The 54,055-nt window shown below is 68.6% G+C and carries 58 protein-coding genes, 2 tRNA genes and 1 pseudogene (1 of these 61 cut by a window edge); 29 read left to right on the top strand and 32 right to left on the bottom strand.

The window, feature by feature from the left end; translation table 11 throughout:
* A protein-coding gene (locus MT490_RS18435) for a LacI family DNA-binding transcriptional regulator (protein ID WP_297390958.1) crosses the window boundary here: on the bottom strand, positions 1–409 show its beginning. The gene continues 596 nt to the left of window position 1, outside the view; only the first 409 of its 1,005 coding nucleotides appear in the window; it begins with the start codon at positions 407–409; its stop codon lies off the left edge, out of view.
* A gap of 153 nt (positions 410–562) precedes the next feature.
* Here MT490_RS18435 and MT490_RS18430 point away from each other — a divergent pair, with 153 nt between their 5' ends.
* A complete protein-coding gene (locus MT490_RS18430; protein WP_297390956.1) occupies positions 563–1,375 on the top strand; it encodes a kinase in 813 nt (270 codons plus the stop codon).
* Positions 1,376–1,594: 219 nt separating this feature from the next.
* Here the strand turns inward: MT490_RS18430 and hutC are convergent, their stop codons facing one another.
* Complete coding sequence (gene hutC / locus MT490_RS18425) at positions 1,595–2,311, bottom strand: histidine utilization repressor (protein ID WP_297390954.1); 717 nt, start codon at positions 2,309–2,311, stop codon at positions 1,595–1,597.
* A complete protein-coding gene (locus tag MT490_RS18420; RefSeq protein ID WP_297390979.1) occupies positions 2,308–3,678 on the bottom strand; it encodes a formimidoylglutamate deiminase in 1,371 nt (456 codons plus the stop codon). Before MT490_RS18420 ends, hutC begins: the two co-directional genes overlap by 4 nt.
* A 91-nt stretch (positions 3,679–3,769) precedes the next feature.
* Here MT490_RS18420 and hutI point away from each other — a divergent pair, with 91 nt between their 5' ends.
* The 4 genes and pseudogenes from hutI (at position 3,770) to hutU (ending at position 8,989) form a co-directional block, all read left to right on the top strand.
* Complete coding sequence (hutI, locus tag MT490_RS18415; protein WP_297390952.1) at positions 3,770–4,972, top strand: imidazolonepropionase; 1,203 nt, start codon at positions 3,770–3,772, stop codon at positions 4,970–4,972.
* Positions 4,969–6,510 (top strand): histidine ammonia-lyase, encoded by a 1,542-nt coding sequence (hutH, locus tag MT490_RS18410; RefSeq protein ID WP_297390950.1) that lies wholly within the window; start codon positions 4,969–4,971, stop codon positions 6,508–6,510. The genes hutI and hutH overlap by 4 nt, the downstream gene beginning before the upstream one ends.
* Positions 6,503–7,303 (top strand): annotated as a pseudogene (hutG, locus tag MT490_RS18405) (N-formylglutamate deformylase); the annotation flags it as partial. The gene hutH and the pseudogene hutG, both read left to right, overlap by 8 nt.
* 15 nt (positions 7,304–7,318) lie before the next feature.
* On the top strand, positions 7,319–8,989 hold the full coding sequence (gene hutU / locus MT490_RS18400) for a urocanate hydratase (protein ID WP_297390977.1): 1,671 nt from the start codon (positions 7,319–7,321) through the stop codon (positions 8,987–8,989).
* A gap of 93 nt (positions 8,990–9,082) precedes the next feature.
* Here hutU and MT490_RS18395 read toward each other — a convergent pair.
* Positions 9,083–9,158 (bottom strand) — tRNA-Ala (locus MT490_RS18395).
* Positions 9,159–9,246: 88 nt separating this feature from the next.
* Positions 9,247–9,567: a TIGR02300 family protein gene (locus MT490_RS18390; RefSeq protein WP_297390948.1), complete on the bottom strand. Its 321-nt coding sequence runs from the start codon at positions 9,565–9,567 to the stop codon at positions 9,247–9,249.
* 101 nt (positions 9,568–9,668) lie between these two features.
* On the opposite strand from MT490_RS18390, the gene aroA reads away from it, so the two are divergent.
* Both aroA and MT490_RS18380 read left to right on the top strand, forming a co-directional pair.
* Positions 9,669–10,991: a 3-phosphoshikimate 1-carboxyvinyltransferase gene (aroA, locus tag MT490_RS18385; protein WP_297390946.1), complete on the top strand. Its 1,323-nt coding sequence runs from the start codon at positions 9,669–9,671 to the stop codon at positions 10,989–10,991.
* Positions 10,992–11,005: 14 nt separating this feature from the next.
* Positions 11,006–11,647 carry a d(CMP) kinase gene (locus tag MT490_RS18380; protein ID WP_297390944.1) on the top strand — a complete coding sequence of 214 codons (642 nt, stop codon included), beginning with the start codon at positions 11,006–11,008 and terminating at the stop codon, positions 11,645–11,647.
* Positions 11,648–11,649: 2 nt separating this feature from the next.
* On the opposite strand, the gene MT490_RS18375 is transcribed toward MT490_RS18380, so the two are convergent.
* The gene (locus MT490_RS18375; RefSeq protein WP_297390942.1) at positions 11,650–11,928 is read right to left on the bottom strand and encodes a hypothetical protein; all 279 of its coding nucleotides are present in this window, start codon (positions 11,926–11,928) and stop codon (positions 11,650–11,652) included.
* 314 nt (positions 11,929–12,242) lie between these two features.
* Here MT490_RS18375 and rpsA point away from each other — a divergent pair, with 314 nt between their 5' ends.
* The 4 genes from rpsA (at position 12,243) to MT490_RS18355 (ending at position 15,639) form a co-directional block, all read left to right on the top strand.
* Positions 12,243–13,955, top strand: a complete 1,713-nt coding sequence (rpsA, locus tag MT490_RS18370) for a 30S ribosomal protein S1 (protein ID WP_297390940.1) — start codon at positions 12,243–12,245, stop codon at positions 13,953–13,955.
* A gap of 176 nt (positions 13,956–14,131) precedes the next feature.
* The gene (locus MT490_RS18365) at positions 14,132–14,410 is read left to right on the top strand and encodes an HU family DNA-binding protein (protein ID WP_297390937.1); all 279 of its coding nucleotides are present in this window, start codon (positions 14,132–14,134) and stop codon (positions 14,408–14,410) included.
* An 88-nt stretch (positions 14,411–14,498) separates the two neighbouring features.
* Positions 14,499–14,585, top strand: a tRNA-Leu gene (locus tag MT490_RS18360).
* 109 nt (positions 14,586–14,694) lie between these two features.
* Positions 14,695–15,639, top strand: coding sequence for a bifunctional helix-turn-helix transcriptional regulator/GNAT family N-acetyltransferase (locus MT490_RS18355; RefSeq protein WP_297390936.1), 945 nt, complete (start codon positions 14,695–14,697; stop codon positions 15,637–15,639).
* Between the two features lie 22 nt (positions 15,640–15,661).
* Here the strand turns inward: MT490_RS18355 and MT490_RS18350 are convergent, their stop codons facing one another.
* Positions 15,662–15,895 carry a hypothetical protein gene (locus tag MT490_RS18350; protein WP_297390934.1) on the bottom strand — a complete coding sequence of 78 codons (234 nt, stop codon included), beginning with the start codon at positions 15,893–15,895 and terminating at the stop codon, positions 15,662–15,664.
* Positions 15,896–16,032: 137 nt separating this feature from the next.
* Here MT490_RS18350 and MT490_RS18345 point away from each other — a divergent pair, with 137 nt between their 5' ends.
* Together MT490_RS18345 and MT490_RS18340 are read left to right on the top strand one after the other, a co-directional pair.
* The gene (locus MT490_RS18345; protein ID WP_297390913.1) at positions 16,033–17,493 is read left to right on the top strand and encodes an ABC transporter substrate-binding protein; all 1,461 of its coding nucleotides are present in this window, start codon (positions 16,033–16,035) and stop codon (positions 17,491–17,493) included.
* A gap of 21 nt (positions 17,494–17,514) precedes the next feature.
* Positions 17,515–17,928, top strand: coding sequence for a DUF4112 domain-containing protein (locus tag MT490_RS18340; protein ID WP_297390911.1), 414 nt, complete (start codon positions 17,515–17,517; stop codon positions 17,926–17,928).
* 235 nt (positions 17,929–18,163) lie between these two features.
* Here the strand turns inward: MT490_RS18340 and nadC are convergent, their stop codons facing one another.
* On the bottom strand, positions 18,164–19,009 hold the full coding sequence (gene nadC, locus MT490_RS18335) for a carboxylating nicotinate-nucleotide diphosphorylase (protein WP_297390909.1): 846 nt from the start codon (positions 19,007–19,009) through the stop codon (positions 18,164–18,166).
* Between the two features lie 207 nt (positions 19,010–19,216).
* Between nadC and dinB the strand changes: the two genes are divergently transcribed.
* Positions 19,217–20,293 carry a DNA polymerase IV gene (gene dinB / locus MT490_RS18330; protein WP_297390907.1) on the top strand — a complete coding sequence of 359 codons (1,077 nt, stop codon included), beginning with the start codon at positions 19,217–19,219 and terminating at the stop codon, positions 20,291–20,293.
* On the opposite strand, the gene MT490_RS18325 is transcribed toward dinB, so the two are convergent.
* The 3 genes from MT490_RS18325 to MT490_RS18315 all read right to left on the bottom strand — a co-directional run bounded on the left by MT490_RS18325 (position 20,290) and on the right by MT490_RS18315 (position 23,287).
* The gene (locus MT490_RS18325; protein WP_297390905.1) at positions 20,290–20,967 is read right to left on the bottom strand and encodes a protein-L-isoaspartate(D-aspartate) O-methyltransferase; all 678 of its coding nucleotides are present in this window, start codon (positions 20,965–20,967) and stop codon (positions 20,290–20,292) included. The two genes, dinB and MT490_RS18325, sit on opposite strands and share 4 nt — an antisense overlap.
* Positions 20,968–21,076: 109 nt before the next feature.
* Complete coding sequence (locus MT490_RS18320; protein WP_297390903.1) at positions 21,077–21,919, bottom strand: hypothetical protein; 843 nt, start codon at positions 21,917–21,919, stop codon at positions 21,077–21,079.
* A gap of 84 nt (positions 21,920–22,003) precedes the next feature.
* Positions 22,004–23,287: a S8 family serine peptidase gene (locus tag MT490_RS18315; protein ID WP_297390901.1), complete on the bottom strand. Its 1,284-nt coding sequence runs from the start codon at positions 23,285–23,287 to the stop codon at positions 22,004–22,006.
* Positions 23,288–23,386: 99 nt separating this feature from the next.
* Here MT490_RS18315 and MT490_RS18310 point away from each other — a divergent pair, with 99 nt between their 5' ends.
* From MT490_RS18310 to MT490_RS18290, 5 genes are all read left to right on the top strand, one after another.
* The gene (locus MT490_RS18310; protein ID WP_297390899.1) at positions 23,387–23,875 is read left to right on the top strand and encodes a sigma-70 family RNA polymerase sigma factor; all 489 of its coding nucleotides are present in this window, start codon (positions 23,387–23,389) and stop codon (positions 23,873–23,875) included.
* The gene (locus MT490_RS18305; RefSeq protein ID WP_297390897.1) at positions 23,872–24,579 is read left to right on the top strand and encodes an anti-sigma factor; all 708 of its coding nucleotides are present in this window, start codon (positions 23,872–23,874) and stop codon (positions 24,577–24,579) included. The genes MT490_RS18310 and MT490_RS18305 overlap by 4 nt, the downstream gene beginning before the upstream one ends.
* Before the next feature lie 51 nt (positions 24,580–24,630).
* The gene (locus MT490_RS18300) at positions 24,631–25,431 is read left to right on the top strand and encodes a transporter (RefSeq protein ID WP_297390896.1); all 801 of its coding nucleotides are present in this window, start codon (positions 24,631–24,633) and stop codon (positions 25,429–25,431) included.
* A gap of 326 nt (positions 25,432–25,757) precedes the next feature.
* Positions 25,758–26,015: a hypothetical protein gene (locus MT490_RS18295; protein WP_297390894.1), complete on the top strand. Its 258-nt coding sequence runs from the start codon at positions 25,758–25,760 to the stop codon at positions 26,013–26,015.
* A 17-nt stretch (positions 26,016–26,032) separates the two neighbouring features.
* Complete coding sequence (locus MT490_RS18290; protein WP_297390892.1) at positions 26,033–27,349, top strand: L,D-transpeptidase family protein; 1,317 nt, start codon at positions 26,033–26,035, stop codon at positions 27,347–27,349.
* 167 nt (positions 27,350–27,516) lie between these two features.
* Here MT490_RS18290 and nadA read toward each other — a convergent pair whose 3' ends face one another.
* The 18 genes from nadA to MT490_RS18200 form a co-directional block, all read right to left on the bottom strand.
* On the bottom strand, positions 27,517–28,545 hold the full coding sequence (nadA, locus tag MT490_RS18285) for a quinolinate synthase NadA (RefSeq protein ID WP_297390890.1): 1,029 nt from the start codon (positions 28,543–28,545) through the stop codon (positions 27,517–27,519).
* Between the two features lie 125 nt (positions 28,546–28,670).
* Positions 28,671–29,297 (bottom strand): DUF4230 domain-containing protein, encoded by a 627-nt coding sequence (locus MT490_RS18280; protein WP_297390975.1) that lies wholly within the window; start codon positions 29,295–29,297, stop codon positions 28,671–28,673.
* 53 nt (positions 29,298–29,350) lie between these two features.
* Positions 29,351–30,208, bottom strand: a complete 858-nt coding sequence (locus MT490_RS18275) for an MBL fold metallo-hydrolase (RefSeq protein WP_297390974.1) — start codon at positions 30,206–30,208, stop codon at positions 29,351–29,353.
* A gap of 264 nt (positions 30,209–30,472) precedes the next feature.
* Entirely contained in the window at positions 30,473–31,987 is a 1,515-nt protein-coding gene (locus MT490_RS18270) for a M56 family metallopeptidase (protein ID WP_297390887.1), read from the bottom strand.
* Positions 31,984–32,352, bottom strand: coding sequence for a BlaI/MecI/CopY family transcriptional regulator (locus MT490_RS18265; RefSeq protein WP_297390885.1), 369 nt, complete (start codon positions 32,350–32,352; stop codon positions 31,984–31,986). Before MT490_RS18265 ends, MT490_RS18270 begins: the two co-directional genes overlap by 4 nt.
* 514 nt (positions 32,353–32,866) lie before the next feature.
* The gene (gene grxD / locus MT490_RS18260; protein WP_297390882.1) at positions 32,867–33,199 is read right to left on the bottom strand and encodes a Grx4 family monothiol glutaredoxin; all 333 of its coding nucleotides are present in this window, start codon (positions 33,197–33,199) and stop codon (positions 32,867–32,869) included.
* A gap of 4 nt (positions 33,200–33,203) precedes the next feature.
* Positions 33,204–33,443, bottom strand: a complete 240-nt coding sequence (locus MT490_RS18255) for a BolA family transcriptional regulator (RefSeq protein WP_297390880.1) — start codon at positions 33,441–33,443, stop codon at positions 33,204–33,206.
* Entirely contained in the window at positions 33,443–33,766 is a 324-nt protein-coding gene (locus MT490_RS18250; protein WP_297390878.1) for a DUF1476 domain-containing protein, read from the bottom strand. The genes MT490_RS18255 and MT490_RS18250 overlap by 1 nt, the downstream gene beginning before the upstream one ends.
* Positions 33,767–33,966: 200 nt before the next feature.
* Entirely contained in the window at positions 33,967–34,962 is a 996-nt protein-coding gene (locus tag MT490_RS18245; protein WP_297390876.1) for an NADPH:quinone oxidoreductase family protein, read from the bottom strand.
* The gene (leuD, locus tag MT490_RS18240; RefSeq protein WP_297390874.1) at positions 34,925–35,554 is read right to left on the bottom strand and encodes a 3-isopropylmalate dehydratase small subunit; all 630 of its coding nucleotides are present in this window, start codon (positions 35,552–35,554) and stop codon (positions 34,925–34,927) included. Before leuD ends, MT490_RS18245 begins: the two co-directional genes overlap by 38 nt.
* On the bottom strand, positions 35,554–36,360 hold the full coding sequence (locus MT490_RS18235) for an N-acyl homoserine lactonase family protein (protein WP_297390872.1): 807 nt from the start codon (positions 36,358–36,360) through the stop codon (positions 35,554–35,556). The genes leuD and MT490_RS18235 overlap by 1 nt, the downstream gene beginning before the upstream one ends.
* A 160-nt stretch (positions 36,361–36,520) precedes the next feature.
* Positions 36,521–37,963, bottom strand: a complete 1,443-nt coding sequence (gene leuC / locus MT490_RS18230; RefSeq protein WP_297390871.1) for a 3-isopropylmalate dehydratase large subunit — start codon at positions 37,961–37,963, stop codon at positions 36,521–36,523.
* A 147-nt stretch (positions 37,964–38,110) separates the two neighbouring features.
* Positions 38,111–38,950, bottom strand: a complete 840-nt coding sequence (locus tag MT490_RS18225) for a c-type cytochrome (RefSeq protein ID WP_297390869.1) — start codon at positions 38,948–38,950, stop codon at positions 38,111–38,113.
* A 58-nt stretch (positions 38,951–39,008) separates the two neighbouring features.
* Positions 39,009–39,971 carry an NAD(P)-dependent oxidoreductase gene (locus MT490_RS18220; protein ID WP_297390867.1) on the bottom strand — a complete coding sequence of 321 codons (963 nt, stop codon included), beginning with the start codon at positions 39,969–39,971 and terminating at the stop codon, positions 39,009–39,011.
* 189 nt (positions 39,972–40,160) lie between these two features.
* Positions 40,161–40,844, bottom strand: coding sequence for a ferritin-like domain-containing protein (locus tag MT490_RS18215; protein ID WP_297390865.1), 684 nt, complete (start codon positions 40,842–40,844; stop codon positions 40,161–40,163).
* A gap of 194 nt (positions 40,845–41,038) precedes the next feature.
* Complete coding sequence (locus MT490_RS18210) at positions 41,039–41,698, bottom strand: 3-oxoacid CoA-transferase subunit B (protein WP_297390862.1); 660 nt, start codon at positions 41,696–41,698, stop codon at positions 41,039–41,041.
* A complete protein-coding gene (locus tag MT490_RS18205) occupies positions 41,699–42,769 on the bottom strand; it encodes an HAD family acid phosphatase (RefSeq protein ID WP_297390860.1) in 1,071 nt (356 codons plus the stop codon).
* Positions 42,770–42,774: 5 nt separating this feature from the next.
* Positions 42,775–43,482 (bottom strand): CoA transferase subunit A, encoded by a 708-nt coding sequence (locus MT490_RS18200; protein ID WP_297390857.1) that lies wholly within the window; start codon positions 43,480–43,482, stop codon positions 42,775–42,777.
* Between the two features lie 226 nt (positions 43,483–43,708).
* On the opposite strand from MT490_RS18200, the gene MT490_RS18195 reads away from it, so the two are divergent.
* The 5 genes from MT490_RS18195 (at position 43,709) to MT490_RS18175 (ending at position 48,005) form a co-directional block, all read left to right on the top strand.
* Positions 43,709–44,221 carry an outer membrane beta-barrel protein gene (locus MT490_RS18195; protein WP_297390856.1) on the top strand — a complete coding sequence of 171 codons (513 nt, stop codon included), beginning with the start codon at positions 43,709–43,711 and terminating at the stop codon, positions 44,219–44,221.
* 215 nt (positions 44,222–44,436) lie between these two features.
* Positions 44,437–44,883 (top strand): hypothetical protein, encoded by a 447-nt coding sequence (locus MT490_RS18190; protein WP_297390854.1) that lies wholly within the window; start codon positions 44,437–44,439, stop codon positions 44,881–44,883.
* 3 nt (positions 44,884–44,886) lie between these two features.
* A complete protein-coding gene (locus MT490_RS18185) occupies positions 44,887–45,834 on the top strand; it encodes a glycoside hydrolase family 25 protein (protein WP_297390852.1) in 948 nt (315 codons plus the stop codon).
* Between the two features lie 232 nt (positions 45,835–46,066).
* The gene (locus MT490_RS18180) at positions 46,067–47,722 is read left to right on the top strand and encodes a thiamine pyrophosphate-binding protein (RefSeq protein WP_297390850.1); all 1,656 of its coding nucleotides are present in this window, start codon (positions 46,067–46,069) and stop codon (positions 47,720–47,722) included.
* Between the two features lie 43 nt (positions 47,723–47,765).
* Positions 47,766–48,005: a hypothetical protein gene (locus MT490_RS18175; protein WP_297390848.1), complete on the top strand. Its 240-nt coding sequence runs from the start codon at positions 47,766–47,768 to the stop codon at positions 48,003–48,005.
* Between the two features lie 190 nt (positions 48,006–48,195).
* Here MT490_RS18175 and MT490_RS18170 read toward each other — a convergent pair whose 3' ends face one another.
* On the bottom strand, positions 48,196–48,366 hold the full coding sequence (locus tag MT490_RS18170; RefSeq protein ID WP_297390846.1) for a CsbD family protein: 171 nt from the start codon (positions 48,364–48,366) through the stop codon (positions 48,196–48,198).
* A 93-nt stretch (positions 48,367–48,459) separates the two neighbouring features.
* On the opposite strand from MT490_RS18170, the gene MT490_RS18165 reads away from it, so the two are divergent.
* Positions 48,460–49,053: a class I SAM-dependent methyltransferase gene (locus MT490_RS18165; protein WP_297390844.1), complete on the top strand. Its 594-nt coding sequence runs from the start codon at positions 48,460–48,462 to the stop codon at positions 49,051–49,053.
* Between the two features lie 41 nt (positions 49,054–49,094).
* Here the strand turns inward: MT490_RS18165 and MT490_RS18160 are convergent, their stop codons facing one another.
* On the bottom strand, positions 49,095–49,940 hold the full coding sequence (locus MT490_RS18160) for a DUF6454 family protein (RefSeq protein WP_297390842.1): 846 nt from the start codon (positions 49,938–49,940) through the stop codon (positions 49,095–49,097).
* 265 nt (positions 49,941–50,205) lie between these two features.
* Complete coding sequence (gene thiS / locus MT490_RS18155) at positions 50,206–51,210, bottom strand: sulfur carrier protein ThiS (protein ID WP_297390841.1); 1,005 nt, start codon at positions 51,208–51,210, stop codon at positions 50,206–50,208.
* Between the two features lie 78 nt (positions 51,211–51,288).
* Between thiS and aroQ the strand changes: the two genes are divergently transcribed.
* The 4 genes from aroQ to arsC all read left to right on the top strand — a co-directional run bounded on the left by aroQ (position 51,289) and on the right by arsC (position 54,007).
* Complete coding sequence (gene aroQ, locus MT490_RS18150) at positions 51,289–51,723, top strand: type II 3-dehydroquinate dehydratase (RefSeq protein WP_297390839.1); 435 nt, start codon at positions 51,289–51,291, stop codon at positions 51,721–51,723.
* A gap of 62 nt (positions 51,724–51,785) precedes the next feature.
* Positions 51,786–52,235 (top strand): acetyl-CoA carboxylase biotin carboxyl carrier protein, encoded by a 450-nt coding sequence (accB, locus tag MT490_RS18145; protein WP_297390837.1) that lies wholly within the window; start codon positions 51,786–51,788, stop codon positions 52,233–52,235.
* Positions 52,236–52,237: 2 nt separating this feature from the next.
* Positions 52,238–53,596, top strand: coding sequence for an acetyl-CoA carboxylase biotin carboxylase subunit (gene accC, locus MT490_RS18140; RefSeq protein ID WP_297390835.1), 1,359 nt, complete (start codon positions 52,238–52,240; stop codon positions 53,594–53,596).
* A 72-nt stretch (positions 53,597–53,668) separates the two neighbouring features.
* Complete coding sequence (gene arsC / locus MT490_RS18135) at positions 53,669–54,007, top strand: arsenate reductase (glutaredoxin) (RefSeq protein WP_297390833.1); 339 nt, start codon at positions 53,669–53,671, stop codon at positions 54,005–54,007.
* Positions 54,008–54,055 lie beyond the last annotated feature (48 nt).

Here is a 54,055-nt window from a genome sequence, read left to right as displayed (position 1 = left end):
CGAGCAGCGCCGGCATCTCGGTGACCGGCGGCGACAGGATCACCCCGTCGAGATGCGCCTCGTCGATCAGCGCCATCACGTTCGAGACGAGATCGGGCGACTGGCTGTCGACCGGCTGGAGCAGCAGCCGATAGCCGAGCTCGCTGCAGCGCTGCTGCGCGCCGATCTGGACGTGATAGACATAATAGGGGCTGGGATTGTCGTAGAGCAGGGCCACCTGGAACGAGCGGCGCCCGGCGAGCGTGCGCGCGGCGTGGCTCGGGCGGAAGTTCAATCGCGCGACGACTTCCTCGACGCGCCGGCGCGTTTCCTCGCTGACATGCTTCTCGTTGTTGAGGACCCGCGAGACGGTCTTGAACGACACGCCTGCGATCTTCGAGACTTCCTTGATCGTCGGACGGCTGGACATTGCACACCCCCGGCCGGCAAGCGAATGGCGACGGCCCTTTGCGGGCATATTTGACAGCGCTGCCACCACGCAAGCACAGATATGTGCACGAGGTGCAAGCAAAAGGCCGATATATGCACAGGCGCGTGCCGTCAGAGGCCATCTCCCTCCGCAATGGATGAGATAACGGACCGCATCGAGGCGGCGCTGGCGGTGCGGCTGGGGCACGGCGCGCGCAAGCCGTTCGTGCTCGGCATCGCGGGCGCGCAGGGCAGCGGCAAGTCCACCGTCGCGGCGCGGCTCGCGGGGAGGCTGTGTGAGCGCGGGCTCACCTGCGCTTTGCTCTCGCTCGATGACCTCTATCTCGACGGCGTCCGCCGCACGGCGCTTGCCCAAGCGGTGCATCCACTGCTGCGCACGCGCGGCGTGCCGGGCACGCACGATGTCGGGCTGGGGCTGGCGATCGTCACGGCGCTCGGCGAGGCCGGGCCGGTCGCGCTGCCGCGCTTCGACAAGGCGCGCGACGAGCCGGCGCCGCGGGGCTCGTGGGATATGTTCGAGGGACCGGCGGACGTGCTGATCCTCGAAGGATGGTGCCTCGGCGCGCGTCCGCAGGCGAGCGAGACCCTGGCCGCGCCGGTCAATGCGCTGGAGCGCGACTCCGACCCCGACGGCAGCTGGCGGCTCTACGTCAACGATCAACTGGCCGGGCCCTATCGCCCGCTGTTCGAGCGCATCGACCTGCGCGTGCTGCTCGCCGCGCCCGATTTCGACACGGTCGCCGGCTGGCGGATCGAGCAGGAGCAGGCGCTGCGGGCGCAATGCATCGCCGAGGGGCGGACGGCCGGGAAGCTGATGACGGACGCCGAAGTGCGCCGCTTCGTCGCCCATTTCCAGCGCATCACCGAGCAGATGCTCCGCGATGCGGCCGGCATCGCCGACCTGGTGATTCCCCTCGACGCGCGCAGGCGGCCGCGGGGGGCCTGACGCGTCTTAGGGTCAGTATTCGATAGGCCAGATCCGTCATCCCGGAAGTTAGGCTTTCCCGGAAAACCGCCAAGGTTTTCCGTTGGAAAGCCTTACTGTCCGGGATCCACCTCTCCACCAGCATCTGCCTCACGGTGGATCCCGGACAGCTCAATTTTCTCACCAAATCACAGATTTGGAGAAAATTGGCTTCCGGGATGACGGCAGTTGCGTAGGGACCTAATCCGATGCGGCCTGCGAGGTGAAGTGCGCGGTCAGGTCGAAATTGTCGCCGTGGAAGACGGTGCGCACATAGGTGATCGATTCCTTCTCGCGCCACGTCCAGCGTTCGAGCACCAGGCACGGCTTGTCCGCGAAGACCTCGAGCAAGAGCGCCGCATCGCCGGCCGCGGCGGCGGTGATGCGGTGCTCGGCCTCGGTCCAGGGGACGTGGGCGAGCAGCCAGCTGCCGGGGGGAGTCGCGGCGAAGTCGGCGTCGCGGGCGCCGGGCACGGCGGCGAGGTTGATCAGCCGCTCCTCGACCGCATAGGGCCGCGCATCGGCCAAATGCACGCAGCGCAGCGACAGGAGCTTGCCGCGCGGCGGCAGGCGCAGCATCGCGCCGCTCTCGCTGTCCGCGCCGAGCGTGTCGCGCGCCACCAGCCGCAGGGCGTAGGTGTGGCCGCGCTTCTCGATCTCCTCGCGGATGTCGGGGATCTGGAGCGCCGCCATGTGGATGCGCGGGCGGGTGACGAACGAGCCACGGCGGCGCTGGCGCGAGATCAGCCCGGCCTGGGCGAGCGCCGACAGCGCCTTGTTCACGGTCATCCGCGAGCAGCCGTGGAGCGCCATCAATTCGTGCTCGGGGGGGATGCGGTCGCCCGGGCGCAGCTCGCCCGACATGATCCGGCTCTCTATGGCGTTGCGGATCAGCTGGTAGAGCGGGCGCGCGCTCATCCGCTTATGGCCCCGATGCCGAGCCCGGCGAGCGCGGCGGAATAGCGCCGCACGACCGTGTCGCGCGCGACATGGCGGCCGGCGCGCACGCATTGCCGCCCGCCGCGCCAGACGCCGTCGATCATGCCCCGGCTGTCGGCGAAGACGAAGGCGTCGAGCAAGGCGTCCCCGGCGCGGCCGGCGAGCGTGGGATGCGCGCGGTCGAGCGTGAGGAAGTCGGCGCGCGCGCCCGGGGCCAGGCCGTGCACGCCCAATCCCAGTGCCTGCGCGCCGCCCTTGCCCGCGGCGTCGAACAAGGTGCGCCCGGTGGAGGGGCAGGCGTTGCTCGACAGCAGGTTGCGCTCGCGCCGCGCCAGCCGCTGCGAATATTCGAGGCTGCGCAGCTCCTGCGCGAGGTCGATCAATATGTTCGAGTCCGATCCGACGCCGAACGTCCCGCCCGCGGCGAGCAGATCGGCAGCGGGAAAGATGCCGTCGCCCAGATTGGCCTCGGTGACCGGGCAGAGCCCGGTGACCGCGCCGCTGCGGGCGATGGCGTCGAGCTCGGCCGGGGTGACATGGGTCGCGTGGACCAGGCACCAGCGGGGGTCGACCGGGGCATTGGCGAGCAGCCATTCGACCGGGCGCCGGCCGGTATGGCGGAGGCAATCGTCGACCTCGCCGGTCTGCTCGGCGATATGGATATGGATCGGCGCGTCGCCCGCGATCTCCACCGCGGCGGCGAGGCCTTCGGGGGTGACGGCGCGGAGGCTGTGCGGCGCCACCCCCACGCGCGCGTCGCTGCCGGCCAACGCTCGGCGCGAGGCTTCGATCAGGCGCGCGTACCCCTCGATGTCGTGGACGAAGCGGCGCTGCTCGGGGCGCGGTGTCGCGCCGCCGAAGCTCGAGGCCATGTAGAGCACCGGCAGCAAAGTGAGCCCGATCCCCGTCTCCGCCGCGGCGGCGGCGAGGCGCGCGCCCATCTCGGCGGGATCGGCGAAGGGCGTACCGTCGCGGTCGTGGTGGACATAATGGAACTCGCCCACCGCGACGAAGCCCGCCTCGAGCATCTCGACAAAGGCGAGCGCCGCGATCGCCTCGAGTTCGTCGGGCCCGATGCGGTTGGCGAAGCGGTACATCAGGTCGCGCCAGGTCCAGAAGCTGTCGCCGTCGGGCCCGCGCCGCTCGGCCATGCCGGCCATGCCGCGCTGGAAGGCGTGGCTGTGGAGGTTGGCGATGCCGGGCAGCGCGACGCCGTGGCGTTCGTCGCCGGCTTCGGGCTCGGCATCGGCGGCGATGCTGACGATCCGCCCCTGTTCGGCGGTCATCCGCACGCGATCGGCCCAGCCTTCCGCCAGCAGCGCCGTCTCGAACCACCAGCCTTGCATCACCTTCTCCGCGCCGTTCGCCGACAAATGTATAGACATTTAATCCGACATCCTAGAGACTCGTTGGAGTCGCCTGGAGGAGGATGAGCGCGTGCGCGTCGAGCAGCTATGGAGCAATGCCAGGCTGGCCACGTTGCGCGCCGATCTGCCCGGGCTCGGCGTGGTGGAAGACGGCGTGGTCGCGACCGTCGGCGAACGCATCGCCTATGCCGGGCCACGGAAGGAAGCGCCCGCGTTCGAAGCCGGCATCGCGCACAATTGCGAAGGGCGCTGGATCACCCCCGGGCTGATCGATTGCCACACCCACCTGGTCCATGCCGGCAATCGCGCGCGCGAGTTCGAGCTGCGGCTCGAAGGCGCGAGCTATGAGGAGATCGCGCGGGCCGGGGGCGGGATCGTCTCGACCATGGCCGCCACGCGCGCCGCGAGCGAGGCGGAACTGATCGCCTCCGCGCTGCCCCGGCTCGACGCGATGCTGGCCGAGGGCCTGACCACGATCGAGATCAAGTCGGGCTACGGCCTGTCGGAAGCGGACGAGATCAAGATGCTGCGCGCCGCGCGCGGGCTGGGCGAGGCGCGCACGGTCAGCGTCGCGACGACCTTTCTCGGCGCGCATGCCGTGCCCGGCGAGTTCGCGGGCGATGCCGAGGGCTATGTCGATGCGGTCTGCAACGACATGATCCCCGCCGTCGCCGGGCTCGCCGACGCGGTCGACGCCTTTTGCGAGGGGATCGGGTTCAGCCCCGACCAGGTGCGCCGGGTGTTCGAGGCTGCCCGCGCCCAGGGCCTGCCGGTCAAGCTCCACGCCGAGCAGCTCTCCAACCTGCACGGCGCGGCGCTCGCGGCCGAATTCGGCGCGCTCTCGGCGGACCATCTCGAGCATCTCGACGAAGCCGGAGTCGCGGCGATGGCGCGCGCGGGAACGGTCGCGGTGCTGCTGCCGGGCGCCTTCTACTTCACCCGCGAGGAGCGGAAGCCGCCGGTGGAGGCGCTCCGCCGCGCCGGCGTGCCGATCGCCGTGGCGACCGACTGCAATCCCGGCACCTCGCCCCTAAGCTCGCCGCTGCTCGCGATGAACATGGCGGCGACCCTGTTCCGACTGACGGTCGAGGAATGCATCGCGGGCATGACGCGCGAGGCGGCGCGGGCGCTGGGCCGGCTCGATTCGGTCGGCACGCTGGAGGCGGGCAAACGCTGCGACCTTGCCATCTGGGACGTCGGCGAGCCGGCGGAGCTGGTCTATCGCATGGGCTTCAATCCGCTCCATGCGCGCATCTGGGGAGGACAGGAATGATCGTGACGCTCGAACCCGGCGCGGTGCCGCTCGAGCAGTGGCGCGCCATCTATCGCGGCGCCGAGGCGCGGCTCGACCCGTCCTGCCGGGCGGCGGTGCAGCGCGGCGCCGACACGATCGCGCGGATCGCCGCGCGCGATCAGGCGGTGTACGGGGTCAATACCGGCTTCGGGCTGCTGGCCAGCATCCGCATCGCGCCCGCCGATCTCGACACGCTCCAGCGCAACCTCGTCATCTCGCACGCCGCCGGCGTCGGCGAGGCGATGCCGCGCCCGGTGCTGCGGCTGATGATGGCGCTCAAGCTCGCCAGCCTGGGGCGCGGCGCGTCGGGGGTGCGGCCCGAGACGCTCGACCTATTGGAGGCGATGCTGGCGCGCGACCTGCTGCCGGTGGTGCCGGCACAGGGCTCGGTCGGCGCCTCGGGCGACCTCGCCCCGCTCGCGCATATGAGCGCGGCGATGATCGGGGTCGGCGAGATCGACACGCCCGCGGGCCGCCTGCCCGCCGATGCGGCATTGCGCGCGGCCGGGCTCGCCCCGCTCACGCTCGGCCCCAAGGAAGGGCTGGCGCTGCTTAACGGCACGCAATTCTCGTGCAGCTATGCGCTGGCAGGGCTGTTCGAAGCCGAGGCATTGTTCGCCGCCGCACTCGTCGCGGGATCGCTCTCGACCGAGGCGGCCAAGGGATCGGACACGCCGTTCGATCCGCGCATCCACGATCTGCGCGGGCATCGCGGGCAATGCCAGGTCGCGGCGATGCTGCGCGCGATGATGGACGGATCGCCGCTGCGCGCCTCGCACCGCGAGGACGACAAGCGCGTCCAGGACCCCTATTGCCTGCGCTGCCAGCCCCAGGTGATGGGCGCCGCGCTCGACCTGCTCCGCCAGGCCGCGGCGACGCTGGGCATCGAGGCGAACAGCGTCTCGGACAATCCGCTCGTCTTCGCCGACACCGACGAAGTGCTGTCGGGCGGCAATTTCCACGCCGAGCCCGTCGCCTTCGCCGCGGACATGATCGCGATGGCGCTGTGCGAGATCGGATCGCTCTCCGAGCGCCGGCTGGCGATGCTGGTCGATCCCGCGCTCTCCGGCCTCCCCGCCTTCCTCACCCCGCGCCCGGGGCTCAATTCGGGCTTCATGATCCCGCAGGTCACCGCGGCCGCGCTCGTCTCCGAGAACAAGCAGCGGGCCTATCCCGCCAGCGTCGATTCGATCCCGACCTCGGCCAATCAGGAGGACCATGTCTCGATGGCGGCGCATGGCGCACGGCGGCTGATGGCGATGGCCGACAATACGGGCCATGTGATCGCGATCGAGTTGCTCGCCGCCGCGCAGGGCTATGACTTCCACGCACCGCTCCGGAGCAGCGACGCGATCCACGCCGTGCACGACGAGGTGCGCGCCGCGGTCGCGCATCTGGAGGACGACCGCTATTTCCACCCCGATATCGCCGCCGCAGACGCGATCGTGCGTTCGGGCAGGCTGCGCGACATCGCCGAAGCGCATGCCATCCCCGTCCCCTCGGTGATCCATGGCTGATCCCGACTGGCTGATCGTCCGCCGCGGCAATGCGCCTTTGGTGCTCGGCATGCCGCATACCGGCACCCACATCCCGGCCGAGCTCGCCCCGCGCTTCGTCTCGCCGTGGCGCGCGCGGAAAGATGCCGACTGGTGGATCGATCGGCTCTACGCCTTCGCCGAGGACCTCGACGCCACGATCGTCCGCACCACCCTCTCGCGCAGCGTGATCGACGTGAACCGCGATCCCTCGGGCGCCTCGCTCTACCCGGGCCAGACGACCACCGAGCTCTGCCCCACCACCACCTTCGACGGCGAGCCGCTCTATTTGCCCGGCCAGGAGCCCGACGCCGCCGAGATCGCCGAACGCTGCGACCGCTGGCTAGTGCCCTATCACGCCGCGCTCGCCGCCGAGCTCACCCGGCTGCGCGACCTGCACGGCCGCGTCGTGCTCTACGATTGCCATTCGATCCGCAGCCACGTCCCCCGCCTGTTCGACGGCGAGCTGCCCCAGTTCAACATCGGCACCAACAACGGCGCCACCTGCGATCCCGCGCTCGAAGCCGCGGTCGAGCGCGCCTGCGCCGCCACCGGCCGTTCGCTGGTGGTCAACGGCCGCTTCCGCGGCGGCTACACCACGCGCCATCACGGCCGCCCGGCGACGGGCGTGCACGCGATCCAGATGGAGCTCGCCTGCCGCGGTTACCTCGACGAGCCGACCGCGCCCGACGAGACCAACTGGCCAGCGCCCTTCGATCCCGAGCGCGCCGCTCCGCTCGCCGCCGCGCTTCGCAATGTCCTCAACGCCTGCCTCGACTGGAACTCCCGCATGACCACGCGCCGCGACAACAGCCGCAACATCCGCGCCCCGCGCGGGACCGGGATCAGTGCGAAGAGCTGGCTCGCCGAGGCGCCCTTGCGGATGCTGATGAACAATCTCGACCCCGACGTCGCCGAGAAGCCCGAGGAGCTGATCGTCTATGGCGGGATCGGCCGCGCCGCGCGCGACTGGGAGAGCTTCGACGCGATCGTCGCCAGCCTGCGCCGGCTGGAGGACGACCAGACTTTGCTCATCCAGTCGGGCAAGCCGGTCGGCATCTTCCGCACCCATGCAGACGCGCCGCGCGTGCTGCTCGCCAACTCGAACCTCGTGCCGCATTGGGCGAACTGGCAGCATTTCAACGAGCTCGATCGCAAGGGCCTGATGATGTACGGCCAGATGACCGCGGGCAGCTGGATCTATATCGGCAGCCAGGGCATCGTTCAGGGCACCTACGAGACCTTCGCCGAGATGGGCCGCCAGCATTTCGGCGGTAGCCTGAAGGGCCGATGGATCCTGACGGCAGGCCTGGGCGGCATGGGCGGCGCGCAGCCGCTCGCCGCGACGATGGCGGGCGCCTCGTGCATCGCGGTCGAATGCCAGCCCTCGCGGATCGAGATGCGGCTGCGGACCGGCTATCTCGATCGCCAGGCCGCGACGATCGAGGGCGCGCTGGCCATCGTCGAGCAAGCGCATGCCGAGGGTCGCGCGGTATCGGTCGGCCTGCTCGGCAATGCCGCCGAGATCTACCCGGAGATGGTCCGCCGCAGCATCCGCCCCGATGCGGTGACCGACCAGACCTCGGCGCACGATCCGCGCAACGGCTATCTGCCCGCGGGCTGGTCGCTCGACCAATGGGAGCGCGCCCGCAGCGACGATCCCGAGACGCTCGACAAGGCGGCGCGCGCCTCGATGGCGGTCCATGTCCGCGCGATGCTCGACTTCCACGCTATGGGCATCCCCACGGTCGATTACGGCAACAACATCCGCCAGATGGCCTTCGAGGAAGGCGTGGCCGACGCGTTCGACTTCCCCGGATTCGTCCCCGCTTATATCCGCCCGCTCTTCTGCCGCGGCGTCGGGCCGTTCCGCTGGGTGGCGCTGTCGGGCGACCCCGAGGACATCTGGAAGACCGACGCCAAGGTGAAGGCGCTGCTCCCCGACGACGCGCACCTCCACAACTGGCTCGACATGGCGCGCGAGCGGATCCACTTCCAGGGCCTGCCCGCGCGGATCTGCTGGGTGGGGCTCGGCGACCGCCACCGGCTCGGCCTCGCCTTCAACGAGATGGTCGCCAGCGGCGAGCTCAAGGCCCCGATCGTGATCGGCCGCGACCATCTCGATTCGGGCTCGGTCGCCTCGCCCAATCGCGAGACCGAGAAGATGCGGGACGGCTCCGACGCCGTCTCCGACTGGCCGCTGCTCAACGCATTGCTCAACACCGCCAGCGGCGCGACCTGGGTGTCGCTCCACCATGGCGGCGGTGTCGGCATGGGCTTCTCGCAGCATTCGGGGATGGTGATCGTGTGCGACGGCACCCCCGATGCGGCGCGGCGAATCGGACGCGTGCTGTGGAACGACCCCGCCACGGGCGTGATGCGCCACGCCGATGCGGGCTACCAGATCGCGATCGACTGCGCGCGCGAACAAGGGCTCGACCTGCCCGGCATCCTCGGCTGAGGCTGCGCAACGCGAAACAGCCCCGGCGGGTGCCTGGGGCTGTTCATACTACCGGTTTCGGAAGTCCGCGCCTGGTCAGGCGCGAGGGGGGAATGGTGGAGCCGAGGGGGATCGAACCCCTGACCTTCGCAATGCCATTGCGACGCTCTCCCAGCTGAGCTACGGCCCCAAACCCCGGGAAGACGGGCCCATTAGAAGGGCTCCGCGGGTTTGGCAAGGACGCTTTTTGCTGTCGCGCCCCTGCCCCCCGATTTTTCTTACTGCTCGTCCTCGTCGCTGCCGGTCTCGACGCCGAGATCGTCGTCGCCGCCCAGGTCGACATCGTCGTCGGGCGACGGCTCTTCGTCCTCGGCGATGTCCAGATCCTCGTCACCCAGATCGGAATCGACCGCCTCCGGCTTGTCGGCATTGGCCTTGACCGCCTCGAAGGGCATCGGCTGCTTGGACTTGAGGATCGGCTCCGGCTCCCACGAATAGGAGCAGCTGATGCACGTGACCGGCTCGTCCTTGGTCAGATCGTAGAAGCGGGTCCCGCACTTCGGGCACGCGCGCTTGGTGCCCCATTCCGGCTTCACCATGTGTTGCCTCTTGCCTTTCAAAATATCTTGGATTTCGGGTGTGACCCGGAAAGTGGGGCGCGCCTTGCCATGACGCAAGGCGACTGTCAAAGCCGCGCGCGATGTCACATGCCGAACCCCGCCCCCTCACCGTCTCCGCGCGCGGTCCGCTGCGCGGCAGCGTCACCGTTCCCGGCGACAAATCGATCAGTCATCGCTCGCTGATGTTCTCGGCGCTCGCGGTGGGCGAAAGCCGCATCGAGGGGCTGCTCGAGGGCGAGGACGTGCTCGCCACCGCCGCCGCGATGCGCGCGATGGGCGCCGATATCGAGCGTGGGCCGGACGGCGTGTGGCGCGTCCACGGCGTCGGCGTCGGCGGGCTGCTCCAGCCGCAGGCCGCGCTCGACATGGGCAATTCGGGCACCTCGACGCGGCTGCTGATGGGCCTCGTCGCAAGCCATGCGATCACCGCGACCTTCACCGGCGACGCCTCGCTCTCCAGCCGTCCGATGGGCCGCGTGATCGAGCCCCTGTCGAAGATGGGTGCGGAGATCACCGCCTCGCCCGGCGGCCGCCTGCCGCTGATGGTGCGCGGGATCAATCCGGCGGTGCCGATCGAGTACACCCTCCCCGTCGCCTCGGCGCAGGTGAAGTCGGCGGTGCTGCTCGCCGGACTCAACACGCCGGGAATCACCCGCGTGATCGAGCCGGTGCCGACGCGCGACCATAGCGAGCGGATGCTGCGCGGATTCGGCGCCGAGCTGACCGTCGAGGACGGGCCCCAGGGCAAGATCATCTCGATCACCGGCGAGGCCGAATTGAAGCCGCAGCATATCGTGGTGCCGGGCGATCCCTCCTCGGCGGGTTTCTGGATGGTGGCGGCGTCGATCGTGCCGGGATCCGAGATCGTGATCCGCAACGTCTGCATGAACCCGACGCGCACCGGGCTGATCACCGCGCTCAAGCTGATGGGCGCCGACATCACCGAAGTGGACGCACGCGAAGTGGGCGGCGAAGCGGTGGCCGACCTGCGCGTGCGCCACGCGCCGCTCAAGGCGATCGAGGTGCCGCCCGAGCTCGCGCCGAGCATGATCGACGAATATCCGATCCTGTTCGTGGCCGCGTCCTACGCCCAGGGCCGCACCGTCGCGCGCGGCGCGCACGAGCTGCGCGTCAAGGAATCGGACCGGATCGCGACGATGCGCGCCGCGCTCGAAGCTGCGGGCGTGCGCACCGAGGAGCATGCGGACGGGCTGACGATCGAGGGCACGGGCGGCGATCCGCTGCCCGGCGGCGCGCAGGTCGCCTCGAAGCTCGACCATCGCATCGCGATGAGCATGACCGTGGCCGGGCTCGGCGCGGCCAGGCCGATCACGATCGACGACGTCGCCCCGGTCGCGACCAGCTATCCCGATTTCTTCCAGACGCTCGACGCCCTCCAGTAGAAGAGTTTGCGTTCATGATCATCGCCGTCGACGGACCGGCCGCATCGGGCAAGGGCACCATCGCCCGGGCGCTGGCGCGCCACTACGCGCTGCCGCATCTCGACACCGGATTGCTCTATCGCGCCGTCGCCGCATCGGTGCTGCGCGCCGGGCGCGATCCGACATCCGAGGCGGAAGCGGTTGCGTCGTGCGGGTTCGAGGACGGGCTGCTCGACGATCCGTGGCTGCGCACCGACGAGGTCGGCAAGATCGCCTCGGTGGTCTCGGCGCACCCATCGGTGCGCGCGGCGCTGCTCGATCGCCAGCGCACGTTCGCGCAGCAGCCCGGCGGGGCGGTGCTCGACGGGCGCGACATCGGCACGGTGATCGCCCCCGACGCCGACGTGAAGCTGTTCGTCAAGGCGACCCCGACGATCCGCGCGCAGCGCCGCCATCTCGAGCTGCGCAAGCAGGGCGCCAATACCAGCCTCGACAAGGTGCTGGCCGACATCCGCGCGCGCGACGAGCGCGACTCCCATCGCTCCGAGGCGCCGATGCGGCAGGCCGGGGACGCCGCGGTGCTCGACACCAGCTTCCTGTCGATCGACGCCGCGATCCAGCGCGCGATCGCCCTGGTCGAGGCGCGGACCAGGGCCGCCGGACCGGTCTCGGGCTGAGTTCAGCCGACCGGGAGGGTGATCTCGCCGCCCTCGCCCGGCTGGGTGAAGCCGCGCAGGATGGTGAGCATGCCTTCGGTGCCGAACAGCTGGTAGAGCGTGAACAGCCCGCGCGCGAGATCGCCGTCGAACTGGAAGGCGAAGCGGTCCATCGCGCAGTTGCTCATCTCGAGTGGCCCGCCGGCATAGACGAAGGTGACGTCGCGGAAGGTGCAGTCGGTATAGCTGTTGCCGTCCAGCGAGACGGTGGCGGCTTCGAAGGTCTGGTTGACGTGGTCCATGGCGCTTTCTTCGTTTGAATGGCGCGGCCCTGACATGGCGAACGCCCAGCCGCAATGGGCCGCGCGCCGCCTTGCCTCTGAGGCCCGGTTCGGCTATGGGCCGCGCGTCCTGCGGGCAGAGGCTCGCGGAGGTATGGCGCGTGGACATGAGTCGCGCGCGCCCTTTTCGCAGCAAGCGCGTCTAGCCCCTCCGCTTTTCTTGGTCCGCACGGATGCCGCGACCGGCATTCGGCCGCCGCGGCAATTTCGGCCTCCAAGACCGCCGGATTCAACCGGCTGGCCGGAAAAAACGTTAGACCAGGAACTGAACCTCTATGGCCACTACGGCAAACCCCAGCCGCGACGATTTCGCGGCGCTCCTCGAACAAACTCTCGGCGGCGCAGAAAGCTTTGAAGGCCGCGTCGTCATCGGCACCGTCACCGGCATCGAGAACGACCTCGCGGTCATCGACGTGGGCCTCAAGTCCGAAGGCCGCGTGCCGCTGCGCGAATTCGCCGCGCCGGGCCAGAAGGCAGAGCTCAAGGTCGGCGACGAAGTCGAAGTCTATGTCGACCGCGTCGAGAACGCCAACGGCGAAGCGATGCTCAGCCGCGACCGCGCCCGCCGCGAAGCCGCCTGGGACAAGCTCGAGACCGAATTCGCCAAGACCGCGCGCGTCGAAGGCGTCATCTTCGGCCGCGTCAAGGGCGGCTTCACCGTCGACCTTTCGGGCGCGGTGGCCTTCCTCCCCGGCTCGCAGGTCGATATCCGTCCGGTGCGCGACGTCACGCCGCTGATGGACATCCCCCAGCCCTTCCAGATCCTCAAGATGGACCGCAAGCGCGGCAACATCGTCGTGTCGCGTCGCGCGGTGCTCGAGGAAACCCGCGCCGAGCAGCGCTCGGGCCTGATCCAGAGCCTCGCCGAGGGCCAGGTGATCGACGGCGTCGTCAAGAACATCACCGATTACGGTGCGTTCGTCGACCTGGGCGGCATCGACGGCCTGCTGCACGTCACCGACCTCAGCTACAAGCGCGTCAACCATCCGAGCGAAGTGCTCAACATCGGTGACACGGTGAAGGTGCAGATCATCCGCATCAACCGCGACACGCAGCGCATCAGCCTCGGCATGAAGCAGCTCGAGAGCGATCCGTGGGATGGCGCCGCCGCCAAGTATCCGGTCGGCGCGAAGCTCACCGGCCGCGTGACCAACATCACCGAGTACGGCGCGTTCGTCGAGCTCGAAGCCGGCATCGAGGGCCTGGTCCACGTCTCGGAGATGAGCTGGACCAAGAAGAACGTCCATCCGGGCAAGATCGTCTCGACCTCGCAGGAAGTCGATGTCGTGGTGCTCGAGGTCGACGCCGAGAAGCGCCGCATCTCGCTGGGCCTCAAGCAGGCGCAGAACAATCCGTGGGAGGCCTTCGCGGCCGCGCACCCGGTCGGCACCGAAGTCGAGGGCGAAGTCAAGAACGCCACCGAATTCGGCCTGTTCATCGGCCTCGACAACGACGTCGACGGCATGGTCCACATGTCGGACATCGCCTGGGGCATCTCGGGCGAGGACGCGCTCAACCTTCACCGCAAGGGCGAGACCGTCAAGGCGATCGTGCTCGCGATCGAGCCCGACAAGGAGCGCATCAGCCTCGGCATGAAGCAGCTCGAGCGCGGCGGTCCTTCGGCGGCGGTTGCAGCCGGCGGCGGCGACAAGCTCAACAAGAACGCGATCGTCACCGTGACGGTTCTCGAAGTCCGCGACGCGGGCCTCGAGGTCCAGGTCGGCGAGGACGGCGCGACGGGCTTCATCAAGCGCACCGATCTCGGCCGCGACCGCGACGAGCAGCGTCCGGAGCGTTTCCAGGTCGGCCAGAAGTTCGACGCGATGGTCACCGGCTTCGATCGTTCGAAGAAGCCGACCTTCTCGGTCAAGGCGATGCAGATCGCCGAAGAGAAGCAGGCCGTTCAGCAGTATGGCTCGTCCGATTCGGGCGCGTCGCTGGGCGACATTCTCGGCGAGGCCCTCAAGGCCCGCAACGAGAAGAACTGAGGCAGGTTCGGGGAGGCGGCTTCGGCCACCTCCCCTTTCCGCTACCCCAAAATAAATGCCTTAAACCGTTAATCTGCGGGTTGATGCAGGTTGCATAACGGCGCTAGAGCAATATCCCTATTGGGGATTTTGCTGCGCCGGACGAACCGTGATCCGTGCGCCAAGGGAGGGTGCGGATGATCCGTTCGGAACTCGTGCAACTGCTGGTGGACGAAAATCCCGGCCTGTCGGCACGCGAGGTCGAGAAGATCGTCTCGGTCTTCTTCGACGAGATCGTCAGCCGCCTGACCGAAGACGGCCGCGTCGAGCTGCGCGGCTTCGGCGCCTTCTCCACCCGCGCCCGCGACGGCCGCACCGGCCGCAACCCCCGCACCGGCGAAACCGTCGACGTCGCGCCCAAGCGCGTCCCCTATTTCAAGCCCGGCAAGGAGATGCGGGTCCGCCTCAACGTCTGACCCGACCCTCTACCCCTTCGAAACGCAGATGAGGCCGGAACCGCTTGACGGTTCCGGCCTCATGCGCTTGGGCAAAGGCTCGAAACGTGCGGACGTGGCGGAACCGGTAGACGCCGGAGACTTAAAATCTTCTGCCCCTCGGGGCGTGCGGGTTCGAGTCCCGCCGTCCGCACCAGCGATATCCCCGACACACTCCACCCGGCTTTCGATGGAGCCAGCGCCTGCCATTGACGAAACGCCAACATGTTATATATCGCGTTATATAACATGTTGGAGATTATGTGATGGCGGACGTCCTGCGGGATCTCGGGCCCGCGTTCCTGGGCAGTCGGCTCAAACGGCTCGGCGAACGGATGCAAGCGGGCGCGGCGCGGATCACCACTGCGGCCGGGTTGCCCGTGCAGCCGTCCCACATGCCGCTTCTCGCCGCGCTGGACGGGAAGGCGTTGACGGTCGGGCAATTGGTCCAGGCGGTGGGAATCAGCCAGCCGGGCATAACGCGCGGGATAGGCCAGTTGATCGAGCTTGGCCTGGTCCAATCGCGGCAGGGCGACGATCAGCGGCAGCGCACCATAAGCCTGACCCCCGCCGGAATTGCCGCACTGGAGCGCGCAAAGCTGCACGTCTGGCCGCAAGTCGAAGCGGCGGTCCGCACGCTTTGCGGCGACGGGATGGACGCCTTCATCGCGCAGATCACCGATGCGGAGAAGGTGCTGGCGGCCACGCCGCTCGACCTTCTGGCGACCCGCACCAAGGCCGAAGCGCTGACGATCCGCGAATATAGCGACGACCTCGCGATCCACTTCCGCGACATCAACACCGAGTGGATCACCGCCATGTTCCAGCTCGAGGATGCCGATCGGGAGGTCCTGGAGAACCCGCGCGCGAAGATCATCGACGGTGGCGGCGCGATCCTGTTCGTCGAAGCCCCGGGACGGGGGATCATCGGGACCTGCGCGCTCCGAAAATCAGGGTCCGGGTTCGAACTGACCAAGATGGCCGTGCGCGAGACCGCCCGCGGACTGAAGGCCGGCGAGTTCCTGCTGTCCGCGACCATCCAGCGCGCCCTGTCGATGGACGCGGACCCTCTCTACCTGCTCACCAACTCCAAGTGCGCCGCCGCCATCCATCTCTACGAGAAGCTCGGCTTCGCGCACGATGCCGGGATCATGGCCCGCTACGGAGCCCGGTACGAGAGGTGCGACGTCGCGATGCGCTATCGCGGATAGCGCCGCCATCGGGCCCAAGCGATCAGGGGCTGTCGGGATCGTTGTTCTCGGTGGCGATGATGATCCCGCCCGCGATGATCGCGGCGAGGCCGATCAGGGCAATGATGGGGGCGCCGCCGAGCTGCGACGAATTCTCCGCCGCGGTCGAGGCCCGGAGCGAAAGCTTGGAAGCCTGGCCCTGTGCGGCGATCGCCGGCGTTGCTGCCAGCGAGAGCACAGCCAGTGCGGTCGCGGCTTGTCCCAGGATACGCGCCATCGAACTACTCCTCGAAATGGTCGGAGGAGGGAACCCTTCAGGCTGAACGCAAGTTCCCGGGATCCGCTGCGATGCGGCGAACGGAAGGAAATCGGAGAGGGGTTGGCAGCGTGCGGTGCGAACCATACACCGCTTGCATGAACCGCTTCGTCCTGCCTGTCCTGCTCGGCCTGGGCCTGGCGACGGGTGCGTGCGGGCCCGAGGGGCAGCGCAAGGACGATGCGCCGGTGGTGGTCAGCGCAATCGGCGGCGAGGCCAAGGCGGCCGATCCGAGCGCGGGCCCGCTCGATCCTGCCGAGCGCGTGCTGATGGGCGCGACGGCGCAGGGCCTCGTCCGCTTCGACGGCGCGGGCCAGATCGAGCCGGGGCTGGCCGAGCGCTGGATCGTGATCGACGACGGACGCAGCTACATCTTCCGGCTGCGCGAGGCCTATTGGCCCGACGGCGCCCCGGTGACCGCGGCGCAGGTGGTCCGCGTGCTCCGCCGCGCCGCCGCGCCCGGCAGCCGCAATGCCCTCGCGCCGTTCCTCGCGGTGATCGACGAGATCGTCGAGATGACGCCCACCGTGATCGAAGTGCGGCTGAAACGCCCCCGCCCCGACCTGCTCAAGCTGTTCGCCCAGCCCGAGCTGGCGGTGTTCCGCACCGGCGCGCTGGATGGCAGCGGCCCGTTCTTCGCGCGCAAGTTGCCGCGCGGGCTGCTCCTGTCCCCCGCGCCCGATCCGCAGCGCCAGGACAATGCGACGCCCGCACCCGAGGAGACGGTGCGGCTGTTCGGCGAACGCGCGGCGCTGGCGATCGCGCGCTTCAAGGCGACCGAGTCCGATCTCGTCCTCGGAGGGACCTTTGCCGACTGGCCGATCCTCGCCCAGGCGCAGGTCGCACCCGCGAACCTTCATCTCGACCAGCCCTTCGGACTGTTCGGGCTGGCGGTCGTCGCGCAGCAGGGCTTCCTGGCCGACGCCGGGAATCGTGCCGCGATCGCGATGGCGATCGACCGGGCGGCGCTCACCCGCGCGGTCCAGCCCGACTGGACGCCGGTGGAGACGCTGCTCCCCGGCAAGCTCGATTCGGCGGCGCCCCCCGCCCAGCCCGACTGGGGAACGCTGTCGCTCGACGCCCGGCGCGAGGCAGCGGAGGCGCGGGTGGCCGCCTGGCGGCGGGAGCATCCCGGACCCCTGACCCTGCGCATCGCGCTTCCGGCGGGTCCCGGCGCGACCCTGGTCTGGGCGCATCTGGCGGAGGCGATGCTGCGGATCGGCGTCACGCCCCAGCGCGTCGGACTCGACGCCGCGGCGGACCTCAGGCTGATCGACGCTGTCGCCCCCTATGACAGCGGCCGCTGGTTCGTGCAGACCGCCTGCATCGCCTGCCCCGAGGCAGTGAAGGCGCTGGTCCTGGCGGGCCGCGACGCCCCGGATCTCGCCGCCCGCGCGCAGCGTATCGCCGAGGCCGACGCGGCGCTCACCGCGGATTCCTCTTATATTCCAATCGCTCAACCCCTACGTTGGTCGCTGGTCGCATTGCGGCTGGATGCATGGCAGCGGAACAGCCGGGCGTGGCACCCGCTGAACCATCTGCGAAACGAGACGGAGTGAATGGTGGCGAGACCGCAGCAAATGGCATCGGGATGGAGCGCGGCGGCGAAGAACCTGCCGCTGGGCAAGGACCCGGCATCGGTCCGCCGGCGCATCGAGGCGATGGAGCATCTGCTCGAGCGCAGCCTGACGGTCCCGGGGACGCGCTTTCCGATCGGCCTCGACGTGGTGCTCGATCTCGTCCCGGGCATCGGCACGACGATCGCCGCGGCGATGGGCGCCTATATGGCGTGGGAGGCGCGCAACCTCGGCATGTCCAAGACGCAGATCGCGCGGATGGCGGGCAATGTCGGCTTCGACTGGGTGCTGGGGCTGATCCCCTGGGTGGGCGCGATCCCCGATCTGTTCTTCCGATCGAACTCGCGCAACCTGAAGATGATCAAGAAGCACCTCGACAAGCATCATCCGTCGACCGCGACGATCGATCAGGGCTGAGGGGCAATAAGCCAACCCCGTCATCCCGGAAGTTAGGCTTTCCCGGAAAACCGCCAGGTTTTCCGTTGGAAAGCCTTACTGTCCGGGATCCACCGCGCCGCTAGCATTTGCCTCACGGTGGATCCCGGACAGCTCAATTTTCTGACCAAATCATAGATTTGGAGAAAATTGGCTTCCGGGATGACGGTAACTGCGGACGGACCCTAATTTTCCACTTTTACCATTGCGAGCGCGCTCAGGCTGCGCTGAAGTCCAGCCCGATATCCGCCGCCGGGGCCGACTGGGTCAGGCGGCCGACGCTGACATAGGTGACGCCCGATTCCGCGATGGCGCGGATCGTGTCGAGCCGTACGCCGCCCGAGGCCTCGGTCGGCACGCGCCCGGCGACCTGGGCGACAGCCGCGCGCAGCGTCGCGGGGGCCATGTTGTCGAGCAGCAGGTGCGTGGCGCCGGCAGCCAGCGCCGGTTCGATCTGGTCGAGCCGATCGACCTCGACGATGATGCGATCGATCCCCGCGGCCACCGCGCGGCCAACCGCCTCGCCGATCGATCCGGCGACGGCGACATGGTTGTCCTTGATCATCGCCGCGTCCCACAGCCCCATGCGATGGTTCCGCGCGCCGCCCATGCGCGTGGCGTATTTCTCGAGCACGCGCAGCCCGGGAATGGTCTTGCGCGTGTCGAGCAGGGTCGCGCCGGTGCCCGCGATGGCATCGACATAGGCGCGGGTCAGCGTGGCGATGCCGGAGAGGTGCTGGACGGTGTTGAGCGCCGACCGCTCGGCGGTGAGCATCGCGCGCGCCTTGCCGCGGAGCCGGAGCAGATCGGTGCCGGCGGCAACCCCCTGCCCGTCCTCGACCAGCCGCTCGATCGCCACCTCGGGATCGAGCGCGCGGAAGAATGCCTCCGCGATGGGGAGGCCAGCGACGGTGATCGCGTCGCGGCTGTCCATCACGCCTTCGAACACCGCATCGGCGGGGATCACCGCGGCGGAGGTGATGTCGCCGGCCTCGCCCAGATCCTCGGCGAGCGTGGCGCGGACGAAGGCGGCGAGGTCGAAATGGTCGAGGGAGAAGGGCATGGGGGGGCTCTAGCTCCTACCTCGTTGCGGCGGAAGGCTGGTTGCGACCTCTGTCTACCTACTCACCCTCACCCTTCCCACCGCCTTCGGCGGCGGGCCCCTTCCCTCTCCCATCGGGAGAGGGAGGGAGGCGCGAAGCGCCGGAAGGGTGAGGGTGACCCCGGCTTTCCCGTTCCCCCCTTGTTCGTTCAGCGCTAGACCGGCGCCGTGAACGCCCCGCCCGTCCGGAAGATCATCCATATCGACATGGACGCCTTCTACGCGTCGGTCGAGCAGCGCGACGCGCCCGAATTGCGTGGGCGCCCGGTGGCGGTGGGCTATGCCGCGGCGCGCGGAGTGGTGGCGGCGGCGAGCTACGAGGCGCGCAGGTTCGGGGTGCGATCGGCGCTGCCTTCGGTGACCGCGCTCAGGCGCTGCCCCGAGCTCGTCTTCGTGCGGCCGCGCTTCGAGGTGTACAAGGCGGTGTCGCGGCAGATCCACGCGATCTTCGCCGACTATACCGAGCTGATCCAGCCGCTGTCGCTCGACGAGGCCTATCTCGACGTCACCGCCAACCGCCGCGAAATCGAGACCGCCTGGGCCACCGCGAAGGAGATCCGCGCGCGCATCCTGGAGGAGACCGGGCTCACCGCCTCGGCCGGGATCTCGTACAACAAGTTCCTCGCCAAGCTGGCCTCGGACCAGCGCAAGCCCAACGGCCAGTTCGCGGTGACGCCCGAGATGGGCGCGGCCTGGGTCGAGACGCTGCCGGTGGCGCGCTTCCACGGCGTGGGGCCGGTAACCGCCGCCAAGATGAAGCGGCTGGGGATCGAGACGGGCGCCGACCTGCGCGGCAAGTCGCTCGACTTCCTGCGCGCGCATTTCGGCAGCGCGGCCGAATGGTATCATGCGATCGCGCGCGGGCAGGACGACCGGCCGGTCAACCCATCGCGCGAGCGCAAGTCGTCGGGATCGGAGACCACTTTCGACCGCGACCTGACCGAGCCGGCCGAGATCGAGGCGGGCGTGCTGCGAATGGCCGACGAGGTCTGGGAATGGTGCGACAGGGCCCAGGCCTTCGGGCGGACGGTGACGGTGAAGGTCAAGTTCGCCGACTTCAGGCAGATCACGCGGAGCAAGAGCTTCGCGACGGTGGTGCGCAGCCAGGAGGCGCTGCGGACGGCCAGCCGCGAACTGATCGGACTGGTGCTGCCGCCGGAAAAGGGCATCCGGCTGGTGGGGGTCACGGTGTCGAACTTCGCGGAGGGTGGCGGGAGCGAGGCGCTGCCGTTGTTCGGGACCTAGCTCTCGACCAGCGCATCGCTTCCGCCGTCACCCTTCCACCCATGCGCGCCGATCAGCGGGACGAAGCGCACCGGGCCGAGATCCTCCTCGCGATAGTCGTTCTGCGCCGTGCGGGTGATGCGGACGAGTTGCTGCTGGTCGGGATCGCCGACGGGGATCACCAGCCGGCCGCCGATCACGAGCTGGCGGCACAAGGGCTCGGGGACCTCCGGCCCGCTCGCCGCGACCAGGATCACGTCGAAGGGCGCGTTCTCGGGCCATCCCTGCGTGCCGTCGCCGGTGCGCACCACGACATTGTCGTAGCCGAGCCGCGCCATGCGATCGCGCGCGAGGTCCGCGAGCGCGCCGTGGCGATCGATCGCGTGGATGCGCCGCCCGAGCCGGCTCATCACCGCGGCTGCATAGCCCGATCCGACGCCGATCTCGAGGACCCGGTCTCCCGGCGCTATCGCCGCGGCCTCGATCATCAGCGCGACGATATAGGGCTGCGATATGGTCTGCCCCGCTTCGATCGGCAGCGGCGTATCGTCATAGGCAAAGGCCTGCATCTCCTCGGGCACGAATTCTTCGCGCGGTACCTCCAGCATGGCGTCCAGCACCCGGACGTCGGCGATCCCCCGCGCCGCGATCTGGCGATCGACCATCAGCCGGCGGCTCTGCTCCATTGTCGGCATGGCGCCTCTCCCGGCGCGATATCGTGCCGCGCCGCCCCCTATCAACGCGGGGCCGGCTCCCGATGATCCGCGACGGGAACGAGGGGTCCCCCTCGTTCCCGCGCTTCGGTCACTCGGCTTGGGCTTCGGCCGCGTCCTTCACTTCGCCCTTCGACATGGCCGAGACCAGCACGTCCCCCGAACCGGCGAAATTCGCGGCGGGAAGCGTGGCGAGGCGCTTGCCGACCTCGACCTGGACGCTCCGGACCGTGCCGCGCGCATCGGTGGCGACGTCGCGCACGCGGCCGATGGTACGGCCCTTCGCGTCCTCGATCGTCATGCCGGGCTGGACCGCGAAGGCGCCGAGCCCATTGGCGGCCGAGGATCCGGCGAGCGCCAGGCCGCCGCCCGAGCCGCTCGCGCTGCCGGAACCGCTGGCCGAGCCGGAGCCCGTCGCCGAGCCGCCCAGGTTGCCGAGCCCGCCGGCCGCGCCGGTCGCAGTGTCGCGCGCACCGGAGACGGCGCCGCGGGTGCGGCCCACCGCCCCGCGGGCAGTGTCGCGCACGCCGCCGGCTGCGCTGCGGACATCGTCGGTGCCGACGAGTTGCGCGCCCGCGCTGCCGCTCGCCGAGCCCGAGCCGGTGGCGCTTCCCGTCAGGCTCAGCGGGCCGGCCGCGCCGTCGAGCGCGGTCGATCCGCCTCCATTGGCCGAACCGTCGGCATCGACGCGGCCGCTACGGCGATCGACGCGCGGATTGGCACGGGCGCCGCCATCGGCGCTGCCGCTGCCGCGCAGATCGGTGGAGAGCGGCTCGCGGGTGCGCTCCAGCGAGCCTCCGAGCGTGCCGGTCAGGCCGCCGCCACCGCCGAGCAGACCGCCACCGCCGCCGCCACCGCCGCCGAGCAACTGGGCGGAGGCGGGCGTCGTCGAGAAAGCGAGGATCGCGGCGGTGGCGAGGAAGAGGGGTTTCATCGGGCTATCCTTTCGAACTGGGCGCGCTTCACGACGCGCTCAGTTCGGGAACGAGTCCGGTGGCCGGCTTAATCCCGGCGGCGGCTATTTTTTCGGCGTGCGGCAATCGCCGCACACCAGTCCGCGGCCGTAGAGCGGGTCCGGCCCGCGCTTGCCCAGGTCGAGCGCGTCGCGGTCGAGGGCGCGCAATCCGGCCGCGATCCCGGCAGGGTCCAGCGCCGGATAGGCGCGCGCGAGCCGCCCCGCGACCAGCGGCGCCGCGAAGGAGGTCCCGCGCACCGCCACCGTCCGGCCGCCGGGCGCCGCAGCGAGCATGTCCGCGCCCGGTGCGGCATAATCGAGATGCCGGGCGCGGCCGGCCTCGATCAGCGCCCGGCCGCGCGCGTCGACTCCGGTCACCGACACGGCCTGGGGATAGGAGGCGGGGTAAGCGGGCGGAGCCGCGGGGCCGTCATTGCCCACGGCGGCGACGATCACCGTCCCCCGGGCGCGCGCCGCCGCGACGATGCGCGCGAGCAAGGGGTTGGGCGGCCCGACCAGGCTGATCGTCACCACCGGCACGCGCTGCTCGACCATCCAGCCGATCGCCCGGGCGATCGCGGTGGCGTTGCCGCCGGCGGGATCGCGGCCATAGACGTCGGCGACCAGCAGCGACGCGCCGGGCGCGGCCCCGCGGATCGCCGGCGAACCCGCGGCGAGCGAGGCCACCGCCATGGCATGGCCGTTCACGGCGGGCGCCCCGGCGGCGAAACCGCGCTGCACGATGGGGTTCGAGAAGGCCCCGGCATCGATCCCGCCGTCGATGATCCCGATGCGGAGCGCGCCGGGCGCGGGGGCAGCGCGGACGAGCGCGGGCGTGGGCGCTTCGCCGAGAGCCGCGCCGCTGGCGAAGTGGAGCGGATCGGTCGAGACCTCGCGCTTGCCCGCGAGCGCGCGCATCCGCTTGAGGGCGCGCTGCAGCGATTCGCCGGTCGGCGTCTCGAAGCGCGCAAAGCCCACGTCCAGTCCCTCGACCTGGGCCTGTTCGATCAGCGCGAAGCCCTGCCCCCGCGCCCGTTCAATCAGCTCCGCGTCGGGATCGACCACTACGATCTCGCGGGCGCGGACCGGATTGCCATCGCGATCGAGCGCAATCGTATCGGGGTTACGGCGGACGATCTCGCGCAGCCGCTCCAGGCGGTCGCGCGTGAGCGTGCGGGCGATGCGCTGCGCCTCGGGCAGCAGGTCGGCGTCCGGCAGGACCTCGCCCAGCTGGCGCCCGACGGTGCCGAGCGTCTGCGGCACCGAGGGCAAAGGCACGATCTGCGCCTGGGCCGTCGCGGGAAAGGCGGTCAGAACCGCGAGGGCTGTCCACCAGCTTCGGCGCATACGGGTTCGACTAGCGATAAAGCGAAGTTTAGTCATGCAGGGATGAAACGCGGCGGCACGCTCGTTTCATCCACAAAGGCGCAAAGGGGATCGCGACGCGTGAGGTTCGAGGACGAGATGCTGGCGCTGCTGCCGCGCTTGCGGCGCTTCGCCCATGCGCTCGCCCGCAATCCCGCAGACGCGGACGATTTGTGCCAGGCCTCGATCGAACGCGCGATCAAGGCGAAGGAACAATGGCAGCCGGGGACCCGGCTGGACAGCTGGATGTATCGGATCATGCGCAACCTGTGGATCGACACGAGCCGCGCCCGCACGCGTCATGGCGAAACCTTCGCCCCGGCCGAGGCGGGCGAGAGCGTCGGCGGCGCCGGCGACCGCGCGATCGAGGCGGCGGTCGAACTCGGCCAGGTCGGGCGCGCCATGGCGACCCTGCCCGACGAGCAGCGCGAGGCCATCGCGCTCGTGGTGATCGAGGGGCTGGCCTATAAGGAAGCCGCGCAACTGCTCGACATCCCCATCGGGACGCTCACCTCGCGGCTGGTGCGCGGGCGCGAGGCGCTGATGGCGCGGCTGGGAGAGGCGGCATGACGATCGGCCCCGAAATGCTCATGGCCTATGTCGACGGCGAGCTCGACCTGGTCTCGGCCAAGCGCGTCGAGAAGGCGGCCGCCGGCGACCCGGAGCTCGCCGCCGAGATCGCGCGCCACCGTGCGCTGCGCGACCAACTGTGCCGCGCGTTCGATCCGCTGGCCAGCGCCGCGCCGCCCGAGGCGATGGTCGCGCTGCTGCGCGATTCGGCCAAGGTCACCGAGCTCCATCCGGAGCGACGGCGCGCGCCGCCGCTGCGCTGGGCCATGGCGGGCGGCGCGGTCGCGGCGGCACTCGCGCTGGGGATCGTGATCGGCCAGGGCCTGCCGGGTACGGACAGCGGGTTCGCGACCCGCGACGGTGCGCTCGTCGCGCGCGGGGAGACGGCGAGAGCGCTCGACGCGCAGCTTGCGGCCGCGTCTCCGGATGCGAGCACGCGGATCCTCCTCAGCTTCCGCAATGCAGAGGGCCGCTATTGCCGCGCCTTCGAGACGCGCGCCCAGTCCGCGATCGCGTGCCGGCAAGGCGGGGACTGGCAGGTCCGAACGCTGCGCGCCGTGGATGCGGCGCAGGCGACCGAGTATCGCCAGGCGGGTTCGGCGTCGGCCGCGCTGATGGCGGATGCGCAGGAGATGATGGCGGGCGAGCCGCTCGATGCCGCGGCCGAGCGCGCGGCGATCGCCGGCAGATGGGGCGCGGATTAAACCGCCCCGGGCACTCGTTCTCGTACGAAAGTCACGAAACGGGAGTCCTGAATGCGCATCCTCGCCCCAGCCCTTGCGGCCGTCCTGCTCACATCGCCGGCGCTGGCGCAGCAACGCCCGACCGAGCGCCCCGGCGCGCGTGCGGAGCTGAGCGGCGGCGTGGAATATCAGACGGGCGACTATGGGACCGGCGAGGAGATCGAGACGACCTCGATCACCAGTACCGCGCGGGTCGCGGCAGGGCGCGTGATCGTGACCGCGTCGCTCCCCTATCTGCGCGTCGATGCGCCCGGCAATGTCGTCGCGGGAAGCGGCGGCCTGCTCGGGCTCCCGATCGTCGTCGATCCGACCCAGCCCGCCACGCGGATCCGGCGCCAGGGCCTGGGCGACCTGCGCGTCGGGGCGGCGGTGATGCTGCCCACCGGCCCCGCGGTCGACCTCGCCGTCTATGGCCAGGTGAAGCTCCCCACGGCGTCCCGGCGCGCGCGCCTCGGCACCGGCGAGGTCGACTATGCCATGGGCGCCGAGATCTCGAGGACCGTGGCCGGCGTCACGCCCTTTGCGAGCCTCACCTACACGGTGCCGGGAAAGCCCGCCGACTATGCGCTGCGCAACAGCCTGTCGGGCCAGGCCGGCCTGGGCGCGCGGCTGGGTCGGAGCGTCTCCGGGCAGCTCTCCTACGGCTATTCGCAGAGCCTCATCCCGACGATCGCCGACGAGCAGCTCGTCTCGGCCCGGCTCGCGGCGGGCGTCTCGCGGCGGCTGTCGCTCTCGGTCTACGGCAATGCGGGCGTCTCGCGCAGCGCGCCCGATGTCGGCGCGGGCGTGCAGCTGGGGGTTCGGCTGTTCTAGGATTCAGCACGCCCCTCCCTGCAAGGGAGGGGATGGGGGTGGGTGCGCGCGTCTGCGCGCCCAAAAGACTCATCGCCAAGCAAGCAAAGCGACAGACGAGGCATCGAGCCTCGCCTGTCACTACCCACCCCTTGATCCCCTCCCTTGCAGGGAGGGGAAACGAACGCTGGTCGTTCATCGGCCCTGAAGCACGGCACGTCTCTGGAGAGCGAGCGGTTTCCCCCCGGTTCACCTGCGGGACAGGTTCGCGCCGGGAGGGAGGTGCGGCCGGGGTGGAGGATGCAGGCGTGCGGCTGAATGCCGATCACGCGACAAGGGAGAGATATATGCGTATTCGCTACTTCGTGCTGGCCGGCCTGGGAGCCCTGGCACTTTCCGCATGTGCGAAGAAGGAGGAGGAAGTCGCAATGGCGCCGCCGCCTCCGCCGCCGCCGGGATCCGTTGCCGGCTCCACCGCCGCCGATCGCGACGGCGACGGGATCGTCGACGGATATTACACCGCCGACGGGATCTATCATCCCAATGCGCCGCTGGCGCCGCCTCCGGCCCCGCCTGCCCCGACCCGTCGCGGGGAACGAGGCTGATCGCGCGGAAATCGGGAATGCGGCGGTGCCGCATTCCCCTCCGGCTACTGGCAGCGCTCGCCGCATCGGCCGCGCTGCAACTCCCACCCGTCGCGGCACAGGCCGCCACCGCGGACACGGCGGCTGCCGATCCCGTGGCGGCGGCGCTCCGCAGGGAAGCCGGCGGCGCGCTCGAGCGCTTCTATGCCGAACGCGGCTTCCGGCCGCTCTGGGCGGCGGGCGGCACGATCGGCCGGCCGGCCGACCGGCTGCTCGACTATCTCGCCTCGGCGGATCTCGATGGGCTGGACCCCGAAGACTATAAGCTCGCCAAGCTGCGCGAGACGGTCGCCGCCGCGCGGGGCGGCGATGCGCAGGCGATCGCGCGCGCCGAGCTCGCGCTGTCCGACGCCTTTGCGCGCTATGTCCGCGACCTGCGCCGCAAGCCCCGCGTGCGGATGATCTGGGCCGATCGCAGCCTCAAGCCCCGAAAGCCGCGCGTCGAGACGGTACTGCGCGCCGCCGCCTTCCCGGCCTCGTTCTCGGACTATGTCGCCGGGATGGGCTGGATGAGCGACCAATATGTCCGCCTCCGCGACCTCGCCGGCCGCGCGCACAAGGCCGGCGCCTCGGAGGACGAGATGGCGCGGCTGCGCCTGAACATGGAGCGCGCCCGCCTGCTCCCCAGCCCCTGGACGCGGCACATCGTGGTGGACGCCTCCTCGGCGCGGCTCTGGTATTACGAGGCCGGCCGCGAGGTCGGCACGATGCGTGTCGTCGTCGGCGCGCCGGCAACGCAGACCCCGATGCTCGCCGGGGCGCTGCAATGGGCGATCCTCAACCCCTATTGGAACGTGCCCGACTATCTCGCGCAGAACAGCATCGCGCCGAAGGTGCTCGGCGGCCGCTCGCTCGACAGCCTGAAGATGGAGGCACTCTCCGACTGGAGCGCCTCGCCGCGCCAGCTGGAAGCGGCCGAGATCGACTGGACGGCGGTAGCCGCGGGCAGGCAGCTGGTCCGCCTCCGCGAGCTGCCCGGCCCGCACAATTCGATGGGCCGGGTCAAATTCCTCTTCCCCAACAAGGAAGGCATCTACCTGCACGACACCCCCGAGCGCGACCTGCTCAAGAAGGAGGACCGCCATTTCAGCAATGGCTGCATCCGCCTCGAGGACGCCGCCGAGCTCGGGCGCTGGCTCCTCCAGAAGCCGCTCCCGCGCCGGTCGTCCGAGCCGGAACAGGCGGTGCCGCTGTCGGTGCAGGTGCCGGTGTACCTGACCTATCTCACCGCCGCGCCCGCCGCGCGATCGGGCGTGCGCTTCCGCGACGACGTGTATGGACGGGACGGCTCCTGACGGGGCCGCGGATGTTTGGCGGGACGTTCCAAATCCTCCCCCGCCAGGGGGAGGTGTCGCCGAAGGCGACGGAGGGGGAGGTAAGCGACCCACAAGCCGTCGTGATTCCGCCCCCTCCGTCATGCTGCGCATGCCACCTCCCCCTGGCGGGGGAGGATTGAAGACTCCTAGTCGCCCTTCTTCGGGTCTCCCCCGACCGCGGGCACCGGGCCGAGATCGCCCTGCCCCACCGTGGCGCTGGCCATCTCCAGCATCCGGTCGAGGCTCTGCTTGGCCTTCAGGCGCATGCCTTCCTCGATCTCGATGCGCGGCTCGAGGTCGCGGAGCGCGAGGTAGAGCTTCTCCAGGTTGTTGAGCGCCATGTACGGGCAGATGTTGCAGTTGCAGTTGCCGTCGGCGCCGGGCGCGCCGATGAAGGTCTTTTCCGGCAGCGCCTTTTCCATCTGATGGATGATGTGCGGCTCGGTGGCGACGATCAAAGTGTCGCCCGGGAAGCTCTTGGCGAAATCGAGGATGCCGCGGGTCGAGCCGACATAGTCGGCATGGTCGAGGATGTGCGGCGGGCATTCGGGGTGCGCGGCGATCGGCGCGTTCGGATATTGCGCCTCGAGCTTGAGCAATTCGGTCTCCGAGAAGGCCTCGTGGACGATGCACACGCCCGGCCAGAGCAGCATCTCGCGTCCCAGCGTGCGGGTGAGATAGCCGCCGAGATTGCGATCGGGGCCGAAGATGATCTTCTGGTCCGCCGGGATCTGGGCGAGAATCTTCTCGGCCGAGGAGCTGGTGACGATGATGTCGGAGAGCGCTTTCACTTCGACCGAGCAGTTGATGTAGGTCAGCGCGATATGATCGGGATGCTGCGCGCGGAAGGCGGCGAACTGCTCGGGCGGGCAGCTGTCCTCGAGCGAGCAGCCCGCATTCATGTCGGGGAGCACGACGATCTTGTCGGGCGAGAGGATCTTGGCGGTCTCGGCCATGAAGCGGACGCCGCAAAAGGCGATGACGTCGGCGTCGGTCTCGGCGGCTTTCCGGGAGAGATCGAGGCTGTCGCCGACGAAGTCCGCCAGGTCCTGGAGCTCGGGCTTTTGGTAATAATGCGCGAGGATGACGGCGTTGCGCTCCTTGCGCAGCCGATCGATCTCGGCGCGAAGGTCGAGTCCCGCCAGGCTGCCGCCCATTCCGTTTCGTGCGTCCATGTGGGGGCAGATGGCCCGCGCAGGGGCTCGGATCAAGCCCAACCGTCATCCCGGCGAAAGCCGGGATCTCATGAAACGAGCCGTTCGCTTGCGGCCTGAGGTCCCGGCTTTCGCCGGGATGACGGTTACCAGCGATTGGCCACGACATCCTCGGGGCTGCGCGACCTGTCCCACTCCTCGCCCGGACGCTCGTCGGGAAAGTACACCGCGACCTTCGCGTCGAGGCCCGCGGCCTTGAGCGGCATCGCGAAGCTGCGCTCGATCGCGCGGCGGGTGGCGTCGCGGGCGAGCTTCATCGGCATGGGCCCGCGCGCCTGGCGGATCAGCTCCTGCCGGCCCGCCTTGCGGTTGGCGGCATCGAGCTGGGTCTCGACATCGGTGAAGCGCATCAGCAGCCCGCCTTCCGAATATTCGCGGATGCCGTCGAGATCGACGTCGGGGCCGATCACCTCGATCGGGGGGAGCAATATGGTGAGCCGGTTGTTGGCGGCGTCCCAGGACAGGCTCTTCTGCTGGAGCTTCGCCAGATCGACCTCATAGCGGACCATACCGGGCATGATCAGCGTCTTCTCGGCGGTGAGGCCGAGGCGGCTCTGCTTCGAGGTGACCACCGCGACATAGCGCGCGGCGAAGGTCGAGAGGCGGTTCTGCTCGCGCAGGCCCTGGAGGCTCGCCTGCGCGACGGTGACGGGATCGGGGCCGCGGAACGGGCTCTTGATGGTGTCGCCGAGGAACCAGAATCCCGCCCCGATCGCGAGGACGAGCGCGGCGAGCAGCGCGCCGAATTTGAGGCAGCCCCAGCGCGTCACGCCGCGAGCTTCCACGCGCCGCCCGCCTCCTCGACGATTCCGCGGTTCCGAAGATCGAGCAGATGCGCGAGCACCGAGCGGCCCGCGGCGCCGGTGAGGCGCGGATCGAGCCCGACATACATGCGCTCGACCATCGCGGGGATCGCGCCGATATCGTCGCGGAGCAGGCGGAGAATCTGGCCCTCGCGCTGCTTGCGATGGCCCATCAGCCCGCGGACGAAGCGGCGGGGATTCTCGATCGGCTCGCCATGCGCGGGATAATAGACGCGGTCCTCGCGGGCCATGAGCTTGTCGAGGCTGGCCATGTACGCCGCCATGTCGCCGTCGGGCGGCGCGACCACGGTGGTCGACCAGCCCATGACATGGTCGCCGGTGAACAATGCCCCCGCCTCCGGCAGCGCGAAGACGAGATGGTTCGAGGTGTGGCCGGGGGTGGCGATTGCGGTGAGCGTCCAGTCGGGGCCGGTCACGCTCTCGCCATCGGCCAGGACGCGATCGGGGACGTAGGTGGTGTCGAAAGCGGCGTCGGCGCGTGGGCCGGCATCCTCGAGGCTGAGCGGCGCGCAGCCCACGATCAGCGCGCCGGTCGCGGCCTTGAGCAAGGCGGCGGCGGGGCTGTGGTCGCGGTGCGTGTGGGTGCAGAGGATCGCAGTCACCGGGCGGCCAGCGATCGCGGCGAGTAGCGCTTCGAGATGTTCAGGATCGTCGGGGCCGGGGTCGATCACCGCGAGCGCGGCGGTGCCGACCAGATAGGTCTGGGTGCCGGTATAGGTGAAGGGCGACGGGTTGGGCGCGAGAACGCGCGTGACCAGCGGCGCAATCGCGAGCGCGACGCCAGTGGGAGCCTCGATCATCGGTGCGATGTGGCGGGTGTGGGCGGCCGAGACAAGGGCTTCCATGCTCTCCTCAATCCTCCCCCGCCAGGGGGAGGTGGCATGCGAAGCATGACGGAGGGGGAGGAAGCACTCCGGCTGGTGAGTCGCTTACCTCCCCCTCCGTCGCCTTCGGCGACACCTCCCCCTGGCGGGGGAGGATTAAAAACGGGGCCGGCTGCGAAGGAGTTCAGCCGGCCCCGCGTGAAGGGCGTCCGCGAGGGCGGAGACGCCCCTCCCCTCTCGTCAGTCCTGGTCGCGCTTCTTCTCGAGCTCGGCGAGCGCCTCGTCGATACCCTTGAGCGCCTTGGCGCGCTCGTCGCCGGACATGTTGGGCTCGCTCTCGATCGAGCGCCGCGCCATGCGCAGCCCCATGCGGGCGCTCTCCATGCCGAACTCCTTGTGGCGCATCGCCATGCGAGTGGCGTTCTCGCTCATCGCCTCGATCCGGTCGGTGCAGATGACCATGATCCTCTTGCCGTCGTCCTCGCGGTGCTCGACCGTCGGCTTGCCGGCGCCCTTGCCGCACTTGCCGTCGCGGACCTCGGGGACCGTGATGCGGATCTTCTCCATATCGGGCATCGCGATCTCGTCCCTGCTGCCGTCGGCGCGGACGATGACCATCTGGCGGATCTGCTTGCCGTCCTTCTTGTCGTCGCTCATGCGATAGACGTGGCGCTCGATCCTGTGCGGAGCGGGCGCCGCGGCGGGCGCCTCGGGCGCTTCCGCGGCCTCGGGAGCCTCCGGCGCCTCGGGCGCTTCGGCCGCGGGCGGAGGCGGTGGCACGTCCTGGCCGAGGCTGACCCCGGTCACGGTCTCGACCTTGTTCTTGAGCGTCTCGGCGGCCTGGGTGCCCGAGGCGGTGAGCCCCAGAGCGGCGACCGAGAGCGCGCCGACGCCGATCAGGCCCGTGGCGGCGCGCGTGGGGGAAAATTGCCGGGTCTTCGAAAGCATGCGTAGCCTCCCTTTCACTTCGTTGATCGTGTGCAAGTGACATGCCGCCGAGACCGCACCCCCATGCGCGGACTTGACGATCGCACGGCCATAAGCATGGCGCAGTGCCTGGGCGCGGCCGGCGAGCACGAGGGCGTCGCAGGCCATTTCCTGATCGGCGCGGAAGGCGCGGAAGGCCCTCCAGGCGATCGGATTGAACCAATGGAGCGCGAGGACGATCAGCGCGACCCAGTTCGCGATCAGATCGCCACGGACATGGTGGCCGAGCTCATGGGCGAGCGCGAGATCGCGCTCCTGCTCGTCGTAACGCTCGGAGAAATCGCGCGGAAACGCGACATATTTGCGGAAGATGCCGAAGGCCAGGGGGCCGTGCGCGGCGTCAGTCTCGATCACGCGCACCTTGCCCTGGGCGATCGTACGGTCGACGCGGGCGCGGCGCAGCAGGCTGGCGGTGTAGCGGCTGTGCGAGACGAGGTGGTAGCCGAGGAACGCCGCGGCGCCGAGCGCCCAGACGAGCAGCAGCACCATCCACAGGCCGAAGCTTCCCTCCGCCCCCGCGGAGGGCGCGGCGCCGAGCGGCTCGACGAAATAGACCGCGACGATATCGCTCGCCGCGGCGACCGGCGCCGCCGCCTGCTCGCGCCAGCTCTCGGGGAGCGGCGGCAGCAGCAGCCGCGCGACGGGCAGCAGCCACAGGGCATAGGCGATGTGCGGCCCGAACGCCTTCCGCACGGGTCCGCGGACCGCCAGCACGAGCAGCATCAGCAGCGTGGTGGCGACGAAGGTCTCTATCGCGAAGGCGATCATGACTTGAGCTCCTTCAACAGCGCTTCGATCTCGGCGATGTCCTGGTCGGTGATCGCGTCGCGCTCGGCGAGATGCGCGACCAACGGCGTGAGCTTGCCGCCGAACAGGCGGTCCATGAAGCGGCGCGATTCGCCGACGACATAGTCCGCGCGATCCACCAGCGGGCGGTAGCGGTAGCGGCGGCCGTCCTCCTCGTGCGCGATGATGCTCTTGGCGAGCAGGCGTCCGAGCAGGGTCTTGACCGTATTGGCGCTCCAGTCGCGCTCGGCGGGCACGCGCTCGGCGACTTCCTGCGCGGTAAGCGGCGACTCCTCCCAGAGCACCTCCATCACCGTGTGCTCGGCATCGCTGATCCGTTCGGCCATGGGTCCCTCTTTCTGACTACTTGTGTAATCGTCACGATTACGTCTGTAGTCAAGGGGGTGAATGGCCGATGAACGGATTCTGACAGGCGGATGACGGCACGCCGCGCCTGTCGGGGAAATTTACAGGCAGGCCATGGTGAAGCAGGCCATTAACTACTGAAGATACTGGAAAAGCCCGCTTCCCGGGAACTGGCACGACGAGTGCAAAGATAGAGGCACCCGAGCGTTCGACGCTTCATTCAAGGGTGGGTCGACCGCTTCTACCCGGTCTCGCGTCGACCCACCCGACCCGGGTTTCCCCGACATCGACGGTGCGACTCGGAGGAGGGTCGCTGGCGCTTGCCTCAAATACACGTCACTCCGCCCAATACGTCGTCACCCCCGCGAAAGCGGGGGCCCATCTCCGATGCTCGCCACACGCACGGCCGTCGTGCTCGTGGATCGTCCGGGAGATGGGCCCCCGCTTTCGCGGGGGGGCCGGTGGATAATTAGGGCCTAAAGGCGACGCAGGCGATCAAGCCTGCGCAGCCACGCCCTTGTCGGCGAGCAGCTGGGCGAGCTCGCCGCTCTCGTACATCTCCATCATGATGTCCGATCCCCCGACAAATTCGCCCTTCACATAGAGCTGGGGGATGGTCGGCCAGTCCGAGAAGGCCTTGATGCCCTGGCGGACGCCCTGGTCCTGGAGCACGTCGACGCTTTCGAAATCGACGCCGAGATGGCTGAGGATCGCCACCGCGCGGCTCGAGAAGCCGCATTGCGGGAAGAGCGGGCTGCCCTTCATGAAGAGGAGCACGGGGTTGGCGTCCACCAGGCCCTGGATGCGGTCCTGCACTTCGTCGGTCACTAGTCTACTCCTCGGCTGGCGCTTCGGTGGTCAGCTGGAGCGCGTGGAGCACGCCGCCCATGCGCCCGCCGAGCGCTGCATAAACCGCCTGGTGCTGGCGCACGCGCGGCATCCCCCTGAACATGGGGGCGACGACGCGCGCTGCATAGTGGTCGCCGTCGCCGGCGAGGTCGGTAATCTCGACGCGCGCGTCGGGAATGCCGGCGCGGATCAGTTCCTCGATCTCGGCCGCGGCCATCGCCATCAGACTTCGCCGATCAGCTGGCGGCGCGCCTCGACCGTCTGCTCCTCAAGCGCGCGGCGGACCGTGGCCTCGTCGACCTCGACGCCCGCGGCGAGCAGGTCGCCGACCAGCTTGCGGATCACGTCCTCGTCGCCGGCCTCCTCGAAATCGGCCTGGACCACCGCCTTGGCATAGGCGTCGGTCTCCTCCGGCGTGAGGTTGAGCCTGGCGGCAGCCCATTGGCCGAGCAGCCGGTTGCGCCGCGCGGTGATGCGGAAGGCCATGTCCTCGTCGCGGGCGAACTTCGCCTCGAATGCGCGCTCGCGATCGTCGAAAGTGGTCATGGTGCTGCTCGCCTTTTGGTGTCGGTTTGGGTCGAGATAGGAGGGAGGGAGGCGCGAGGCAACGCCTTTGCAAGATCCTCCCCCGGAGGGGGAGGTGGCGCGCGCAGCGCGACGGAGGGGTAGTCTCCTCGGGCGACGTCGCTTGGGGCGAATACCCCTCCACCGCCTTCGGCGGTCCCCCTCCCCCTCCGGGGGAGGATTTACAAAGTCACCACCAGCTTCCCGATCGCCTGCCGCGCGGCCATTTTCGCGATCGCCTTGCCGCCGTCCTCCAGCGGAAACGTCTCCGTCACCCGCGGCGCGATCCTGCCCTCACCCCACAGCCGGAACAGCGACTCGACATGCGCCTCGTTCGCCTGCGGATCGCGCGCGGCGAAGGCGCCCCAGAAGACGCCGCAGACGTCGCAGCTCTTGAGCAGGGTCAGGTTGAGCGGCAGCCTGGGAATGCCGGCCGGAAAGCCGACCACCAGATAGCGCCCTTCCCAGCCGATCGCGCGCAATGCCGGCTCGGCATAGTCGCCGCCGACCGGATCGTAGATCACATCGGCGCCCTTGGGGCCCACCGCCGCCTTGAACGCCTCGCTCAAAGCCTTGGACTGTTCCTTGTCGAAGGGCGCGCGCGGATAGACGAGAGTCTCGTCGGCCCCCGCCGCCCGCGCCGCCTCGGCCTTCTCCTCGGACGAGACCGCGGCGACGACGCGCACACCGTACGCCTTGCCCAGTTCGATCGCGGCGAGACCGACCCCGCCGGCCGCGCCGAGGATCAGGAGGGTCTGGCCTGCCGCGAGATGCCCGCGATCGAGCAGCGCGTGGATCGTGGTGGCGTAGGTCAGCAGCAGCGCCGCGCCTTCCTCGAAGCTGCGGCCCTCGGGAAGCGGATAGAGCCGCGCGGCGTCGACCGCGACCTTCTCCGCCAGCCCGCCATGGCCGATCACGCCGAGCACGCGATCCCCGGGCGCGAACCGGGTGACGCCCTCGCCCACCGCCTCGATCGTGCCCGCGATCTCGCCGCCCGGCGCGAAGGGGCGCGGCGGCTTGAACTGATATCTGTCCTCGATGATCAGGACGTCGGGATAGTTGATCGCGCAGGCCTTGACCGCGACCAGCACCTGGCCCTTGCCTGGAATGGGATCCGGCAGCTCGGCGACGCTTAGAGTTTCAGGTCCGCCCGGCGCCTGCGACAAGAGTGCCTTCATTGCCCGCTCCCACTGCGATCCACGGCCGCGATGTGGCGACACCGGATTCGTATTTCGAAATCTCGGTATCTTTTGCCAGCGTCATGCCGATCTCGTCCAGCCCCTCCAGCAGGCATTGACGGCGGAAGGGATCGAGATCGAAGGGAAAACGGTCCTGAAAGGGCGTGGTGACGGTCATGGTCTCGAGGTCGACGGTCACTTCATTGTCGCGCGCGACCTCGACCAGCCGGTCGATCGCTTCCTGCGGCAGGACGACGGGGACGATGCCGTTCTTGAAGGCGTTGCCCGAGAAGATGTCCGAGAAGCTCGGCGCGATGACCGCCTTGATGCCCAGATCGGCGAGCGCCCAGGCGGCGTGCTCGCGGCTCGACCCGCAGCCGAAATTGTCGCCGGCGATCAGCACCGGCGCGCCGGCATAGCGCGGATCGTCGAAGACATTGCCTTCCTGCGCGCGCACCGTCTCGAACGCGCCCTTGCCGAGGCCTTCCCGCGTCGTGGTCTTGAGCCAATGGGCGGGGATGATGATGTCGGTGTCGATATTCTTGGCGCCCCACGGATAGGCGCGCCCCTCGACCTGGCGAACGGGTTCCATCAGCGGGCACTCCGGGGGAAAATGGGCAGCTTGGCGACGTCGGCGGGCTCGTGCTGGATCACGACCTTCGCCTTGAGGTTGGCGGCGATCCGCTTGAAGCGATCGATCGAGGCGAGCGTGTCGACGCGATCGGTGTTGTAGGTCGGGACCTGATCGTGCTCGAAGCTTTCGGTGGCGTGGAACTGATCGCCCGACAGCAGCACCGGCCCCGTGCCCTTCAGCCGGACGAGCAGCGCATGATGGCCGGGGGTATGCCCCGGCATGCCGAGCATGACGACGCTGCCGTCACCGAACACATCCTTGTCGACGTCGACGGCCTCGACCTTGGCGGTGCCCTGGATCCAGGGCTTGAACGCGCCGGCGGCGGCCGGATCGCCCGCCTTGATCGTGGCGAAGTCGCCCGCGCCGATCAGCAAGGTGGCCTGGGGGAAATCGCCGACCTGGCCGATATGATCGAAGTGATCATGGCTGATCCCGACGAAGCGCACCTGCTCGGGCTTCACCCCGATCTGCGCCAGTTGCGTGACGATCCGCGCCTTGAGCGTGAGCGTGAAGACGCCTTCGACGACCTGTTCGCCGAGGATGTCGCCGCTGAGGCCGGCGTCCCAGAGCAGATAGTCGCTGCCGTGGCGGATCAGATAGCAGCTGTCGACGAGCTTGTAGGGCTTTCCGTCATAGCGGTGCGTGTCGCTGAACTCGCCGAAGTCGGAGACATCGAGGTTGCCGCAATCGAGTCGCCAGAGCTCGACGTCCGCCGCCTGGGCATGAGCCGGCACGGCGACGAGCAGCGCGGAGGCAGCTCCCATCGCGCCCAGGATCGCCGAAGCGAAGGCGCGGGTCAGCTTTTCCCGGGCGTTTCCGCGTTCGGCGATGGCTTGCTGTGGGCCGAGGCATAGGCCGCGGCGAGGCCGCTCAGCACGGTTCCGACGATCAGCACGATCAGTGCCCGCTTCATACACGCTCCCTTCACGCATCCGCCGACATCAGCTCCCTGACATCGGTGAGGCGCCCCGTGACTGCCGCCGCCGCCGCCATGGCGGGGGACAGCAGATGGGTTCGCGCGCCCGGACCCTGCCTTCCTACGAAGTTTCGATTCGAGGTGGAAGCACAACGTTCGCCGGGGGGAACCTTGTCCGGGTTCATCGCCAGGCACATCGAGCAGCCGGGCTCGCGCCATTCGAAGCCGGCCTCGGTGAAGATGCGGTCGAGCCCCTCGGCCTCGGCCTGCAGCTTGACCAGCCCCGAGCCGGGAACGACCAAAGCCTGGCGAATGCGGTCGGCGACATGCCGCCCCTTCACCACCGCGGCGGCGGCGCGCAGATCCTCGATGCGGCTGTTGGTGCAACTGCCGATGAAGACATGCTCGACAGGGATGTCCTGCATCGCGGTGCCCGCCGTCAGACCCATATAGTCGAGCGACTTTTGGGCCGCGACGCGCTTCGAGGGGTCGGCGAAGCTCTCCGGATCGGGGATCGCGCCGGTAATCGGGACGACGTCCTCGGGGCTGGTGCCCCAGGTGAGCGACGGGGCGATGTCGCTGGCCCGCAGGATCACTGTCTTGTCGTAGCGCGCGCCGGCATCGGTCGGCAGCGTGCGCCAATAGGCGACGGCCTTGTCCCAGGCCTCGCCGCCCGGAGCCAGCGGGCGGCCCTTGATATAGTCGAACGTCGTCTGATCGGGCGCGATCAGCCCCGAGCGCGCACCGCCCTCGATCGACATGTTCGAGACGGTCAGCCGCCCCTCGACCGACATCGCGCGGATCACCTCGCCGGTGAACTCGATGACATATCCCGTGCCGCCCGCCGCGCCGATCTTGCCGATGATCGCGAGGACGACGTCCTTGGGGCTGACGCCGAAACCGAGGCTGCCGTCGACGCGGATCTCGAGCGTCTTCATCTGCTGGAGCAGCAGCGTCTGGGTAGCGAGGACATGCTCGACCTCGCTGGTGCCGATGCCGAAGGCCAGCGCGCCCAGCGCGCCGTGCGCCGAAGTGTGGCTGTCGCCGCAGACGAGCGTGGTGCCGGGCAGCGTGAAGCCCTGCTCGGGGCCGACGACATGGACGATCCCCTGCCGCGCATCGAGCGCGTCGATATAGGGCACGCCGAACTCGGCGACGTTCGAGCGCAAGGCGGCGAGCTGGCCCGCGCTGGCGGGATCGGCGATCGGCAGCGCATGCCCCTCGGCATCGATGCGCGCGGTGGTCGGCAGGTTGTGATCGGGCACCGCGAGCGTAAGATCGGGCCGGCGCACCGGACGCCCGGCGGCGCGAAGCCCGGCGAACGCCTGCGGGCTGGTGACTTCGTGGACGAGGTGCCGATCGATATAGATCAGGCAGGTGCCGTCGTCGCGGCGTTCCACGACATGGTCCGCCCAGATCTTCTCGTACAGCGTGAGAGGTTTGCTGGCCATGCAGGCGATCTAGTCAAATCATGCGCCGGGGCAACCCGCTACGCAATTTTGCGATACCAAGTTCCCCTTCGTCATCCCGGCGAAAGCCGGGACCTCGTGCAACGAGCCATTCGCGGCCTGAGATCCCGGCGTTCGCCGGGATGACGTCTACTGCGCCGGCGCCTTCGCGGCCTCGCCCTTCAGATACGCCTGGATCGCGTCGATCTCCGGATCGGTCAGCACGGAGAAGCTCTCGCGCGCGACCACGCTCATGATCCCATGGTCGGGCTTGGTGCCCACGCCGGTGCGCAGCAGCTTCTTGAGCTTCGCCGGGTCATAGGCGGCGACCATCGGCGCGAGGGCCGGGACCTTGGTCGCGCCATCCTCCATAAAGCCCTGCTGATGCAGCTTGTGGCAGGCAGTACAGGCAATATCGACGACATAGCGCCCCATGTCCGCGGGACGCCCGGGCTGCGCCAGCTTGGCCGAGTTGGCCATCGCCGGAAGCTTGCCCGCGAGGATCAATGCGCGGCCCACGGGCCCGTAGGACATGGCCGCCTGCGAATCCTTGGGGCCGGCCTTGAGCGTGCGGATCCATGCGACGACGCGGCCGACATCCTGATCCGAGAGGTGGCCGAGCGCGTGGGTCGGCATGATGAACAGCGACGATCCGTCCTTCTTGACCCCGTGGCGGATCGCGCGGACGAGCTCGGCGTCGGACATCGTTGCGGCAGCCCTGGCAAGCGGCGGCGAGGCGATGCGGCCGAGCATCGGGTCTTCGAACAGTACCTTGCCCTCGCCGTTCGCGCCGTGACAGTCGCGGCAGCTGGCGATGCGGGCGACGCGCGCGCCCTCGGCGATCGACGCGGCGTCCCTGGGGATCGCCATCTCGGTCAGCGGCACGGCATGGCCTTTGCGGATCACCCATTCGGATCCGGCATAGACCACCACCAATGCAAGCAACAGGACAGCAACCAGGGCCAGCAGCCCGCGAACGATCCAGCGCATGTAGAATTCCCCCGAAGCTCTTGTGTCAACGCATCAAACACAAGGTGCGGAGGACCCTTTATCCCACGCCCGCCGTCTCTTTCGGCGAAACGTAATTCGGATCGTGCGCGAACGGCAGCGGCGTATTCTTCCGCAGGGATTCTAGCACGCTGCCGAAATCGGCTTCGCAGCGAAAGCCGAGCAGTTTCCCGGCAAGCATGGCGTCATAGACCCGGCCGATCGACTTGGGCAGTTCCCAGCCTTTGCTGGCATATAACGCAGGTGCATCGGGGAAATAGCGCGCGATTACTGCCGGCGCATCGCGTTTGAGTTCGTCGCATTCGCCGCGATCGAACGGTGTCGGTGCCGATAGGATGAAGCTACCGAAGCCGATCCCGGGCGCGCGATCCAGTGCGGCGATGTGCGCGCGGGCGGCGTCCTCGACCGTCAGGCGGCGATGGAGCAGCTCGTTGGCCTTCATGTTCTCGCCCGAAAGCGCGCGGTGGGTGTCATCCTCCTCGGGGAAGAAGCGGCTGGTGCGCAGCACGACGCAGTTGAGGCCGTTTTCCAGATGCGCGAGCCGGCAGAGCTGCTCGGCGGCGAGCTTGGTGACGCCGTAGATGTTGCGCGGCTCGAGCGGGCCGCTGGCCTCGTCGAGCCACACCGCATGGTCGGCGAGCTCGGCGCGGATCGCCTGGCTGATCATCAGCGAGGTGGTCGAGGTGAAGACGAAGCGCTCATGCCCCGCCGCGACGGCGGCCTCGAGCAGGTTGAGCGTGCCGGTGACGTTGACGTCGACGAACGCCTGGGCCGGATAGCGAACGATGTCGGGCTTGTGCAGCGCGCCGGCATGGATCACCGCCTCGATCCCGTGCTCGGCGAAGACGCGATCGACCAGCGCGCGATCCGCGACCGAGCCGATCACCTGCGTGTCGGGCCCCGGCGCGACGTCGAGCCCGGTCACCACATCGCCGCGGGCGCGCAGCATCGGCGCGAGGAAGCGGCCGAGCCAGCCGGACGAGCCTGTGAGGAGGATGCGCATGACGACGCGATAGCCGAGGACATGGCGTCGCGAAATAGGCGGTCCTGTCTAGGCTGGTTAGGTCCACCAACTCCGTTCGCCCTGAGCTTGTCGAAGGGCCGTTCTTCTTCTGCCTCGCGAACGGAAAGGGAAGGACGGTGCTTCGACAAGCTCAGCACGAACGGGAGATTTCACCCCTTCGAATATTCCCTACAACCCCACCGGCAGCGGCGTCGCCAGCCGTTGCGCCGGATCGAGCGCATCGGCCCAGTCGGTCCGGCGCTTCACGAACGGATTGAGGAACAGCACCGGAAGCTTGAGGAACAGCAGCTCCGAATGGATGAAGCTGTCGATCGCGCGCTCCCACCATTTCGGCTCGCGCTTGCCGTTGGCACGGAGCCAGCCGTCATAGGGCGCCCAGTGGCTCGGCTCGTCCTTCTCGATGATCCGGAAGATCTTCATCAGCACCTTGTCCCCGGTCACCAGCGGATGGCGCAGCAGGATGTCGACCTGGCGGTAGCCGCGCTGCTCGGTGAGCGAGATCACTCGGCACAGTTTCTCGAACTGGTCGTCGCTGGCGATGATCGCCTGGGTGTCGAGATCGTCGATCGTGCGGCGGAACATGATCTCGACGAAGCGGTCGATATGGCCGCAGGTGCGATCGACCCGGAGCGGCATCTTGCCCTGCAGCTCGAACCAGCGCTTGAACATGAGGTAATGCTTGCGCTCGTCGCCGCGGTGCTTCTCGATCGCGGCGATCAGCGCATGGTCGTCCGGCGCGCGCGCGCGCACCGCTTCGAGCACCCGGTCGATGCTCGTGTAGCCGCGATGCTCGTTGTAGATGTAGATCGAGCCCAGAAGGTCGAGATAGCGGCGGCGGAACCAGCCCATCATTTGCCGAGGCTACGCTTCGTCCAGGACAGCGTCAACGCGGGCCGATCGAGCGCGTAGGGAGTTGTCAGCTTCGTCACAAACATTGGTGCCTCCGACAAAGCCTTTGGTTCAACGGCTTTGCGGCCGACCGGAGTTTCACGCGATCCGCATTCCTTGCGGAGGCGGCCCGGCGAATTGGCGACCGCGCGCCTCTTTCATACCGTCAGCGCCGCATCATATGCCGCCGTATATGCCGCCGTCGTCTTCGCCGCGACTTCCGCTTCGCTCACGCCCGGCGCGAGCTCGATCAGCCGGAACGGACTGTCGTGATCGGCGCGCTGGAACACCGCGAGATCGGTGATGATCATGTCGACCACGTTCTTGCCGGTGAGCGGCAGCGTGCATTCGGGGATGAACTTGGGGTCGCCGGCCTTGGAGTTGTGCTCCATCACCACGATGATCTTCTTGACGCCCGCGACGAGGTCCATCGCGCCGCCCATGCCCTTGATCATCTTGCCCGGGATCATCCAGTTGGCGATGTCGCCCTTCTCGCTGACCTCCATCGCGCCGAGCACGGTCAGGTCGATATGCCCGCCGCGGATCATCGCGAAGCTGTCCGACGACGAGAAATAGACCGAGCTGGGCAGCTCCGAGATCGTCTGCTTGCCCGCATTGATCAGGTCCGGATCCTCCTCGCCCTCAAAAGGGAACGGCCCGATGCCGAGCATGCCGTTCTCCGACTGGAGCGTGACCTCGACGCCGTCGGGAATATGGTTGGCGACGAGCGTGGGGATGCCGATGCCGAGATTGACGTAGAAGCCGTCCTTCAGCTCCTTCGCCGCACGCGCGGCCATTTCGTCACGGGTCCAGGGCATTTACTTCGTCTCCTGCGGGTCCACCCAGCGGCTTTCGGGCGGGAATATGTCGTCGACTCCACCCTTCAGCCCGGTGCCGTAGACCGGGTTGGGCAGCATGAACCAGCCGGCGCCCCAGAGCGGCGCGAGCAGGGTGCCGCCGACGCTGTTGCGCCGCGCCGCCACCGACTTGTCCGGCGCGTTGAACAGGTCGCTGAAGTCGCCGAGCTGGTCGCCGGCCATCGCGACGATGCAATAACGCTGGGCGATCTTGGCACGGCGCGCGTCCTTGCCGCTCGGCTCACCCTCTCCGCGCAGCCACAAGGTGTCGAACAGGTCCGCGGGGCCGAGGCCGGCATGCTCGAGCGCCGCCTGGGTCTGGGCAGCGGAGGCGACCGAGCGGTTCGAGTTGAAGATCACGGTGAAGCCCTCGCGCCGTGCGGCGGCGAGCGCCTCTGCCGCGCCGGGCACCGCCGCGACCTTGTCCGCGCCGGTCTGCTCCCAGCGCCCCCAGCGCGCCGCGTCATAGCCGCCGCCGCGCGCCGCCTCGTCGCGCTCGTAACCGAGGTTGAGCAAGGCGGTCTCGTCGATGTCGAGCACCACGGCGAGCGGGCGCTTGCCGCACAATTCGAAGCGCGGATTGTCGAGCGTCGAGCCGGACGCGAGCGCCACCGAGCGGACCTGGCTCTTGTCGCGCCGATAGCCGATCTCGACCCGCAGATAGTTCCACAGGGCCTGGTAGGCCTGGAAGCTCAGCGCCGCCGCCTCGCCCGAGCCGTAGAGGAATTGCATGCCCGGCGGGGCATTGCCCGCGGTCGGAATGGAAGCGGCCGGCGCGCCGCTCGGCGGAGGGAGCGCGGTCAGGGTCGTGACCTGGACCTTGCTGCCGTCGGGCGCGGTGTACACCTCGCCGGGACGCGGTGCCTGCTGCTGCTGCTGCGCGGCGCGCTTGCGCTTCGACGGCCGGTCCTGCGTGCCCGCCTTGTACACGCCGGCGCCAGCGGCGAGCGGCGCCGCGACCACCGCGGCGACGCAGCCCGAGAGCAAGGTCGCCGTCGCGGCGGCGAGCGCCAGCCCGGCCGGAAGCCGCATCGCTGTCACGCAGCCTCGCGGGTGCGTACGGTGCGGAACTCGATCTTCTTGTCGTAGGGGGCGCCCAGGATCAGCCGCTTCACATAGATGCCCGGCAGGTGGATCGCATCGGGATCGAGGCTGCCGACCGGCACCACTTCCTCGACCTCGGCGACGCAGATCCGCCCCGCGGTCGCCATCGGCTGGTTGAAGTTGCGCGCGGTCTTGCGGAAGATGAGGTTGCCGCTCTCGTCGGCCTTCCAGCCCTTGATGATCGAAAGGTCGGCGCGGATGCCGCGCTCGAGGATATATTCCTCGCCGTCGAAGACCTTCACTTCCTTGCCCTCGGCGACCTGGGTGCCGACGCCGGTCTTCGTGTAGAAGCCCGGGATCCCCGCCCCGCCCGCGCGGCAGCGCTCGGCGAGGGTGCCCTGGGGGCAGAATTCGACCTCGAGCTCGCCGCTCAGATATTGCCGCTCGAACTCCTTGTTCTCGCCGACGTAGGAGGAGATCATCTTCTTCACCTGGCGCGAGCGGAGCAGCTTGCCGAGCCCCTCATTGTCGATGCCGGCATTGTTCGAGGCGATGGTGAGGTCCTTGACTCCCGATGCCTGGAGCGCGTCGATCAGCCGCTCGGGAATGCCGCACAGGCCGAAACCGCCGGCACACAGGGTCATGCCGTCGAACAGCAGCCCTTCCAGCGCTGCCTGGGCGTCGGGGTAGAGCTTCTTCATAAGCGCGATTCTCTCCTGGCTCGCCGTGGCGATAATCCCGCGCGCGGCGACCGGTCAAGCGAACCTGAACCGGCTTTCAACTTTTGTTCGAATCTGGCGCCGTGGCAAAAGAGTCACACTCGGATTGTAATCAAATTGCCATATTGCACCTGCGAAATGGACGCCTATTTGAGCGCTCGGATGGCCATCCGAACCTGAAGTACCAAGTCCAAAGATAGGAACAAAAATGCGTATTCTCGCAACGACGGCGCTCGCCCTGGTGGCGGCGACGGCCACCCCCGCTTTCGCTCAGGATGGCAGCTTCACCGGCCCGCGCGCCGAAGTCGTGGCCGGCTGGGACCATGTCGGCGGCCTCGGCGACGGTGAGTCGGGCTTCGCTTATGGCGGCGCGATCGGCTACGACAAGCAGCTGGGCAAGGTGGTGATCGGTGCGGACGCCGAGATCACCGGCGCGACCACCGAGGAGACGGGCGTCAGCGCCGGTCGTGACCTCTATGCCGGCGCGCGCCTGGGCGTCGTCGCCCCCGGCTCGATCCTCGTCTACGGCAAGGGCGGCTACACCAACGCCCGCGTCAGCTTCGCCGGCACCGGCGAGAATTACGACGGCTACCGCCTCGGCGCGGGCGTCGAGCGCAACTTCGGCAAGTTCTACGGCAAGATCGAGTATCGCTACTCGCGCTACGAGGAAATCGACCTGAACCGCGACCAGGTGATCGCGGGCATCGGCTACCGCTTCTGATCCAGGCGTAAGACGTCCGGAGGGCCGTGCGGCATTGCCGCGCGGCCCTTTTCTTTTGCCCATCGAGCAGGGAACGCACTACTTCCGCGCGATTGGGCGATTGCAAGAACAAAGCTTGCATTCCCGCGCAGCTATGCAATCCTCCCAAATAGAGACTCGGCAGTCGGCGACAGGGGAGCTGAACTGTGCATACGACACTCGACGCAACGACTTGGATGCAGCTTCTTGGGCTGGGCGCGATGATGGGCGCGCTGGGCCAGGCTATTCGCGCCATCGTCGGCCTCAAGAAGGTCAACGACGCGGTCAGCAACACCAACACGTCGGTCTCGGAGGCGATCGACCCGAGCCGGATGGTCACATCGCTGGTGATCGGGGCTATCGCGGGCTCGCTGGCGAGCGTGAGTCTGATCGACAATATCAACGCGATCGCCTCGGCGCAGATCGTCGCATTGCTCGGCGCGGGCTATTCGGGCGCGGACTTCATCGAAGGCTTCATGAGCCGGGTGAACGCGTCGCCGGGGACGCCGGTCGGGCAGGAAGCGATCGGAGTGAACACGGCCGCCAGTGCAGCCGCGCCGCCCGATCCGAACGCGGCGCCTGCGACGACACCGACACCGACGCCCGTCGCAAACGCCGCCTCCGACGACGACGCGGTGGGCTGAGCCATGCCGCAGCATCCGCAAATCCTGATCTCGGGCCAGGTCGTCACCACCTCGAAGGTCAACCTGCGCCAGGGCGCGGCAACCACCGACGCGCCGGTGCTCCGGAAGGTGCTCGCGGGCACCACGCTCAACGTCCATGCGATCGTCGCGGGGCTATCGGTCGACGGCAATCCGCTCTGGTACAAGACCGACGAGAATGCCTTCGTCTGGGCGGGCGGCTGCGGCCCGCTGACGCCGACAGGGACGACGCCGGCGCCCACGCCGCTCCCGACGCCCACTCCCGTTCCCGTCGCCCCCGCCGCGCCGCGCACCCCGATCGCCACTTCGGCGGAGGCGCCGCGTATCCCGGTGGTGATCGACATCTATCACGGCAACGCGGTCGACAGCTTCGCGCAGGCGCGCGCCGCAGGAGTGCGCGGGATCATCCACAAGGCGACCACCGGCCAGACGGGCAAGGACAAGGCCTATACCGACCGCCGCCGCGACGCCGAGGCCGCGGGTCTGCTCTGGGGCGCCTATCATTGGGGGACCAGTGCGCCGGTCGCGGCGCAGGTCGACAATTTCCTCATGAAGGCGCAGCCGGGCGAGAACACGCTGGTCGCGCTCGATTACGAGCTCGACGCCAAGTTCCAGATGAGCTTCGACCAGGCGCGCGAATTCCTCGAGCGGATCCACGAGAAACTGGGGCGCCGCGCAGTGCTCTACAGCGGGCATCTGATCAAGGAGAAGCTCGGCAACAGCGTCGATCCCTTCTTCGGGGCGCACCGGCTGTGGCTCGCCGAATACAACCCGACCGCCAAGGTCCAGAAGAGCTGGCCGAGCTATTGGCTGTGGCAATATGCCGAGAAGGCATCGACCGTGCCCGGCATCCCCGGCAATGTCGCCGGGTCGATCGACTACAACCATTTCAACGGCAGCGAGGACCAGCTTCGCGCCGAATGGGCGTCTTAGGCGTATCGATATTGAGCCTAATCCTCCCCCGCCAGGGGGAGGTGGCAGCCGAAGGCTGACGGAAGGGGAGGTAAGCGACCAGCTAGCCGTCGTGCTTCCTCCCCCTCCGTCGAGCTGCGCGCGCCACCTCCCCCTGGCGGGGGAGGATTAAAAGCCCCCATTTCGCACCGGCATGACCGGAGCGTCCGGCGGGGGGTTACGCGCAGCCCGGACCTCGGGCTAGACAGGCGGCATGACCGCGAAACGAACCGGGGGCCGGATCCTCGTCGACAATCTGGTCGCGCAGGGCTGCGACCGTATCTTCCACGTGCCTGGCGAGAGCTTCCTCGCCGTGCTCGACGCGCTGCACGACACGCCGCAGATCGACCTCGTCACCTGCCGGCAGGAAGGTGGCGTGGGCTTCATGGCCTGCGCCGACGGGGCGATGACCGGGCGGCCCGGCATAGCCTTCGTGACGCGCGGACCCGGCGCGACCAACGCTTCGATCGGGGTGCATGTCGCGATGCAGGATTCGCAGCCGATGATCCTGTTCATCGGCGACGTCGACCGCGGCATGCGCGACCGCGAGGGCTTCCAGGAAGTCGACTTCCCCGCGATGTTCGCCCCGCTCGCCAAATGGGCGACGCGGATCGAGGATGCGGCACGGATCCCCGAATATGTCGCGCGGGCCTATGCGGTGGCCACCTCGGGTCGGCCGGGTCCGGTGGTGATCGCGCTCCCAGAGGACATGCTGTGCGACGAGGTCGAGGCGGTGGACCGGCCGAAGATCGGGCGCGCGGTGCCGCTCGATATTCATCCCAACGATCACGGAGCGTTGGGCGAATTGCTACGGTCTGCCAAACAGCCGGTAGCGATCGTCGGCGGAGCCGGATGGGATCCCGCTACCGGTGCCGCGTTCGGCCGTTTCGCGTGCAATTGGGGTCTCCCCGTCGCGGGCGCATTCCGGCGACAGGACGCGATCCCCAACCGCTCGCCGGCATGGGCGGGCAATCTGGGCTATGGTCCCAACCCCAAGCTCATCGAACGGATCAAGACCGCAGACCTGCTGCTCGTCGTCGGCGCGCGCCTCGGTGAGGCGACGACCGACGGCTATACGCTGATCACGCCCGATCACCCCGGCCAGAAGCTGATCCATGTCCACCCGGATGCGAGCGAGTTGAACCGTGTCTATCGTGCGGATGTGGCGATCTGCTGTGATGTGTTCGACTTCGCCAACTTCGCGGCAGCCGCCGACTTTCCGGCTGAGCCGCACACGGCAGGGGCCGAAGCCCATGCCGAATGGCTCGAATGGTCCACCCCGAAACCGCGCGAAGGCGTGGCGCTCGATCTCGGTCAGTGCGTCTCGGCGATGCGCGCGGCGATGCCGGCGGATACGATCATCTGCAACGGCGCGGGCAATTTCTCGGCCTGGTGGCATCGCTATTGGCGCTACGGCCCGCAGCCCTCGCAGCTCGCGCCGACCGCGGGCGCGATGGGCTATGGCGTCCCCGCCGCAGTCGCGGGCAAGCTGCGCGCGCCGGAACGACAGGTCGTGGCGCTGGCGGGCGACGGTGACTTCATGATGAACGGACAGGAGCTGGCCACCGCGGTCCAGCACGATGCCGACATAATCGTGCTCGTCATCGACAACGGCGCATACGGCACGATCCGCATGCACCAGGAGCGCGAGTATCCGGCGCGGCTTTCGGGCACGAAGCTCCACAATCCGGATTTCGCCGCGCTCGGCCGGGCCTATGGCTGCTGGGCCGAGACGGTGGAGCGCACCGAGGAATTCGCCCCCGCGCTGGCGCGCGCGCTGGCCGAAACCGGCGTCCGGCTGCTCCATCTCAAGACCGATGTGGAATTCATCACGCCGGGAACGACAATCGCCGCGATTCGAGACCGTTGACGGATCTTCCGCCTCTATAATGGGGCCAAGGAGATTGACGGATATGGGTTGGAAGACTGCGCACATCGGCAGGGAAGGCGATCATTTCGCGCTCTCGGGCGTGAAGGTGTGGCGACAGGAATGGCGCTGGATCGGCGGCAAGACCGTCACGTTGCCCAATCCCCTCGAGCCCAGCCAGACCCACCTCTATTCGATTTGCGAGGTGGGCCATCTGCGCCAGCCGGTGCGCTTCGCGGCGAGCCAGCTGCCGAGCGGCCTCTGGTCCTTCTACGTCCCCGATTGAACGAAGGCGGCCCTGAGGGGGGCCGCCTCGCTACCCTCCACCGCGTCACCCCGGACTTGTTCCGGGGTCCACCTCGCCTCAACGGCAGGGCAAGAGCCTCTCGCCCTGCCCTCGCCTCCCGGTGGATCCCGGACCAAGTCCGGGATGACGGTAGTTTGAGTACAGACCCTGAATCTGCGGTCGACCGGCGTCAGATATCGTCGCCGAGCGCGCCCTTCACCTTGCCGGCGAACTGCTCGCCTTTGCCCTTGATCTCCTGCGCGGCGCCTTCGTCGCGGGTCTCGGGATCGTCGCCGTGCTGCTTGATCTTGCCGGCCGCCTCGTCGAGGTTGCCCTTGATCTTGTCGGTAAGTTCACCCATGATTTCAATCTCCTGACCGCGGATCGGCGCGTGGCTGCGCCCTGTTCCCAGTATCCGAACGACAACGGTCCGCGCACGCCGAGGGTTCCTGCGATGCCCGACAGCATTGCCGAGCATTATCAGCGTCATGCCCACGCCTTCGATGCTACGCGCCGCCGGCAGTTCGTCGAACGCGGCTGGCTCGACCGGTTCCTGCTGGGCGTGCCCAAAGGCGGGCACGTGCTCGATCTCGGCTGCGGTGCTGGCGAGCCGATCGCGCGCTATCTGATCGACAAGGAACGGCAACTCACCGGCGTCGACGTCTCCGAACGCATGATCGCGCTCGCGCGCACCCGCTTCGCCCGCCATCGCTGGATCCGCGCCGACATGCGCACGCTGGCGCTCGACGCGCGCTTCCACGGCGTGATCGCGTGGGACAGCCTGTTCCATCTGCGCCCCGAGGAGCAGGCCGAAATGCTGGTCAAGGCGGCGGGCTGGCTCGAACCGGGCGGCGCCCTGCTGTTCAACACCGGCTCGGCGCGCGACGAGACGATCGGCTGCCAGTTCGGCGAGGACCTTTACCATGCCAGCCTCGCCCCGGCCGAATATCGCGCGCTGTTCGCGGCACACGGGCTGATCGAAGTGACGTTTACGCCGCACGACGAAGCAGCGGGGGGAAGGGCGATCTGGCTGGCGCGCAAGCGGTAGTGACGGCGGTCAGGCGCGGGAATGCGGCGCCGTTCTCGCCGCTATTGATGGACAGCAGCCAGCCGGCTTTCGCCCTGATCGTCGAGCCTGAAATGGAACATCCGACTGGGACCGTCTTCCGGGACGACGTATAGGTCGCGGCCCTCGATCGCCATGCCTTCGCCCGTATAGGGTCCGCCGCGGCCCAGAGGCCTGACAGGCCCGATCGCTCCGGCGCGCAATGTCCGGCTGAGCTTCATCGAGGGCCAGTCGATCCAGTCGACGGTGCCGCTCCACAGGCTCAGCGAGCCGCCCGCCACGAGCTGACCGTCGACGAACTTCATGTCCTGGTGGCGAGTCGAGGACGGGTTCGGCACGGTCCGCACCCGCGCCTCGTTGTCCAGATCGAAGATGTAGAGCGTTTCGCTGTCCCAATTGCCCGCCACCAGGGTACGGCCCGATGCCGCCACGCAGCCCAGATGGTCCGCGACGTGGATCTTCCGCCGTATCCGCAGGCTGTCCGCGTCGATTTCGACGAGTATCGCGGAACTTTTCGGCCTCAACTCCGCAACCGGAACCCAGATCGAACGGCCGGAAATCGATATCCCGCCTGGATGATATCGCGCCCCGTCCGTCAGCTCCAGGCGCCGCAGGAGCTTGCCCGTCAAGCGGTCGAACTCATGGATATAGCCTTTGCGGTTCTCCGAATCGACCGAGGTTACCCAGATGCGCCGGCTGTCGAGTTCGAGACCCTGGACATGGAACAATTCGCCTTCGAGCTTGAGGGTACCGAGGAGGCGCGCTTGCTCGATCCCGCCGTCGAACTGGTCCGGAGCGGTGGCCATCGCCAGGCTCGACAGCACCAGTAAGAGTGCCGTCAAACCGGATCGCATGGTCTTGCGGATCATCTGACTTGCCCCCGGATCTCGCGTGTCCGCGCCCCATGGCAAAGTCGTGTTTCAGAAAGACTGCACTGCCCCGGATCGGTGGTTCAGGGCGTAGATTCAGGCGTGCGAGCCTTTCAATCCTCCCCCGCCAGGGGGAGGGGGCGCCGAAGGCGTCGGAGGGGGAGGTAAGCTGCGTACCCTGCAATGGCTCCGCCCCCTCCGTCACGCTGCGCGCGCCACCTCCCCCTGGCGGGGGAGGATTCGAGAATCCGAATGTCGATACGGCCTAGATCAGTCCCGCCAGCGGGCTCGAAGGATCGGCATAGCGGCGCTTGGCCATCCGCCCGGCGCGGTAGGAGAGCCGCCCGGCTTCGACCGCAGCCTTCATCGCCGAGGCCATCAGGATCGGGTCCTTGGCCTCGGCGATCGCGGTGTTCATCAGCACGCCGTCGCAGCCCAATTCCATCGCCACCGCCGCGTCCGAGGCCGAGCCGACGCCGGCATCGACCAGCACGGGCACCTTCGCGCCCTCGACGATCAGCCGGATCGTCACCTGGTTCTGGATGCCGAGCCCTGAGCCGATCGGCGCGCCCAGCGGCATGATCGCCACCGCGCCCACATCCTCGAGCCGCTTCGCCGCGATCGGATCGTCGACGCAATAGACCATCGGCTTGAAGCCCTCATTGGCGAGGATCTCGGTCGCGCGCAGCGTCTCGACCATGTCGGGATAGAGCGTCCGCGCCTCGCCGAGCACCTCGAGCTTGACGAGCTCCCAGCCCCCCGCCTCGCGCGCCAGCCGCAGCGTGCGGATCGCCGACTCGGCATCGAAGCAGCCCGCGGTGTTGGGGAGGTAGGTGATCTTCTTCGGGTCGATATAGTCGGTGAGCATCGGGGCGTTGGGATCGGACACGTTCACCCGGCGCACCGCCACGGTGACGATCTCCGCGCCCGAGGCCGCGACCGCCGCTGCGTTCTGCTCGAAATCCCGATACTTGCCGGTGCCGACGATCAGCCGCGAGCGGAAGATCCTGCCCGCAACGGTCCAGCTGTCGTCTTCGATCGGGCGCGCATGGTCGCCGCCACCGACGAAATGGACGATCTCGAGTTCGTCGCCGTCGTCGACGGTCACCTGCCCGAGCGTCGAGCGCGGCACCACCTCGAGGTTGCGCTCGACCGCGATCTTCTCGGGCACCAGCCCCAGCTCTTCCGCCAGCTGGAGGAGCGTGAGCCCGGCCGTGACGCGCTTGTGCTCGCCATTGACGCGGATCGAGACGGTACCGTCGGTGTGCATAAGGTCCTTGGAAATTGATCGGGGACGCGGGGTCATATAGGGACGGGCCCACGAGACCCGCAACCGAAAGGCACCGGCTTGGCCGATACGATCTACGTCCTCAACGGTCCCAACCTCAACCTGCTGGGGCTGCGCGAGCCGGAGATCTACGGCTCGGACACGCTGGACGACATTGCGGGGCAGCTCGAGGACCGCGCGCGCGAACTCGATCTGGAAATCGACATGCGCCAGTCGAACCATGAGGGCCACCTCATCGACTGGCTGCACGAGGCGCAGGCCCGGGGCGCCAAGGCCGTGCTCCTCAATCCGGGCGGGTACACGCACACCTCGATCGCGTTGCACGATGCCGTGAAGAGCATCACGACGCCGGTGATCGAGGTCCATCTTTCCAACCCGCATGCGCGCGAGGACTTCCGGCACACATCCTTTGTCGGTCGTGCCGCGCGCGGAACCATCGCGGGCTTCGGAGCGCTGTCGTACACGCTTGCGCTTGAAGCCGCGGCGCGACTCTGACACAGGGCGCGCTTTCATCGAAAAAAGGGTCGCTTGTGGCCGAAGATAAGAAACAAGGGGCGATGCACGTGGATATCGAGCTGGTACGCCAGCTCGCCGCCGTGCTCGACGAGACGCAGCTTACCGAAATCGAAGTGGAAGACGGCGAACGCCGGGTGCGCGTCGCGCGCACCGTGACCGCCGCGCCGGCGGTGCAATATGCCCCTGCGGCGGCCGCTCCGGCACCCGTCGCCGTTGCCGCGCCTGTCGCTGCCGAAGCCGCCGCGCCCGCCGTGGCGGCGAACGCGGTCAAGTCGCCGATGGTGGGCACCGCCTATCTGAAGCCCAATCCCGAGGCGAAGGTGTTCGTCGCGGTCGGCGACAAGGTCTCGGCGGGCGACACGCTGCTGATCATCGAGGCGATGAAGGTGATGAACCCGATCCAGGCGCCCGCCGCCGGCACGGTCAAGGCCGTGCTCGTCGAGAACGGCCAGCCGGTCGAGTTCGACCAGCCGCTCGTGGTCGTCGAGTAAGCATGCCCGAGATCAAGAAGCTGCTGATCGCCAATCGCGGCGAGATCGCGCTCCGCATCCACCGTGCCTGCCACGAGATGGGGATCAAGACCGTCGCGGTGCACTCGACCGCGGACGCCGATGCGATGCACGTGCGGCTCGCCGACGAGGCGATCTGCATCGGGCCGCCGGCGGCGACCGACAGCTATCTCAACATCCCCAACATCATCTCGGCCGCCGAGATCTCGGGCGCCGACGCGATCCACCCGGGCTACGGCTTCCTCTCGGAGAACGCCCAGTTCGCCGAGATCGTCGAGGCGCACGGATTGCTCTTCGTCGGCCCCAAGCCCGAGCATATCCGCACGATGGGCGACAAGATCGAGGCCAAGCGCACCGCCGGTGCGCTCGGCCTGCCGCTCGTCCCCGGCTCGGACGGCGCGATCAGCGACATCGCCGAGGCCAAGGCGATCGCCGAGAAAGCCGGCTATCCGGTGATCATCAAGGCCGCGTCGGGCGGCGGCGGGCGCGGCATGAAGGTCGTGCACAATCCCGCCGACCTCGAAGCGCAGATGCTTCAGGCCGGCAGCGAGGCCAAGGCGGCGTTCGGCGACGCCACCGTCTATCTCGAGAAGTATCTCGGCAATCCGCGCCACATCGAGTTCCAGGTGTTCGGCGACGGCGAGGGCAACGCCATCCATCTCGGCGAGCGCGACTGCTCGCTCCAGCGCCGCCACCAGAAGGTGCTCGAGGAAGCGCTGTCCCCGGTGATCACCCCCGAGGAGCGCGAGCGCATGGGTGGCATCGTCGCCAAGGCGATGGCGGACATGGGCTATCGCGGCGCGGGGACGATCGAGTTCCTGTGGGAAGACGGCCACTTCTACTTCATCGAGATGAACACCCGGCTCCAGGTCGAGCATCCGGTGACCGAGATGATCACCGGGCTCGATCTCGTCCGCGAGCAGATCCGCGTCGCGGAAGGGCACGGCCTGTCGGTCGCCCAGGAGGACATCGAGTTCCGCGGCCATGCGATCGAATGCCGGATCAACGCCGAGGACCCGAAGACCTTCGCGCCCTCGCCGGGCAAGATCGTGCACTTCCACGCGCCGGGCGGCATGCACGTCCGCGTCGATAGCGGCATCTATTCGGGCTACAAGATCCCGCCTTACTACGACTCGATGATCGCCAAGCTGATCGTCTACGGCCGCACGCGCCAGGGCTGCATCATGCGGCTGCGCCGCGCGCTCGAGGAGTTCGTGATCGAAGGCGTCAAGACCACGATCCCGCTCCACCAGGCGCTGCTCGACGACCCCGAATTCCAGGAGGGGGCGTACACGATCAAGTGGCTGGAGGAGTGGCTGGCGAAGCAGGACCAGGCCAACTGATCGTCATCCCGGCGAAAGCCGGGATCGCATGCGGCACGAGGCCCCGGCTTGCGCCGGGGTGACGGAGATACGATGAAAGCGACGATCTACCACAATCCGCGCTGCTCCAAGTCACGCGAGACGCTGGCGATCCTGCACGAGACGCCGGGCGTCGAGGTCGAGATCGTCGAGTATCTCAAGACCCCGCCGAGCCGCGACACGCTCAAGGACCTGTACCAGCGCGCCGGCATGACCGCGCGCGAAGGGCTGCGCATCGCCGAGGACGCCGCCAAGCCGTTCAAGGGCGCCGACGACGCCGCGATCCTCGACGCGATGGCCGCGAACCCGACCCTGATCGAGCGGCCATTGGTGGTGACTGAGAAAGGCGTGCGGCTGGGCCGCCCACCCGAGAAGGTGCGTGAGATTTTGTGACCCTCTTATCCTCCCCCGTCAGGGGGAGGTGGCAGGCGTAGCCTGACG

Origin of the sequence: Sphingomonas sp. (genome assembly GCF_026460985.1) — a bacterium.
GTDB lineage: Bacteria > Pseudomonadota > Alphaproteobacteria > Sphingomonadales > Sphingomonadaceae > Sphingomonas.
Note: the sequence above shows the minus strand (reverse complement) of the source record. Positions and strands in the feature narration are given on the sequence as shown.

Coding starts and splice junctions, on each gene's coding strand:
- MT490_RS18430 (WP_297390956.1), top strand. CDS start 563: ATGGATGAGATAACGGACCGCATCGAGGCGGCGCTGGCGGTGCGGCTG.
- hutC (WP_297390954.1), bottom strand. CDS start 2,311: ATGAGCGCGCGCCCGCTCTACCAGCTGATCCGCAACGCCATAGAGAGC.
- MT490_RS18420 (WP_297390979.1), bottom strand. CDS start 3,678: ATGCAAGGCTGGTGGTTCGAGACGGCGCTGCTGGCGGAAGGCTGGGCC.
- hutH (WP_297390950.1), top strand. CDS start 4,969: ATGATCGTGACGCTCGAACCCGGCGCGGTGCCGCTCGAGCAGTGGCGC.
- hutU (WP_297390977.1), top strand. CDS start 7,319: ATGACCACGCGCCGCGACAACAGCCGCAACATCCGCGCCCCGCGCGGG.
- MT490_RS18390 (WP_297390948.1), bottom strand. CDS start 9,567: ATGGTGAAGCCGGAATGGGGCACCAAGCGCGCGTGCCCGAAGTGCGGG.
- aroA (WP_297390946.1), top strand. CDS start 9,669: ATGTCACATGCCGAACCCCGCCCCCTCACCGTCTCCGCGCGCGGTCCG.
- MT490_RS18380 (WP_297390944.1), top strand. CDS start 11,006: ATGATCATCGCCGTCGACGGACCGGCCGCATCGGGCAAGGGCACCATC.
- MT490_RS18375 (WP_297390942.1), bottom strand. CDS start 11,928: ATGGACCACGTCAACCAGACCTTCGAAGCCGCCACCGTCTCGCTGGAC.
- rpsA (WP_297390940.1), top strand. CDS start 12,243: ATGGCCACTACGGCAAACCCCAGCCGCGACGATTTCGCGGCGCTCCTC.
- MT490_RS18365 (WP_297390937.1), top strand. CDS start 14,132: ATGATCCGTTCGGAACTCGTGCAACTGCTGGTGGACGAAAATCCCGGC.
- MT490_RS18355 (WP_297390936.1), top strand. CDS start 14,695: ATGGCGGACGTCCTGCGGGATCTCGGGCCCGCGTTCCTGGGCAGTCGG.
- MT490_RS18350 (WP_297390934.1), bottom strand. CDS start 15,895: ATGGCGCGTATCCTGGGACAAGCCGCGACCGCACTGGCTGTGCTCTCG.
- MT490_RS18345 (WP_297390913.1), top strand. CDS start 16,033: ATGAACCGCTTCGTCCTGCCTGTCCTGCTCGGCCTGGGCCTGGCGACG.
- MT490_RS18340 (WP_297390911.1), top strand. CDS start 17,515: ATGGCATCGGGATGGAGCGCGGCGGCGAAGAACCTGCCGCTGGGCAAG.
- nadC (WP_297390909.1), bottom strand. CDS start 19,009: ATGCCCTTCTCCCTCGACCATTTCGACCTCGCCGCCTTCGTCCGCGCC.
- MT490_RS18325 (WP_297390905.1), bottom strand. CDS start 20,967: ATGCCGACAATGGAGCAGAGCCGCCGGCTGATGGTCGATCGCCAGATC.
- MT490_RS18320 (WP_297390903.1), bottom strand. CDS start 21,919: ATGAAACCCCTCTTCCTCGCCACCGCCGCGATCCTCGCTTTCTCGACG.
- MT490_RS18315 (WP_297390901.1), bottom strand. CDS start 23,287: ATGCGCCGAAGCTGGTGGACAGCCCTCGCGGTTCTGACCGCCTTTCCC.
- MT490_RS18305 (WP_297390897.1), top strand. CDS start 23,872: ATGACGATCGGCCCCGAAATGCTCATGGCCTATGTCGACGGCGAGCTC.
- MT490_RS18300 (WP_297390896.1), top strand. CDS start 24,631: ATGCGCATCCTCGCCCCAGCCCTTGCGGCCGTCCTGCTCACATCGCCG.
- MT490_RS18295 (WP_297390894.1), top strand. CDS start 25,758: ATGCGTATTCGCTACTTCGTGCTGGCCGGCCTGGGAGCCCTGGCACTT.
- MT490_RS18290 (WP_297390892.1), top strand. CDS start 26,033: ATGCGGCGGTGCCGCATTCCCCTCCGGCTACTGGCAGCGCTCGCCGCA.
- nadA (WP_297390890.1), bottom strand. CDS start 28,545: ATGGACGCACGAAACGGAATGGGCGGCAGCCTGGCGGGACTCGACCTT.
- MT490_RS18275 (WP_297390974.1), bottom strand. CDS start 30,208: ATGATCGAGGCTCCCACTGGCGTCGCGCTCGCGATTGCGCCGCTGGTC.
- MT490_RS18270 (WP_297390887.1), bottom strand. CDS start 31,987: ATGATCGCCTTCGCGATAGAGACCTTCGTCGCCACCACGCTGCTGATG.
- MT490_RS18265 (WP_297390885.1), bottom strand. CDS start 32,352: ATGGCCGAACGGATCAGCGATGCCGAGCACACGGTGATGGAGGTGCTC.
- MT490_RS18255 (WP_297390880.1), bottom strand. CDS start 33,443: ATGGCGATGGCCGCGGCCGAGATCGAGGAACTGATCCGCGCCGGCATT.
- MT490_RS18250 (WP_297390878.1), bottom strand. CDS start 33,766: ATGACCACTTTCGACGATCGCGAGCGCGCATTCGAGGCGAAGTTCGCC.
- MT490_RS18245 (WP_297390876.1), bottom strand. CDS start 34,962: ATGAAGGCACTCTTGTCGCAGGCGCCGGGCGGACCTGAAACTCTAAGC.
- leuD (WP_297390874.1), bottom strand. CDS start 35,554: ATGGAACCCGTTCGCCAGGTCGAGGGGCGCGCCTATCCGTGGGGCGCC.
- MT490_RS18235 (WP_297390872.1), bottom strand. CDS start 36,360: ATGGGAGCTGCCTCCGCGCTGCTCGTCGCCGTGCCGGCTCATGCCCAG.
- leuC (WP_297390871.1), bottom strand. CDS start 37,963: ATGGCCAGCAAACCTCTCACGCTGTACGAGAAGATCTGGGCGGACCAT.
- MT490_RS18225 (WP_297390869.1), bottom strand. CDS start 38,950: ATGCGCTGGATCGTTCGCGGGCTGCTGGCCCTGGTTGCTGTCCTGTTG.
- MT490_RS18220 (WP_297390867.1), bottom strand. CDS start 39,971: ATGCGCATCCTCCTCACAGGCTCGTCCGGCTGGCTCGGCCGCTTCCTC.
- MT490_RS18215 (WP_297390865.1), bottom strand. CDS start 40,844: ATGATGGGCTGGTTCCGCCGCCGCTATCTCGACCTTCTGGGCTCGATC.
- MT490_RS18210 (WP_297390862.1), bottom strand. CDS start 41,698: ATGCCCTGGACCCGTGACGAAATGGCCGCGCGTGCGGCGAAGGAGCTG.
- MT490_RS18205 (WP_297390860.1), bottom strand. CDS start 42,769: ATGCGGCTTCCGGCCGGGCTGGCGCTCGCCGCCGCGACGGCGACCTTG.
- MT490_RS18200 (WP_297390857.1), bottom strand. CDS start 43,482: ATGAAGAAGCTCTACCCCGACGCCCAGGCAGCGCTGGAAGGGCTGCTG.
- MT490_RS18195 (WP_297390856.1), top strand. CDS start 43,709: ATGCGTATTCTCGCAACGACGGCGCTCGCCCTGGTGGCGGCGACGGCC.
- MT490_RS18190 (WP_297390854.1), top strand. CDS start 44,437: ATGCAGCTTCTTGGGCTGGGCGCGATGATGGGCGCGCTGGGCCAGGCT.
- MT490_RS18185 (WP_297390852.1), top strand. CDS start 44,887: ATGCCGCAGCATCCGCAAATCCTGATCTCGGGCCAGGTCGTCACCACC.
- MT490_RS18180 (WP_297390850.1), top strand. CDS start 46,067: ATGACCGCGAAACGAACCGGGGGCCGGATCCTCGTCGACAATCTGGTC.
- MT490_RS18175 (WP_297390848.1), top strand. CDS start 47,766: ATGGGTTGGAAGACTGCGCACATCGGCAGGGAAGGCGATCATTTCGCG.
- MT490_RS18170 (WP_297390846.1), bottom strand. CDS start 48,366: ATGGGTGAACTTACCGACAAGATCAAGGGCAACCTCGACGAGGCGGCC.
- MT490_RS18165 (WP_297390844.1), top strand. CDS start 48,460: ATGCCCGACAGCATTGCCGAGCATTATCAGCGTCATGCCCACGCCTTC.
- MT490_RS18160 (WP_297390842.1), bottom strand. CDS start 49,940: ATGATCCGCAAGACCATGCGATCCGGTTTGACGGCACTCTTACTGGTG.
- thiS (WP_297390841.1), bottom strand. CDS start 51,210: ATGCACACCGACGGTACCGTCTCGATCCGCGTCAATGGCGAGCACAAG.
- accB (WP_297390837.1), top strand. CDS start 51,786: ATGCACGTGGATATCGAGCTGGTACGCCAGCTCGCCGCCGTGCTCGAC.
- accC (WP_297390835.1), top strand. CDS start 52,238: ATGCCCGAGATCAAGAAGCTGCTGATCGCCAATCGCGGCGAGATCGCG.
- arsC (WP_297390833.1), top strand. CDS start 53,669: ATGAAAGCGACGATCTACCACAATCCGCGCTGCTCCAAGTCACGCGAG.